Below are 57,500 nucleotides of genomic sequence, written 5' to 3'. Positions count from 1 at the left end.
TCGAGGCGGTCGCCGACCTCGCCCACAGGCGCGGCCTGCCGCTGATCGTCGACAACACGATGGCGACGCCCTATCTCGTTCGGCCCATCGAGCATGGCGCGGATGTCGTGGTCCATTCGCTGACCAAGTTCCTCGGCGGCCACGGCAATTCGATGGGTGGCCTCATCGTCGACGGCGGCACCTTCGACTGGTCCGCCTCCGGCCACTATCCGATGCTTTCCGAGCCGCGGCCGGAATATTCCGGCATCGTGCTGCACGAGGCCTTCGGCAGCTTCGCCTTTGCCATCGCCTGCCGCGTGCTCGGCCTTCGCGATCTCGGCCCGGCGATCTCGCCCTTCAACGCCTTCATGATCCAGACAGGGATAGAGACGCTTCCCCTGCGCATGCAAAGGCATTGCGACAATGCGCTGGCCGTGGCACGCTGGCTGAAGACGCAGGAAAAGGTCGCCTGGGTCCGCTATGCGGGCCTCGAAGACGATCCGAACCATGCGCTCCAGCAACGTTATTCCCCGAAGGGCGCGGGTTCTGTCTTCACCTTCGGCATCGAGGGCGGCCTCGAGGCGGGCAAGAGCTTCGTGCAGGGCCTGAAGCTGCTGTCGCACCTCGCCAATATCGGCGACACGCGCTCGCTCGTCATCCACCCGGCCTCGACCACCCACGCCCAGCTTACGCCGCAGCAGCAGATCGCCGCCGGTGCCGGGCCGGACGTGGTGCGCCTGTCGGTCGGCATCGAGGACGTGGCGGACATCATCGCGGACATCGAACAATCTCTCGCAGCACTCTAGGTACAAAGGAGCGGGCGCATGGAAACCACTATTTCCTTCGATATCGACGGGACCGAACCGGAACTGGGCGAGCCTGACGAAAACCGGCGTCTGTCCGGTACGCCCGTCTTCCGGACCTGGAGTCTGGAGGAGGACGACGATGACGGGCTTTACGCCGGCATATGGGAGGCGACGCCGGGCAAGTGGCGCGTGGTCTATACGGAATGGGAATATTTCCACGTCCTATCCGGCCATTCCATCCTGACCGAGGACGGCGGCGAGCCGGTTCACCTGAAGGCCGGCAGCCGCCTCGTGATCCGCCCCGGCTTCCGGGGCACCTGGGAAGTGGTGGAGACCACCCGCAAGGACTACGTGATCCGCGTCTGAGCGAGGCTCACGCCCGCAGCAGCAGGGCGAGAAGCGGCGCGGACAGGACGTTGACGAGGCCGACCAGCACCATCACCAGGCCGGCGATCGAGCCTTCCTCGCTGCCGATCTGGGTGGCGCGGGCCACGCCCGCTCCGTGGGCGCCCATGCCGAACAGGGCGCCACGCGCCAGCGGCGTGCGGACGGGCACGAATTTCAGCAGGATGTCGCCGACGGCGGCCCCGGTGACACCGGTCACGACGACGAACAGGGCCGTCAGGTCCGGCACGCCGCCGATATCGCTGGAAATCGTCATGGCGAAGGGCGTCGAGATCGAGCGCGGCAGCAGGCTGAGGCGCAGGGTGTCCGTCAGGCCGAGCAGGTGGGCCATGCCGTAGGCGCAGGCGATGGCGGTGATCGAGCCGGCGGTGACGCCGAAGACGAGCACCGGCCAGGTGCGGCGTATGAGGTCGCGCTGCTCGTAGATCGGGATGGCGAAGGCGACCGTCGCCGGGCCCAGCAGCAGCATCAGCCAGTGCGTGGACCGGATATAGTCCGCGTAGCCGGTGTGGAGCGTCAGCGCAGCGACGATCAGCATGACCGGCGTGAGCAGAAGCGGCGACGTCCAGGTGCGGGGCAGGCGGCGGTAGAGCCGCTTCGCCAGCATGTAGAGCACGATGGTCAGGACCGACCAGAAGACGGTCTGGAAAACGGGATCATTCGGCAGCATGGAGCGTGACCTTCCCGCGGCGCAGCATCATCCGGTAGCCGAAATCGACGGCAAGCGCCGTCACCAGCATCACGGCCGCGGTGCCGACGACGATGACGGCGAGGATCTTCAGGCCGGTCAGCCCGATGAATTCGCGGTGATCCATGACGGCGAGAACGGCGGGAACGAAGAAAAGCAGCAGTTCGGCTATGAACCAGCGCGCGCCCCTCTGCATGCTGACCAGCCTGAGCCTGCCGGAGACGAGCAGGGCGAGAACGATGAACAGGCCGGCAACGCCGCCGGGAACCGGCAGGCGGGTGACGGAAACGATCAGCTCGCCGACCATCCAGAACAGCACGATCAGCGCGATCTGTCCCATCATGCTACGATGCAGGACGTGACGGACGGTAAGCCCGATGCGGCGAAGGGGAGTGATGTGGCTGGTCATGACCGGAATGGGTTGGGCGTTGATCTTCGCCTTCCCCTATACGCGGCATTGCGATATGAGTAAAACGAATTGATTTCATGAAAATCATTCTAGGTAGGAATAAATATGGAATTACGGATGCTGAGGGCTTTTGTGGAAGTGGTGCGCCGGGGCGGGTTTTCCGAGGCGGCCAAGGCCGTCTTTACCACACAATCGGCGGTCAGCAAGTCGGTGCGCCAGCTCGAAAACGAACTGGGGCTGACGCTGCTCGACCGCATCGGCCACCGCTCGACGCTGACGGCGGCGGGCGAAATCGTCTACCGCCGGGCGCTGACCATACTGGCCGAGCGGGACGACCTTCTGGCGGAGCTGGAAGAGTTCCGCGGCCTCAAGCGCGGCCGTCTCAGGCTCGGCCTGCCGCCCATCGGTTCCGACGCGCTCTTCGCGCCGCTGTTCGCCATTTACCGCAGCCGCTATCCGGGCATCGAAATCCAGCTTGTCGAGCACGGATCGAAGCGGCTCGAGGAACTGGTGCGCGACGGCGAGGTCGATCTCGGCGCCTCGCTGCTGCCGGTGCCGGAGGAGTTCGAATGGCAGGAGGTGCGGCTGGAGCCCATCGACGTGCTGCTGCCGGAAAGCCACCCGCTGGCGGCTGAGGAAGCGATACCGCTGGCGCATCTGCGGGACATGGCCTTCATCCTGTTCGATGCGGGCTTCGCGCTCAATCCGATCATTCTCGATGCCTGCCGCAGCCAGGGTTTCCAGCCGCAGGTGGCGGCGCGCTCCAGCCAGATCAATTTCATCGTCGAACTGGTGGCGGCCGGGCTCGGCGTCGGGTTCCTGCCGCGCATGATAGCCCGCCAGCGCGTTCATGACGGTGTGGTCCACCGGGCCGTGGTCGATCCCGGTATGAACTGGCACATGGCCTTCGTCTGGCGACGCAACGCCTATCTGCCGCATGCCGCCCGCGTCTGGCTGGAACTGGCGGACGAAGTCTTCCGGAAGAAAGCGCTGGCCGCCTCGTGAGCCGCCGTTGACAGGGCCGCCGTCCTTTGCTCCATTGGCCGTCGACTTGACGGGGCGCCGGTGGAACCGGCTGAGATGGCGAACAGGCCGTGCCGGAAAGGCGGAAACTCTTTTCCGCTCGGTGCCGCGAAACGGTGAAGACCTCACCGGAACTCATCGCCGAACCCGCTGAACCTGATCCGGTTTGCACCGGCGTAGGAATCAAGCCCGTCGCGACGTCCGCACCCCGCCGGCGTCCAGCCGTGCCTTGCGTCTCTCCGCCCGCCTTCCGGACGGACGACGATGGAACGGAGAAGACGCCATGACCGACACGCCTTTCGAACGACTGAAGCAGACCTGCCGGAGCGACTGGCAGGCCTATTGCGAGCACGATTTCATCCGGCGGCTCGCCCGCGGCACGTTGCCCGCCGAGGCTTTCCGGCACTATTTGAAGCAGGACTATCTGTTTCTCGTGCATTTCGCCCGGGCCTGGGGGCTTGCGGTCTACAAATCGGGCGACCTCGGTAAAATCCGCTCCGCACTCGCCACGTTGAAGACGATCGTCGACATCGAAATCGACCTGCATGTTTCCTATTGCCGGGAATGGGGCATTTCGCCCGCCGACCTCGCGGACCTGCCCGAAGCGCGCCCGACGATGGCCTATACGCGCTACGTGCTCGATGCGGGCCATCGCGGCGACCTGCTCGACCTGCATGTGGCGCTGGCGCCCTGCGTCGTCGGATATGCGGAGATCGGCCGCTGGATCGTCGCCCAGCCCTTCACCGTGCTGGACGCGAACCCCTATGCCGAATGGGTGCGCATGTATGCGGGCGACGAATTTCAGGAGGCCGCCGCCGCCGAGGTCGACTGGCTGAATGCGCGGCTTGGCGCGGCCTCGCCGGAGCGTTTCGCGGCTCTGTCACGGACCTTCCGCGATGCGACGCGGCTGGAAATCGACTTCTGGCAGATGGGCCTCGACCTGAGGATGTGAGCTGCGCTCACCAGACCAGATCAAGCCGTTCCAGGCCGTGGAAGTGGTAGACGTCCTTCACGCGCGGCGTCTCCTTCAGCCGCAGGCCGGGCAGTCGGGAGAACAGGAGCGGCAGCACCACGTTCAGTTCCAGCCGGGCCAGCGGCGCGCCGATGCAGAAATGGATGCCCGCCCCGAAGGAGAGATTGGCGGCCTCCTTCCGGTCCGGCCTGAAGCGCAGCGGATCGGTGAAGACGGTCGGGTCGAGATTGGCGGCGGCGAGGATCATCCCCACCTTGTCGCCGCGCCGGAAGGGAATGCCGTCGATCTCGGCGTCCTCCAGGCACCAGCGGTCGAAGATGTGGACGGGCGCGCAGATGCGCAGCGTTTCCTCCACCGTGCGTTCGGTCGCCTCCGCGTCCTCTAACAGCCGGGCCGGGTCGAGGCCGCTGTCGAGGATGATCCTCACCGAATTGCCGATCTGGTGGACGGTCGCCTCGTGGCCGGCATTGAGCAGGACGATGATGGTCGAGACCAGCTCGTCGTCGCTCAGGTACTGGCCGCGATGCTCGGTGTGGATCATGTGCGAGATGAGGTCTTGGCGTGGCGCGGCCCGGCGCGCGGCGACGACCGACCGGACATAGGCGGAAAATTCCGCCGCGGCGCGGTCGGCGGCGTCCTCGTCGGCGCGCGAACGCTTGAACATGTACATGCCCACATAGTCGTGCGACCATCTGAGCAGTTGCGGCCCCATCTCCTCGGGAATGCCGACCATGCGGGCGATCATCGTCACCGGAACGATGTCGGCGAAGCGCGAGAGCAGTTCCGTCTCGCCGTCCTGCGCGAAACCGTCGATCAGGCGGTTGGCGAGGTCCTCGATCCCCGGGCGCATATGCTCGATCTGGCGGGAAACGAAGGCACGGTTGATGAGAGTGCGCAGGCGCGTATGCTCGGGTGGTTCCAGTTCCAGAAGGGAATGCGCCTCCGCCGCGTCGAAATTTTCCAGATGGGGCAGGGGCTGCGGCAGGCCGAGGTCCTCACGGCTCGCCACATGCAGGATCTGCCGGCCGAAGCGCCGGTCGCGCAGCAGCGCGTTGACCCGGGTGTAGCCGGTGAGGAACCACATGCGCTGTTCCTCCCAGTAGAAGGTCGGACAGTGTGCGTGCAGCGCCGCATAGGTTTCGTTCGGGTTCGTATAGAAGCCCGGATCGCGGGCGTTCAGCGAAACATGGCGGGTGGCGGGATCGAGGCGAAGGAAGGGCGTGATCGTGTGCATGGGCAAGCCATAGCCTGAAACGGCGCCAAACGGAACGGCGCGGCGCTCAGGTGCGCCCGATCAGCCGCATGCGTTGCAGTTCCGCGACCTGGCGGTCCGTGCTGTCGCTCAGGGCGGCCTCGTCGCTTGCCGAGACGATGTGGACGCCGTCTTCGCATTCGATGCCGATCCGGTCCCGGCCGGCGCGCTTTGCCGCATAGAGCGCGCGGTCGGCGCCGGCGAGCATGGCCGACAGGCCGGCCGTGCCATGCGGGGCGATGGAGATGCCGGCGCTGGTCGTCACGGCGATCTCGCTGTCGGCGAGCGCGACGGGCGTCTGCTTCAGTGCCTCGCGGATGCGGCCCGCCGCTTCCACCGCTTCGGCTGCCGAGGCCACGCGCAGGACGCAGGCGAATTCCTCGCCGCCCAGGCGTCCGACGACGCCGCGCCCGACCATGACGGCGTCGGCCATGCGCGCGAAGGCCATCAGCACGATATCGCCGGCCTGATGGCCGTGAAGGTCGTTGATCCGCTTGAAGTGGTCGAGATCGAGATGGACGAGCGCCGTGGCCGGCAGGTCGGGGAAAAGGGCGCCGTTCATGCGGTCGAACGCCTGTTCGAAACCGCGCCGGTTCAGAACGCCGGTCAGCGGGTCGGTTTCGGCCAGCCGCTTCAGCCTGTGCTCGTTTTCCAGCATCATCAGCCGCGTGCCGAGGATCAGCGAGCCGATGATGCTCAGGCCGCCGGTCACGGCGATGGCGATCGCATGGGGGAGTTCGTGGAAGGCGGTCGGCCTGTAGAGGACGATCAGCGTCATGACGGCGAGCGACAGCGCCGTCTGCACGAACTGGAGGGCGGCAAGCGCCGTGCGCGTGTTGACGGTCGGCGTGCTGCCGCGCAGCAGCGCAAGCCCGATCAGGGCGTAGGCGGTCGAGGCGGCGCCCTGGTAGAGCGCCAGGCGGGCCCACAGCGTCTCGTAGACGCCCGGGACCAGCATGCCGCCGGTCCAGACGAAGGCGGGAATGAAGATTGCCACGGAAACCGGGCGCCGGTCGAGCGCCTGGACGCCGGCCAGCAGCAGCCCCATGCCGAACAGGGCCGCCGTGTTGGCGACCTGGATCGACAGGAAATCGGGAATGCGGTCTCGCAGGGCGACGCCGACGAGCCCCAGCCCGTGCAGCGCGAAGCCCGCGCTCCAGAACAGGATCGTTCGCGACCGGCGCATGCCGATCCACAACGCCAGCAGCACCACCGACAGCGAGAGCGCCTCAAGCGCCCACATCAGCAATCCTGTCCTGACGTCGATCACAGTCCGGTCCCGCTTTCAGTCTGTCTTCAATGCAACGTATGTCGTGCGGGATCGCCGTTCAAAATCTCCATGATTTCGATGGCGTCGCCTTCCCGCAGCCGGGTGAACGGCTGATGATCCATGACACACGTCCGGCCTGTAAAAGTATCGAAGATACTCCACGTCCCTGAATTGTCCTTACGGCATTGATATCGCGGGCTGAACATTGAATTGCCCTCCTGTCCGGCGGCGCTAGGCATTCGTCGCGGGTTCGATGCTTGTCATGGCGGATCTCCTGCAATTGGAAAGCCGGTCACGACGAGGCTCTGGACGGTTATCGGCAAGCCGATGAGGCTGGCGGCATCGTATCGGCGGACGGTATGAACTGCGGAAGACATGGCGTCCTCCTTAATATCCCCGGGGCGAAGGTAATCTTTCTCCACTCGGCATCGCCCGCTTCAAGAACTGTCGCTTTCGTAACCGTGCGCCATAATGGCGTCAATAGCAAGGGCTTCGCGTTGCCCGGCGTCTCCCGATGGGCCGCGCCTGGTCGCAAGCCGTTAACGCTGCGATCACTCAGCCGTGCGTGAGACTGGTGCCATGTGGCATTTGCATGACGCACGTCTTGAAGTACGGGCCACTGACACTCTATGTATGGACTCCACGATGTTCGAAATGATTCCCGGTGCGGTAGCCTGTGCGGGATGATGTAGCGAAGGACCGATATGCGAAATCCAGTTGATACCGCTCTGGCTCTGGTGCCGATGGTTGTCGAGCAGACCAACCGTGGCGAGCGCTCCTACGACATTTTCTCGCGCCTGCTGAAGGAGCGTATCATCTTCCTCACCGGTCCGGTGGAAGATGCGACGGCGACGCTCGTCTGCGCCCAGCTCCTGTTCCTCGAAGCCGAGAACCCGAAGAAGGAGATCGCGCTCTACATCAATTCGCCGGGCGGCGTCGTCACGTCGGGCATGGCGATCTACGATACGATGCAGTTCATCAAGCCGGCCGTGTCGACGCTGTGCATCGGCCAGGCGGCTTCGATGGGCTCGCTGCTTCTTGCCGCCGGCGAGAAGGGCATGCGTTTCGCCACGCCGAACGCCCGCGTCATGGTCCACCAGCCTTCGGGCGGGTTCCAGGGGCAGGCGTCCGACATCGAGCGTCATGCGCGCGACATCATCAAGATGAAGCGCCGCCTGAACGAAATCTACGTGAGGCATTGCGGCCGCACCTACGAGGAGGTCGAGGCGACGCTGGACCGCGACCACTTCATGGATCCCGACGAAGCGCTGAACTGGGGCCTGATCGACAAGGTCCTGACGTCTCGCGCCGAAATCGAAGGCGTGACGGAAGGTTGACCGTGGCGCTCCCGAGGCAAGGACACTCACCGCTTTGTGCGAACGGAGGGCTTTCCTCGCTCGGGGAACGGGTTAATACTAGTGTGGCCGTTAATGCTATGTTCGGCGTTGCCGTCATAGCATCCCGGTTCGAGGGGATGTCGTTGCAGCCGGAAAAGGGGCCACGGGCTCTACTCTCCGGTCAGTACCCCGACAGCGATGCCTTTACGGAGCGGTCGTTTCGTAGGGGCGAGGACGGCAGGAAAGTGTCCGGGACCGGTTTCGGCGGGTTCCGGCGTGCTGGAAGGAAAGTGATATGAGCAAGGTCAGCGGCAGCAACGGCGGCGACTCGAAGAACACCCTCTATTGTTCATTCTGCGGCAAGAGCCAGCACGAAGTCCGGAAACTCATCGCCGGACCGACCGTGTTCATCTGCGATGAATGCGTCGAATTGTGCATGGACATCATCCGCGAGGAAAACAAGTCTTCAATGGTGAAGTCCCGCGATGGCGTTCCCACGCCGCAGGACATCATCAAGATCCTGGACGAATATGTCATCGGCCAGAAGCAGGCGAAGAAGATCCTCTCCGTCGCCGTGCATAACCATTACAAGCGCCTGTCGCACTCCTCGAAGGGCGGCGAAGTCGAGCTTGCGAAGTCGAACATCATGCTGGTCGGTCCGACCGGTTGCGGCAAGACCTATCTTGCCCAGACGCTCGCCCGCATCATCGACGTGCCGTTCACGATGGCCGACGCGACGACGCTGACGGAAGCCGGCTATGTCGGCGAGGACGTCGAGAACATCATTCTGAAGCTCCTGCAATCCGCCGACTACAACGTCGAGCGGGCCCAGCGCGGCATCGTCTACATCGACGAGGTGGACAAGATCTCCCGCAAGTCCGACAACCCGTCGATCACCCGCGACGTGTCGGGCGAGGGCGTGCAGCAGGCGCTTCTGAAGATCATGGAAGGAACGGTCGCGTCCGTGCCGCCGCAGGGCGGCCGCAAGCACCCGCAGCAGGAATTCCTTCAGGTGGACACGACCAACATCCTGTTCATCTGCGGCGGCGCCTTCGCCGGCCTCGACAAGGTGATTTCCGCCCGCTCGGAAAAGACCTCGATCGGCTTCGGTGCCAAGGTGGCCGCGCCGGACGACCGCCGCGTCGGTCACATCCTGCGCGATCTCGAGCCGGAAGACCTGGTGAAGTTCGGCCTCATTCCGGAATTCATCGGCCGTCTGCCGGTCATCGCGACGCTGGAGGATCTCGACGAGGATGCGCTGATCCAGATCCTGTCGGAGCCGAAGAACGCGCTGGTCAAGCAGTACCAGCGCCTGTTCGAGATGGAAGACGTCGAACTGACCTTCCACGAGGACGCGCTGCGCGAGATCGCCCGCAGGGCCATCATCCGCAAGACCGGCGCCCGCGGCCTGCGCTCGATCATGGAAAAGATCCTGCTCGACACCATGTTCGAGCTGCCGACGCTGGAAGGCGTCCGCGAGGTGGTCATTTCCGAAGAGGTCGTCCGCGGCACCGCCCGCCCGCTCTACATCTACGCGGATCGTCAGGACGAGAAGGCGAACGCTTCGGCCTGACGCCAGACCGGGGCAGGGGCGGCTTCCATCCGCCCCGCCCCAGCGCTCCCGCCCGCCGGGGCGATCCGGCCCGCATGCATGCGATTCCGATGTGTGCGGGCGCTTTTCCGGCATGATGCCGCTGGCCCGTCCGGGCGGTGTTTTTTGAGTATCCTTCCGTATCGTGTTTGACGCAGGCACAGTGCCGGCCTTTTCGCAAAGGCTTGAAAACTCTGCTGCGACACTCCACCTGTGGGTGGAAAAGGAAATACGCCGAAGACCTGTGGATCGCCCCGATCCATGCGTCGGGGCGAAGTGGTCCCGGCCACCGGGACAGTGGAAAGGAAATATCATGGCGACTGTTACGTCTGCGGACACCGGTTCCAATCTCTATCCGGTTCTGCCGCTTCGCGACATCGTGGTCTTCCCCCATATGATCGTTCCGCTCTTCGTCGGTCGCGAGAAGTCGATCCGCGCGCTGGAAGAGGTCATGGGGTCCGACCGGCAGATCATGCTCGTCACGCAGACCAATGCGGGCGACGACGATCCTGCGCCGGATGCCATCTACAAGGTGGGCACGGTCGCGAATGTATTGCAGCTTCTGAAACTGCCCGACGGCACCGTGAAGGTGCTGGTCGAGGGCAAGGCGCGTGCGCGCATCGACGCCTATAGCGACCGCGAGGAATTCTACGAGGCCTCTGCCGACGTGCTCGACGAGCCGGAGGAGGACGCTGTTGAGATCGAGGCGCTGTCCCGCTCCACGGTTTCGGAATTCGAGAATTATGTGAAGCTGAACAAGAAGATTTCCCCGGAAGTCGTCAGCGTTGCCGGCCAGATCGACGACCCGTCGAAGCTTGCCGACACGATTGCCTCGCATCTTTCGATCAAGATCACCGAAAAGCAGGAAATGCTCGAAACGGTGAGCGTGAAGACGCGTCTCGAAAAGGCGCTCGGCTTCATGGAAGGCGAAATCTCCGTTCTTCAGGTGGAGAAGCGCATCCGCTCGCGCGTCAAGCGCCAGATGGAGAAGACCCAGCGCGAATACTACCTCAACGAACAGATGAAGGCGATCCAGAAGGAGCTTGGCGACGGCGAGGACGGCCGCGACGAGATGGCCGAGCTTGAGGAGCGTATCTCCAAGACCCGGCTGTCCAAGGAAGCCAAGGAGAAGGCCGACGCCGAGCTGAAGAAGCTGCGCCAGATGAGCCCGATGTCGGCGGAAGCCACCGTCGTGCGCAACTATCTGGACTGGCTGCTGGGCCTGCCCTGGGGCAAGAAGTCGAAGATCAAGACCAACCTCGCCAATGCCGAACGGATCCTCGACGAGGACCATTTCGGCCTCGACAAGGTGAAGGAACGCATCGTCGAATATCTGGCCGTGCAGGCGCGCGCCACCAAGATCAAGGGGCCGATCCTGTGCCTCGTCGGTCCTCCCGGCGTCGGCAAGACTTCGCTTGCCCGCTCGATCGCCAAGGCCACCGGCCGCGAATATGTCCGCATGGCGCTCGGCGGCGTGCGGGACGAGGCGGAAATCCGCGGCCATCGCCGCACCTATATCGGCTCGATGCCCGGCAAGGTCATCCAGTCGATGAAGAAGGCGAAGAAGGCCAACCCGCTCTTCCTGCTCGACGAGATCGACAAGATGGGCATGGACTTCCGCGGCGATCCGTCTTCGGCCCTGCTGGAGGTGCTCGATCCGGAACAGAACGCAACCTTCATGGACCATTATCTGGAGGTGGAATACGACCTGTCCGACGTGATGTTCATCACCACGGCGAACACGCTCAACATTCCGGCTCCGTTGATGGACCGCATGGAGATCATCCGCATCGCCGGCTACACCGAGGACGAGAAGCGCGAAATCGCCCGCCGTCACCTGTTGCCGAAGGCGATCAAGGAACACGCGTTGCGCGAGGGCGAGTTCTCCGTCTCCGACGACGCACTGATGGCCGTCATCCAGCGTTACACGCGGGAAGCGGGCGTGCGCTCCTTCGAGCGCGAACTGATGAAGCTCGCCCGCAAGGCCGTCACCGAGATCCTGCGCGGCAACGTGAAATCCGTGCATGTGACGGCGGCCAACATCGAGGATTACCTCGGCGTTCCGCGTTACCGCCACGGCGAGGCCGAGCGTGAGGATCAGGTCGGTGTCGTCACGGGTCTGGCCTGGACGGAAGTGGGCGGCGAACTGCTGACCATCGAAGGCGCCATGATGCCCGGCAAGGGCCGCATGACGGTAACGGGCAACCTGAAGGACGTGATGAAGGAATCGATTTCGGCGGCGGCATCCTATGTCCGCTCGCGCGCCGTCGATTTCGGCATCGAGCCGCCCCGCTTCGATACGTCGGACATCCACGTCCACGTTCCGGAAGGCGCGACCCCGAAGGACGGACCGTCGGCAGGTGTCGCGATGGCCACTGCCATCGTGTCCATCATGACCGGCATTCCGGTTTCGAAGGACGTGGCGATGACCGGCGAGATCACCCTGCGCGGCCGCGTCCTGCCGATCGGCGGCTTGAAGGAGAAGCTGCTGGCGGCCCTTCGCGGCGGCATCAAGAAGGTGCTGATCCCGGAAGAGAACGCCAAGGACCTGGCCGAAATTCCGGACAACGTGAAGAACAATCTGGAAATCGTGCCGGTCTCGCGCATGGGCGAAGTGCTCGAACATGCGCTGCTGCGCAAGCCCGAACCCATCGAATGGGACCCGGCAACGGCCTCCCGCCCGGTGGCTCCGGTGGACGCCGCCGAGGACGGGCAACCGGGCCTGGCGCACTGAACCGGTGCGGCATTTCCGCGACGTTGTGCAAAAATGTGTGAAAAAGGCCGGCGTTTTCGCCGGCCTTGTTGTGAAAAACGGCCGAACCCCCTTGTTTTCTGGCGTTTCCAAGCGCTTTTGAAGTTGCAGCGGGCGGACGTATTCGTATTCTGCCCCGCGACTTCAAACCGAGTCGTTTCATACCGAAGAAAGGGGTGGAAACATGAACAAGAACGAGCTGGTCGCTGCCGTTGCCGAGAAGGCTGGTCTGACCAAGGCCGATGCGGCCTCTGCCGTTGATGCCGTTTTCGAGACGGTTCAGGGCGAGCTGAAGAGCGGCGGCGACATCCGCCTCGCAGGTTTCGGCAGCTTCACCGTCTCGCGCCGTGAAGCCACCACGGGCCGCAATCCTTCGACCGGCGCCGCCGTCGACATCCCGGCGCGCAACGTTCCGAAGTTCACGCCCGGCAAGGGCCTGAAGGACGCCGTCAACAGCTGATGCCGGAAACACCCCAAGGGGTGCGCGCATAAGCATTCTGGAAAGCCCGGTTCCGTGCCGGGCTTTTTCCGTTCCGGGAGCTGGTTGCGGCGTCTTTCTTGTGCATGGACCGTCTTGGCCCGTGAAAAGGCGCGGATCTTCACTACATTGCGATTCGATGACCTCGTTTCGCTTTATCCACGCCGCAGACCTGCATCTGGGCAGCCCGTTTCAGGGACTGGCGCTGAAGGATGCCGCGCTCGCCGCCCGCTTTGCCGAGGCGAGCCGCGAGGCCTTTTCGGCGCTCGTGTCGCGCGCCATCGAGGAGAAAGCCGACTTCCTGATCGTCGCGGGCGATGTCTACGACGGCGACTGGAAGGACAATTCCATCGGCCTTTTCTTCAACCGCGAGGTTGCCCGGCTCGGCCGGGAGAACATTCCTGTCTTTCTCATCAAGGGCAATCACGACGCCGAAAGCGTCATCACCAGAACCATCACCCTGCCGGGTAATGTCCATGAATTTCCGGTGAACAGGCCCGGCACGGTCCGGCTTGCCGATCTGAAGGTCGCGCTGCACGGGCAGGGCTTTGCCGAACGCTCGGCCCAGAACAATCTGGCGCTCGACTATCCGCCGCCCGAACAGGGCTGGTTCAACATCGGCCTTTTGCATACGTCGCTGACGGGGCGCGAGCCGCACGCACCCTATGCGCCGTGCTCGGTGGACGATCTGCGCTCGCGCGGCTACGACTACTGGGCGCTGGGCCATGTCCATGATTTCGAGGTGGTCGCCGAAGATCCGCTGGTGATCTTCCCCGGAAATCTTCAGGGCCGCTCGATTCGCGAGCAGGGCGCCAAGGGGGCCGTGCTCGTCAGCGTCGAGGACCATCGCATCCGCACCGAGCGGATGATCGTCGACCGGGCCCGTTTCCACGAAATCGCGGTGACGGTCGTCCCGGACGACGATCTTGCGGTTCTCGTTTCCCGCGTGGCGGCGGCTGCCGGCCCCTTTGCCGAAGCGGCGGAGGGCCGCGTCGTGGCGCTGCGCCTCAGGCTGGCCGGCGAAACGCCGCTGGCGCGTGAGTTCATCGCCCGGGCCGCCGACATGCGCGACGAGATGCAGGCCGCCCTTCACCGCGCCGGCGGCGATGTGTGGCTGGAAAAGCTGGTGCTGGACCTGCACCCGCCGAAAAAGCCCGCCGCACCCGGCGGAATGGCCGATCTGGAGGGCCTGCTGCCCGAGGGCGACTGGAGCCTGGAAATGATCGCGGAGGCGGAGACCCGCATCCGCGAAATCGCCGCCAAGCTGCCGGGCGGCATCGGTGCGGGCGATCTGCCGCTCGGCGCGGATGCGGCAGCGCTGCTTGCCGAAGCGCGGGCACTGCTTCTTTCCCGCAGCGGGGAGGACGCCTGATGCGCTTCTCGCGGATCGGCCTGCTGCGCTACGGTGCGCTGACGGACACGGCCCTGACGTTCCGCTCGGGCGCGGCGCTTCATATCGTCTACGGTCCCAACGAGGCCGGGAAAAGCTCCGCGCTGGCGGCGATCTCCGATCTGCTGTTCGGTTTCCCGGAGCGGACCGAGCAGGGGTTCCTGCACGATGCCAGGGACCTGAGGATTTCGGCGGAGCTTTCCGCCCGGGATGGCCGCAGCCTCGCATTCCGCCGCAGGAAGGGGCGCAAGAACACGCTGCTGGCGGACGAGGACACGGAAGGCGCCCTGCCTGACGATGCCCTCATGCCTTTTGTCGGCGGGCTGGACCGCGCGGTTTTCGAGCGCGCCTTCGGGCTGAACTCCGAGCGCCTGCGCCGGGGAGCGGACGAGATGCTGAAGGCGGGCGGCGAGATCGGCAGCCTGCTGTTTTCCGCCGCCTCCGGCATGATGGGGCTTACCCGGTTGCGCCGGTCTCTGGATGCCGAGGCGGAGGGTATCTTCGCGCCGAAACGCGCGGCGGGCCGCAGCTTCTATCAGGTGCTGGACCGCCATGAGCAGGCCCGCCGCGCCGAGCGCGAGAGCGAGCTGAAATCCGCCCACTGGAAGCGGCTGGTCGCCGGCATCGCCTCCGTCGAGGCCGAGCTTGACGTGCTGCGCAAGGAGCGCGAGGAAACGCGCCATGCGCTGGCGCGGCTGGAGACGCTGCGCCAGCTTGCGCCGCTGATCGGCGAGATCGACGGAGAGTTGGCCGCGCTGGGCGCTTACGAGGCGCTGGGCGCCTTGCCCGCGGGATTCGCGCAGACGCTCTCCGATGCCCTTCAGAAGGTTCGCGCCGCCGCTGCGGACGAGGAGCGGGAAGAGAAGGAGCTGGCGGCGCTGACGGCCGCGCTCGCCGCCCTGCGGATCGATGAGAAACTGCTGGCCGAGGAGGCCGCGATCACCGCGCGCTTTGCCGAGACGGGCGCCTGTCTCAAGACCCGGCAGGACCTGCCGCGCGTCGAGGCGGAGGCGGACGATTTCGACCGCCGCCTTGCCAACGACGCGCGCCGGCTGGGGCTGGATGGCGAGGCCGATCTGGAAAAGGCGCTGCCGCCGGATACCGTGCTGGCCCGGTTGCGCGGCCTTCTGGAAGAGGCCCGCAGCCTGGCGAACGAGCGGGAACACCATGCCGGGCGTCTGGTCGAGGAGCGCGATTATCTGCGCGCTCTGGAGCGCAAGGAGAGTGGCCGGCTCGTCGATCCGGCGCCGTTCCGGGAGCGTCTGGGCGCACTCAGGCCGGAACTGGATCACCTGTCGCGGCTGGAAAGCCTTGCGGTGCAGCGCGACCGGCTGGCGAACGGGCTGCACGAGACGGCCTCCCGCCTGCGTCCCTCCATCCGCGACGTCGACAGGCTGGCCGCGATGCCGCTGCCCGATGAGGTGGCGATTGCCGGCCAGCGCCGGAGCCTCGACGGGCTCGATACCGAACGGCGCGAGGCCGAAAGGGCGCTCGCCGCGCTGGAGGCCGATCTGGCGGACGTGACCGCGACGCTCCGCTCCCTCGAAAGCGGAACGGATATCGTCACCCGCGAGGATATCGCCGTCGTCCGCCGCGAGCGGGATGGCCTGCTGGAAAGCCTGAAGACCGGCGACCGTTCCGCCGCCGCCGTCGGCGACCTGACCCGGCTGGTCGCCCGCGCCGACGAACTGGCCGACCGGATGCTGGCCGATGCGGAGCGCGTCTCCCGCCACGCTGCCCTGCGGCTGCGGGCCGGCGAGCTTGGTGCGGCGAAGGAAAGGGCGGTCGAAACGCTTGCCGCCGCGAGCGGACAGTTTGAGGCGGCGCGCGAGGCCTACCGGGCGCTGTTTGCCGATTGCGACGTCGTGCCGCTGGCGCCGGACGCCATGCTGGAATGGCGCCGGGGCGTCGAGGGGCTGCTGAAGGAGCGCGAGCGCCTTCAGGCGCTTCAGGACGAGCTGGAGGCGCTGAAACGCCGGGATGCGGGCCTGCGGCCCATGCTGGAAGACATGGCCGAAACGCTGGGGCTGGCGGGATATGACGATGCGCCGCTTTCGGTTCTGCACCGGGGACTGGAACAGGCGGTGGCCGATCTTTCGCAGCGTTTCCTGAAGGCGAAGGGGCGCGAGGAGGAACTGCGTTCGGTGCGGGAGAAGATTGCCGCGCTGGAAGAGCGCGGCGCGGACCTTGGCGAACGGCATGAGGCGTTCCGCCGGCGATTTTCCGAGGCCTGCCTTGCCATCGGGCTCGGGGAAGATGCCGAGCCGGTGATGGTCGAGGCGGCGCTGGATCTGTGGCGCGAGGTGCCCGTTCTTCTCGCCGAGCGGGACAACCGCCGCCGCCGCGTGCGCGGCATGCGCCGCGATCTCGAAACCTTCGAACGGGAGGTGGCGGCGCTTGTCGGCACGCTCGCGCCGGATCTGGCCTCGCTTTCCGCCGATGCCGCGATCGACATGCTCCACCGCCGTGCCGGCGAGGCGAAGGCGGCCGGAGAACGGCAGCGGCAGCTCCGTCAGGCGATCGGTGAGGCGTCGGCGCGGCTTGAGAGCGCCCGGCTTTCCGTTACGGAAACGGGGGAGCGCATGGCGGCGCTTCTGCCGGAGGGCGGCGATGCCGACGATCTCCTGCGCCGTCTGGAGGAACGGGAGCGCCTGCGCCAACGGCTGGCGGAAAGCCGGGCGCGCCTTGCCGCCCATGCCGACGGGATGGACGAGGCGGCCATCCGCCGGGCGCTCGACGGTTTCGACCGCGTGGCCGCCGGGCTCGAGATCGAACGCCTGCAAGCCGCCGACACGCTCGGCGTCGAGCGTTTCAGCGAGCTGAACGTTCGTCTTGCCGATCTGCGGCGCGAACGCGAGGCGCTGGAAAAGGGCGTCGGTGCGGAGCGGGCCGCGCTGGAGCGACTTTCGGCCGAGACCGAGGCTAAGGATCTGGCCCGCCGCTGGGTGGTGCTCAGGCTCGCCTCCGGCCTGCTCGGCGCCACGATGGAAACCTATCGCGAGAAGCAGGCCGATCCCGTCATGCGCCGGGCGGGAGAGCTTTTTTCCGGCATCACCGGCGGGCGCTTCCGCCGTCTCGTCCAGCTTTACGACGAAAACGACGCGCTGCAATTGCTGGCGGAGCGCGCAGGCGGCGAGCAGGTGCCGCTGACCGGGCTCAGCGAAGGCACGGGCGACCAGCTCTATCTGGCGCTGCGCCTTGCCTTCATCGAGGATTTCGCCAGCCGCAACGAACCCGTGCCGCTGATCGCCGACGACATCTTCCAGACCTTCGACGAGGAGCGCACCGCCGCCGGCCTGACGACGTTGGCCGGCACCGGACCGGCTTTCCAGACCATCCTCTTCACCCATCAGAAAAGCGTCGTCGATGCGGCGGTTCGCCTGCTGGGCGACGAGGCCGATATCGTCCGTTTCTCCCCGGATTGAGACGTCCGCCTCGATTTTAGACGAATAGGCAAGTGCTTCGGGACGCGCTAGGCTTCTTCTGTTCGTCCGCCTTTCTCGCCGGAGCGGAGGAACAGGGAGGGTCGTCCGCATGCTGATCGCCATTCTGTCCGACATCCACGCCAACCGCGAGGCCTTCGAGGCCTGTCTCGATGCCGCGGTGAAGGCCGGTGCGGAACGGTTCGTCCTGCTCGGCGATATCGTCGGTTACGGCGCGGACCCCGCCTGGTGCGTGGACAAGGCGCGGGAACTGGCCGCCGCCGGCGCCCTGTGCGTGCGCGGCAACCACGACGAGGCGGTCTCCGGCGGCACCGTCTCGCTCAACGGCGCGGCGCGAGCCGCCATCGACTGGACGCGCGGGAAGCTCGACCGGAACCAGATCGCGTTTCTGGCGCAATTGCCGCTGCTGATCGAGGACGACGACAGGATCTATGTCCATGCGGACGCAAGCAGCCCGGAGCGCTGGCGTTACGTCACGGATTCCGCCTGCGCCACGCTTCATTTCGACGCGACGAAACAGCGGGTCGGTTTTTGCGGCCATGTCCATGTGCCGGCGCTCTACACTCGCGCGCCGCAGGGGCGCGTGACGCCGTTCACGCCGATCTCGCAAACGCCCGTGCCGCTTCTGCCGCAGCGCCGGTGGCTGGCTGTGATGGGGGCGGTCGGCCAGCCCCGCGACGGCAATCCGGCGGCGGCTTTCGGGCTTTACGAGACGCAGGCGAGCGAGTTGCGCTTCATGCGCACCGCCTACGATTTGGAGGCGGCGGCGGCAAAGATCAGGGCGGCGGGCCTGCCCGAACGCCTCGCGGCGCGTCTTTCGGCGGGGAGGTGAGCATGGCGCGGGCGAAGCTCGGGGCCGGCGACGTGATCGACGGTTTCACGCTGGGGACGATGGCCCACAAGGGCGGCATGGCGAGGCTGTGGCACGTCACCCACCCCGATCACGATTTTCCGATGCTGATGAAGGTGCCGGAACTGGGAGAGGGCGCCGATCCGGCGGCGGTGGTCGGATTCGAGATGGAGCAGATGATCTTGCCGCGCCTTTCCGGCCCGCATGTGCCGCGCTTCGTGGCGAACGGCGATTTCGACTTCCAGCCCTATATCGTGTTCGAGGTGGTGCCGGGCAAGTCTCTGCTTCCACTCCTCGCCAGCCTGCCGCTTGCGCCGGATCAGGTCGCCGATCTGGGCGGGCGGATCGCGACGGCGCTCGACAGCCTGCACCATCAGAAGGTCGTGCATCTCGACGTCAAGCCGTCGAACGTGATGTTCCGTCCGGGCGGCGAGGCCGTGCTGATCGACTACGGCCTGGCGCGGCACCTCGAACTGCCCGACCTGATGCATGAGGAGTTCCGTCTTCCCTACGGCACCGCGCCCTACATGGCGCCGGAGCAGATCCTCGGCCACCGCAGCGATTTCCGCTCGGACATCTTCGCGCTCGGCGCCCTGATGTATTTCTTCGTGACCGGCAGGCGGCCCTTCGGCGATCCGCAGGGTCTCAAGGGCCTGAAACGGCGCCTGTGGCGCGATCCCTGGCCGCCGCGCGCGCTCGACCCGTCCATTCCCCCCGCGCTTCAGGAGGTGATCCTGCGCTGCCTGGAGATCAACCCGGCCCGGCGCTATCCGACGGCGGCCCAGCTTGCCGTCGATCTTCAGGACCTGCCGGCCGTGGCACTTTCGCCGCGGGCGGAGAAGACGAGGCGCGACCCGTTCGCGATCGTGCTGAAGCGTCGCTTCAACCCCGATCCGGTGGATATGGTCAGGCCGGAACAGGCGGTCGGCCAGCTGTTCGATGCGCCGATCGTTCTCGTCGCGATCGACCTTCTCGGCGCCACGCCGACCCTTCTGGAAACGCTGCGCACGGTGGTCGCCACCACGCTGGCCGCGATGCCGGACGCGCGCGTCGCCTGCCTGAACGTGATGAAGGTCAGCCGCATCGTGCTTGATTCGTCGCTCGACGAGGACGGCCGCAGCAAGCATGTGAAGCGGCTGGCCGAACTCAGGAACTGGGCGGCGGCGCTGGATGCGCCGCAGGGCGGCGTGACCTTTCATGTCATCGAGGCGGTTTCGCCCGCCCAGGCGATTCTCGAATATGCCCGGGAAAACCATGTCGATCATATCGTCATGGGCGCGCGGGCCGAGGCGGCGATGCGCTCGCTGCTCGGCAGCGTGGCCGGCGAGGTGGCGGCTCACGCGCCCTGCACGGTGACGGTGGTGCGCAACCGCGTCTGGCCGGGTGCCGCACGGCCGGCCGACGCTTGACACGGACAGGCAAAGGGGAGGCATAGTGCGCTTCCCCACCAAGGACCAAGCAGGATCGATTGCATGTTTGAAAAACTTCAGGCCCCGCCGCCGGACAAGATTCTCTCGCTGATTTCGGCCTATGCCGAAGACGGCCGCGCCGGCAAGATCGATCTCGGCGTGGGGGTCTATCGCGACGAGACCGGCGCGACGCCGGTTCTCGCATCCGTTCGCGAGGCCGAGCGCCGGCTGCTTGCCGCCCAGACGACCAAATCCTATCTCGGCATGGGCGGCGATCCGACCTTCTGCCGTGTCATCGTGCCGCTGGTGTTCGGGGCCGACGCGCCCGCAGAGCGCATCCGCGCCTTGCAGACGCCCGGCGGTTCGGGCGCCCTGTCGATATTGATGGGCTTTGCCGCCCGCCTTACCAGCCGCATCCATATTCCGGAGCCGAGCTGGGGCAACCATGCCGCCATCGCCCGGCATGTCGGCCTGGAAATCGTCCGCTACCCCTATTTCGATGCCGCGACCGGCAGGGTCGACTTCCCGGCGATGAAGGCGGCTCTCGAACGGGCCGAGCCCGGCGATCTCGTCCTACTGCACGGCTGCTGCCACAATCCGACCGGCGCCGACCTCACGCGCGGCGAATGGAGCGAACTGGCCGGAGTGCTGGCGGAAAGAAAGCTGCTGGCGCTGGTCGACATCGCCTATCAGGGCTTTGGCGACGGGCTGGAAGAGGACGCGTGGGCCGTGCGCCATCTGGCCGGGCTTTTGCCGGAAATGCTGGTCGCATCGTCCTGCTCCAAGAATTTCGGCATCTACCGCGACCGCACCGGCGCGGCCTTCGTGCTCGGCCGGTCGCCGGAGGAAGCGGCGATTGCCGAGGCGCAGCTCATGGCCGAGGCCCGCACCGGCTATTCGATGCCGCCGGACCACGGTGCGGCGGTGGTGCGAATCATTCTGGAGGACGCGGACCTCACCGCCCGGTGGCGGAACGAAGTGGAGACCATGCGCCGCCGGATCGCCGACCTGCGCCGCGGCCTGGCCGAGGCTTTCCGCCGCCGGACCAATTCCGGCGCCTACGACTTCCTGACGGAGAATCGCGGCATGTTTTCGCTGATCGGCGTGACGCCGGAAGAGGCGCTGCGCCTGCGGCAGGAATTCGGCGTCTATCTGGTCGACGACGGCCGAATCAACATCGCCGGCCTGAAGGAAGACCAGATCGACGCCTTCGTCGAGGCGGTCGTCACGGTCAAGGGCTGAGACAATGAAGCCGGCGGAGATATCCGCCGGCTGCCCGGCCGTTCGCAACGGTGTCGCCGGGTTGTCCCGATGCAGGAAATCCGGGCAGTTCACTTCATTTTCAGGGGAATGGTGGGCGATGAGGGATTCGAACCCCCGACTTCTTCGATGTGAACGAAGCACTCTACCGCTGAGTTAATCGCCCTTGTCCTGCCGCAGGGGCAGGAATGAATGTCTCAAGGCCAGCGCGGCTCTTCATAACCGTCTTCGCGGCAAATGCAAGGGGGCACGACGATTTCCGTACCGCTCCCGAAGCATTCCCGAAAGGGCTGGAATGGTGGGCGATGAGAGACTCGAACTCCCGACATCCTCGGTGTAAACGAGGCGCTCTACCAACTGAGCTAATCGCCCTGCGCGCCATGCACGGACCTTTCGATCCGCCGCGTCGGTGGCGGTGATCTATGCGGATCGGTGAAAAACCGCAAGAGGCAATTCGTCATTTTCCGCATTTTTGACGATCGCGTCGGGCGGCCGGTAAAAACGGCGGGCGTGGAAAACGCAGGCATGCAGGTGCGGTGCGGGCGTGCGGGCGCATGGCTAAAGGCTTTCACGGTCCTGCCGCCAGCTCCCGCGCCTGTGGAGACGGGGCCGTTTCTTTTTTGTCGCTGAAAGTCGCTTGACACCAAAAGCCGAACCCCGTAGTTAGCCGCTCATCGAACGGCGAGGCCGCTTCGGCGGAGCGCTCCGGCGCTTCGGATCAGGAATGAAGTGCGGGTGTAGCTCAGTCGGTTAGAGTGCCGGCCTGTCACGCCGGAGGTCGCGGGTTCGAGCCCCGTCACTCGCGCCACTTTCATGATCGGCCTCGAGGAATGACCGTCGTTCGATACGATGCGCGGGTGTAGCTCAGTCGGTTAGAGTGCCGGCCTGTCACGCCGGAGGTCGCGGGTTCGAGCCCCGTCACTCGCGCCACTTCTTCGCGTTTTCCCTCCATGCTTCCCGGAATGGGCCGGGTGCTTTAGGCATGGCCGGTTTCCGGTGTTGCCATGCACGCGGTCGAGGGAAGCTTTTTTTGCGGAAACCGGGGTTATTCACGGCATATTGTTTCTTGTGATTCATTTCGCCGGAAATGCTGCATAGCAACAGTCCCTGGTGTGTTTCTTCAAGACTCCGGAATGGGGCGCTGCTACACTGGACAAGGTCAATTGGTCGAAAAGGCGCCACAATCACTTGCGCGCCGACGCGGCCTGCGCTAACCACGGCTCGTTGCAACACTGTTTTCGGCTTGTCGGTCCGCGTATCCGGCCGGAGGCGCCGCCCGGCGTCATGCGCAAGCAGGGATGAAAAAGATGACTGAATTGCTCAGTTCCTACATTCCGATCGCTATTTTCATCGGTATTGCTCTTGTTATCGGCCTGGCGCTGCTGATCGCGCCTTTCGCCGTTGCCTTCAAGGCGCCCGATGCGGAAAAGCTGTCGGCCTATGAGTGCGGTTTCAACGCATTCGATGACGCCCGTATGAAATTCGACATCCGCTTCTATCTGGTTTCGATTCTGTTCATCATTTTCGACCTGGAAGTGGCTTTCCTGTTCCCCTGGGCGGTTTCCTTCGGCGAACTGGGCTGGTTCGGCTTCTGGTCGATGATGGTGTTCCTGTCGGTTCTGACCATCGGCTTTATCTATGAATGGAAGAAGGGGGCTCTCGAATGGGAGTGATCCAGGGCAATACGACGGTCGTCGCGCCGCAGCCGAAGGGCATCATCGACCCGAACACGGGCAAGCCGGTCGGTTCGGACGATCCCTTCTTCGGCGAGATCAACAACGAGCTTGCCGACAAGGGCTTTCTCGTCACCTCCACGGATGAGCTGATCACCTGGGCGCGCACCGGCTCGCTGATGTGGATGCAGTTCGGCCTGGCCTGTTGCGCCGTCGAGGGGCTGATGCAGGCATCTGGCCCCCGCTACGACCTCGAGCGCTTCGGCGTCGCGCCGCGCGCTTCGCCGCGCCAGTCGGATGTGATGATCGTCGCCGGCACCCTGACCAACAAGATGGCGCCGGCGCTTCGCAAGCTCTACGACCAGATGCCCGAGCCGCGCTATGTCATCTCGATGGGTTCGTGCGCGAACGGCGGCGGCTATTACCACTATTCCTATTCGGTGGTGCGCGGCTGCGACCGCGTCGTTCCGGTCGACATCTACGTTCCGGGCTGTCCCCCCACGGCAGAGGCGCTGATCTACGGCGTTCTTCTGCTCCAGAAGAAAATCCGCCGTACCGGCACGATCGAGCGCTGAGGCGAGGGAAGAAGAGCAATGAGTGAAGCCCTCAACGAACTTGCTTCCTATATCGGCGAAACGGCCGCCGGCCTGATCACGGGCTCCGAAATCCGTTACGGGGAACTGACGCTGACGACCGAGGCGGGCAAGCTGATCGACCTGATCAACTTCCTGCGCGACGACGTGCAGTGCGGTTTCGTCAGCTTCATCGATCTGGCGGGCGTGGACTATCCGCAGCGCGTCAACCGTTTCGACGTCGTCTATCACTTGCTGTCGCCGCGCCAGAACCTGCGCGTCCGCGTCAAGGTGGCGACCGACGAGGCGACGCCGGTCCCCTCGATCATCGGCATCTTCCCGGGCGCCGGCTGGTTCGAGCGCGAAGCCTGGGACATGTACGGCATCCTGTTCTCCGGGCATCCGGACCTGCGCCGCATCCTGACCGACTACGGCTTCGAAGGGCATCCGCTGCGCAAGGACTTCCCCGTCACGGGCTTCGTCGAGGTGCGTTACGATGATGTCGCCAAGCGCGTCGTCTATGAGCCGGTGGAGTTGAAGCAGGAATTCCGCAGCTTCGACTTCCTCTCGCCCTGGGAAGGGACGGAATACGTGCTTCCCGGCGATGAAAAGGCGAAGCAATGACGCGAGAAGGTATGCGAGAGCAGGGGCAATGTCTTTGCGGTGCCGTCCGTTTCGAGGCGCAGGTCGGCGCCCGCGAGATCGGCGCCTGCCATTGCTCGATGTGCCGCCGCTGGTCGGGCGGGGTGTTCCTGGCCGTGGAATGCGAAGAGGTCGAGTTTGCCGATCGGTCGGCGCTCGGGGTCTATTCTTCGTCGGAATGGGGCGAGCGCTGCTTCTGTTCGTCCTGCGGCAGCACGCTGCTGTGGCGGTCGAAGGACGGCAGCCACCATGCGGTGTCGGTGCAGGCGTTCGCCAATCCGTCGGATTTCCGGTTCGTCTCGCAGATTTTCATCGATGAAAAGCCCGATTGCTACTCGTTCACGGAAGCCACGAAGAACATGACCGGTGCAGACTTCATTGCTATGGTCACGTCGGCGGAGTCAAAAGCATGACTGAACATAACGTCCGCAACTTCACCATCAATTTCGGTCCGGAGCATCCGTCCGCGCACGGCGTTCTGCGTCTCGTGCTCGAACTGGACGGGGAAATCGTCGAGCGCGTCGACCCGCATATCGGCCTGCTGCACCGCGGCACCGAAAAGCTGATCGAAACCAAGACCTATCTTCAGGCCGTTCCCTATTTCGACCGCCTCGACTACGTGGCGCCGATGAACCAGGAACACGCCTTCGCGCTGGCGGTGGAAAAGCTGCTCGGCGTGGAAATCCCGATTCGCGGCCAGCTCATCCGCGTCCTCTATTCCGAGATCGGCCGCATCCTGTCGCACATCATGAACGTGACGACCCAGGCGATGGACGTGGGCGCCATGACGCCGCCGGTCTGGGGCTTCGAGGAACGCGAAAAGCTGATGGTGTTCTACGAGCGGGCCTGCGGCGCGCGCATGCACTCGGCCTATTTCCGTCCGGGCGGCGTTCATCAGGACCTGCCGCCGGAACTGGTCGAGGACATCGGCAAGTGGTGCGATCCGTTCATCAAGGTGCTGGACGATATCGAGAGCCTGCTGACCGGCAACCGCATTTACAAGCAGCGTAACGTCGATATCGGCGTCGTGAAGCTGGAGGATGCCTGGGCGCTCGGCTTCTCTGGCGTCATGGTGCGCGGTTCGGGCGCGGCCTGGGACCTGCGCCGCGCGCAGCCCTACGAGTGCTATTCGGAGCTGGAGTTCGACATTCCGATCGGCAAGAACGGCGACTGTTTCGACCGCTACCTGATTCGCATGCAGGAGATGCGCGAATCGGTGCGCATCATGAAGCAGTGCGTGGACCGTCTGCTCGGCAAGGATCGCGTCGGCCCGGTCTCGTCGCTCGACGGCAAGGTCGTGCCGCCGAAGCGCGGTGAGATGAAGCGCTCGATGGAAGCGCTGATCCACCACTTCAAGCTCTACACCGAAGGCTATCACGTGCCGGCCGGCGAGGTTTACGCCGCCGTCGAGGCGCCGAAGGGCGAGTTCGGCGTCTACCTCGTGTCGGACGGCTCCAACAAGCCGTATCGCTGCAAGATCCGCGCTCCGGGCTTCGTGCATCTCCAGGCTATGGAATTCATGTCGAAGGGCCATCTGCTCGCCGACGTGACGGCCGTGCTCGGTTCGCTCGACATTGTGTTCGGCGAGGTGGACCGCTGATGATGCGCGTCGCCGCCTTTCGCGCTCGAAGCCTTCTCTGTCCCGCGACCGCGCGGGCAGTGGGAGAGAGCGCCTTCGGGGCGGCCGGCGTTGAATGTGAAATGTCCAGTCGGAAAGACCGGCGGACAAGCGCTGCATGTGCTATCCATGCAGCCGCGTCCGTTTCAAGATAAGGCGTGAGGAAGAATGTCCGTTCGTCGATTAGCCGAAGAGAATGTCCAGCCCCCGGAGTTCGCGTTCAATGCGGAGAATGCCGCCTGGGCAGAGGCCACCATCAGGAAGTATCCGGAAGGCCGCCAGCAGTCCGCCGTCATCCCGCTTCTGATGCGGGCGCAGGAACAGGAAGGCTGGGTCTCGCGCGCGGCGATCGAATATGTCGCCGACATGCTCGGCATGGCCTATATCCGCGTTCTGGAAGTGGCGACCTTCTACACCCAGTTCCAGATTAAGCCGGTCGGCACGCGGGCCCATGTCCAGGTCTGCGGTACCACGCCCTGCATGCTGCGCGGCTCGGAAGACCTGATCCGGGTCTGCAAGAAGAAGATCCACCACGACCCGCTGACGCCGAACGCGTCGGGCACGCTGTCGTGGGAAGAGGTCGAATGTCAGGGCGCCTGCGTCAACGCGCCGATGGTTATCATCTTCAAGGATGCCTATGAGGACCTGACGCCCGAGCGCCTGGAAGAGATCATCGACGCCTTCGAGGCGGGCAACGGTGCGGACGTTCCCACCGGCCCGCAGAACGGCCGTCATTTCTCCGTTCCCGAAGGCGGGCCGGTGACGCTTCTCGAAGAGGTCGTGCCCGTTCGCACCAATCTCGAAGCGCCGGCGGCCCTGTCGGGCGAGGCTGCGGCCGCTCCGACCAACGCCGCCAAGCCGGTGACGGCCTCGGCGGAAGGCGATACCTCGGTCAAGACGCCGGTGACGGACAAGAATGGCGCTGCGGCCAATGCCAAGGCGGCGGAAACGGCGGCACAGAAGCCGTCCCTCGACGATCCGAATCGTCCGAAGGCTGTCGACAGGCCGGAAAAGCCGGATGATCTCGAACTGATCGCCGGCATCGGCCCGAAGATCGCCGCCACGCTGAACGAACTCGGCATCTTCACCTATGCGCAGATCGCCGCGCTCACGCCGGCCCAGATCGAATGGGTGGATGCCTATGCGAGCTTTCCCGGCCGCATCGCCCGCGACGAGTGGATCAAGCAGGCCGATGCGCTGGCGCGCGGCGGCGAAGAGGAATATGTCCGTGTTTTCGGCAAGAAGCCGCGGTGAGGAGGTAGGGCATGTTGAAGGATCAGGATCGCATCTTTACCAATATCTACGGCCTCAAGGACAAGTCGCTGAAGGGCGCGATGGCCCGTGGCCATTGGGACGGCACCAAGCAGATCATCGAAAAGGGCCGTGACTGGATCATCGACGAGATGAAGGCGTCCGGCCTGCGCGGCCGTGGCGGTGCCGGCTTCCCGACCGGCATGAAGTGGTCCTTCATGCCCAAGCAGAGCGACGGCCGTCCGCATTATCTGGTGGTCAACGCCGACGAATCCGAGCCGGGCACCTGCAAGGACCGCGAAATCCTGCGCCACGATCCGCATACGCTGATCGAGGGCTGCGTGATCGCCGGCTTCGCGATGGGCGCCCACACCGCCTACATCTATGTGCGCGGCGAGTACATGCGTGAGCGCGAGGCGCTCCAGGCGGCCATCGACGAGTGCTACGACGCCGGCCTGCTCGGCAAGAACACCAAGAACGGCTGGGATTTCGACATCTACGTTCACCACGGCGCCGGCGCCTATATCTGCGGCGAGGAAACCGCGCTCATCGAAAGCCTCGAAGGTAAGAAGGGCCAGCCGCGCCTGAAACCGCCGTTCCCGGCGAACATGGGCCTCTACGGCTGCCCGACCACGGTGAACAACGTCGAATCCATCGCGGTCGCCCCGACCATCCTGCGCCGCGGCGCAAGCTGGTTCTCGTCCATCGGCCGTCCGAACAATGTCGGCACCAAGCTGTTCATGGTCTCGGGCCATGTCGAGAAGCCCTGCACCTTCGAGGATGCGCTCGGCCTGACGTTCAGGGAGCTGATCGAGCATCATTGCGGCGGCATTCGCGGCGGCTGGGACAATCTTCTGGCCGTCATCCCCGGTGGCGCGTCGTGCCCGGTCGTCAAGGGCGAGGACATGCAGGACGCCATCATGGACTTCGACGGCATGCGCGAGGTGAAGTCGTCCTTCGGCACCGGCGGCATGATCGTCATGGACAAGTCCACCGACATCATCAAGGCCATCTGGCGCATCGCGGCCTTCTTCAAGCACGAGAGCTGCGGCCAGTGTACGCCCTGCCGCGAAGGAACGGGCTGGATGATGCGCGTTCTGGAGCGCATGGTGACGGGCCACGCGCAGAAGCGCGAGATCGACATGCTGTTCTCGGTCACGAAGCAGATCGAAGGCCACACGATCTGCGCTCTCGGCGACGCTGCCGCATGGCCGGTCCAGGCGCTCATTCGCAATTTCCGCCCGGAAATCGAAAGGCGCATCGACCAGTACACGCACAGGGCGACGTCCGAAGGCGCGGTGCTCGAAGCTGCGGAATAAAGCTGCCCGGCTTCGCGAGCGCCCGGATGGCGGCGCCCGGCCGGGACGGCAAGGAAAATTGAAGACTGAAGGTGGACGATGGCAAAGCTGAAAGTTGACGGTGTAGAGATCGAAGTCCCCGACCATTTCACGCTGCTTCAGGCGGCGGAGGCGGCGGGTGCCGAAGTTCCGCGCTTTTGTTTTCATGAGCGTTTGTCGATTGCCGGCAATTGCCGCATGTGCCTCATCGAGGTGAAGGGCGGACCGCCGAAGCCGGCGGCCTCCTGCGCGATGGGCGTGCGCGACATTCGCGGCGGTCCGAACGGCGAGCCGGCGGAAATCTTCACCAATACGCCGATGGTCAAGAAGGCCCGCGAAGGCGTCATGGAATTCTTGCTCATCAACCACCCGCTGGATTGCCCGATCTGCGACCAGGGCGGCGAATGCGACCTTCAGGACCAGGCGATGGCCTACGGCATCGCCGGCTCGCGCTACACCGAAAACAAGCGCGCCGTCGAGGACAAGTATATCGGCCCGCTCGTCAAGACGGTGATGAACCGCTGCATCCACTGCACCCGTTGCGTCCGCTTCACCACGGAAGTGGCGGGCATTTCCGAACTCGGCCTGATCGGCCGCGGCGAGGACGCCGAGATCACCACCTATCTCGAACAGGCGATGACCTCGGAGCTTCAGGGCAACGTGGTCGATCTCTGCCCGGTCGGGGCGCTGACGTCGAAGCCCTTCGCCTTCACGGCCCGTCCGTGGGAGTTGAACAAGACCGAAAGCGTCGACGTCATGGATGCCGTCGGCTCGGCGATCCGCGTCGATACCCGCGGCCGCGAAGTGATGCGCGTCATGCCGCGCGTCAACGAGGCGATCAACGAGGAGTGGATTTCCGACAAGACCCGCTTCATCTGGGACGGCCTGCGCACGCAGCGTCTCGATCGCCCCTATGTCCGCACCAACGGCCGCCTGCAACCGGCCTCCTGGCAGGAAGCCTTTTCGGCCATCCGCAACGCCGTCGCCGGCGTCAGCGGTTCGAAGATCGGCGCGATTGCCGGCGATCTGGCCTCGGTCGAGGAAATGTTCGCGCTGAAGTCGCTGATGGCGTCGCTCGGCTCGACCAATATCGACTGTCGCCAGGACGGGGCGGCGCTCGATCCGTCGAACGGCCGCGCTTCCTATCTCTTCAACGCCACGATCCAGGGCATCGAGGAGGCCGACGCGCTGCTCATCGTCGGCTCCAACCCGCGCTTCGAGGCGGCGGTGCTTAACGCCCGCATCCGCAAGCGCTATCGCCGCGGCGGTTTCCCGATCGGCGTGATCGGCGAGGGCGGCGAGCTGCGCTATTCCTACGATTATCTCGGTGCCGGCCCGGACTCGCTGACCGATCTCGCCAACGGCAACGGCTCCTTCTTCGAAAAGCTGAAGGCGGCGTCGAAGCCGCTGGTCATCGTCGGTCAGGGCGCACTTGCCCGTCCGGACGGCGCCGCCGTGCTGGCCGCCGCGGCGAAGCTCGCCGTCGATGTCGGTGCCGTTTCCGAGGATTGGAACGGCTTTTCCGTCCTGCACACGGCGGCGTCCCGCGTCGGCGGTCTCGATATCGGCTTCGTGCCGGCCGACCGCTCGCTCGATGCCGCGTCGATCCTCGCCTCGTCGGAAGTCCTTTTCCTGCTCGGCGCGGATGAACTCGACTTCTCTGGCAAGGGCGCGAAATTCACCGTCTATATCGGCAGCCACGGCGATGCCGGCGCGCATGCCGCCGACGTCATTCTGCCGGGCGCGACCTATACGGAGAAATCCGGCATCTGGGTGAACACGGAAGGCCGCGTCCAGCAGGGCAACCGCGCCGGCTTCGCGCCGGGCGACGCCCGCGAGGACTGGGCGATCCTGCGCGCGCTTTCGGATGTCCTCGGCCACAAGCTGCCGTTCGATTCGCTCGGCGCGCTGCGCGCCAGGCTGTTCGAAGCCTTCCCGCATCTGGCGGAGATCGACGAGATCGCTGCCGGTGATGCGCAGGACGTCGCGCGGCTCGGCGGCGCGCTGGGCACGCTCGGCCACGGCGCCTTCGTGTCGACGGTCAAGGACTTCTATCTGACGAACCCGATCGCGCGCGCTTCGGCCGTCATGGCCGAATGCTCGGCCCTGGCTCGCAACAACTTCAAGGCCGCCGCAGAGTAAGGGCAGGGGACATGGATACTTTCTTTTCGACTTATGTCTGGCCGACGCTGATCATGGTCGGGCAATCGCTGCTGCTGATGGTGGCGCTGCTGATCTACATCGCCTATGTTCTGCTGTTCGACCGCAAGATCTGGGCTGCCGTCCAGATGCGCCGCGGCCCGAACGTCGTCGGCCCCTGGGGGCTGTTCCAGTCCTTCGCCGACCTTCTGAAGTTCGTCTTCAAGGAGCCGATCATTCCGGCTGGTGCCAACAAGGGCGTGTTCCTGCTGGCGCCGCTCGTCGCCGTGACGCTGGCGCTCGCCACCTGGGCGGTGATCCCGCTCGCAGACGGCTGGGTGATCGCCAACATCAATGTCGGCATCCTGTACGTCTTCGCGATCTCCTCGCTCGAGGTCTATGGCATCATCATGGGTGGCTGGGCCTCGAACTCGAAATATCCGTTCCTCGGCGCGCTGCGCTCGGCGGCGCAGATGGTATCCTACGAAGTCTCCATCGGCTTCGTCATCGTCACCGTCCTGCTGACGGTCGGCTCGCTGAACCTGACGGACATCGTCTATGCGCAGAAAGACGGCCTCGGCACCATGCTCGGCCTGCCGAACACCTTCCTCGACTGGAACTGGCTCGCCCTGTTCCCGATGTTCATCATCTTCTTCATCTCCGCGCTGGCTGAAACCAACCGTCCGCCCTTCGACCTTCCCGAAGCCGAATCGGAACTCGTGGCCGGCTTCATGGTCGAATACGGCTCGACGCCCTACATGATGTTCATGCTCGGCGAATACGCCGCCATCGTGCTGATGTGCGCGCTGACGACGATCCTGTTCCTCGGCGGCTGGCTGCCACCGGTCGACGTCTGGTTCCTGAACTGGGTGCCGGGGATCATCTGGTTCATCCTGAAGGCGACGATGGTCTTCTTCATGTTCGGACTGGTGAAAGCATTCGTGCCGCGCTACCGCTACGACCAGCTCATGCGCCTCGGCTGGAAGGTGTTCCTGCCGCTGTCGCTGGCGATGGTCGTGATCGTTGCATTCGTTCTCAAACTGACGGGGTGGGCATAAAATGGCCAGTCTCTCCCAGGCAATCAATTCGCTGTTCCTGAAGGAATTCGTCTCTGCCATCGGGCTGACGATGAGCTACTTCTTCCGCCCGAAGGCGACGGTGAACTATCCGTTCGAAAAGGGGCCGGTCAGCCCGCGCTTCCGCGGCGAGCATGCGCTGCGCCGCTATCCGAACGGCGAGGAGCGCTGCATCGCCTGCAAGCTGTGCGAGGCCATCTGTCCTGCCCAGGCGATCACCATCGAGGCAGGTCCGCGCCGCAACGACGGAACCCGCCGCACGGTGCGCTACGACATCGATATGGTGAAGTGCATCTATTGCGGTTTCTGCCAGGAAGCCTGCCCGGTCGATGCCATCGTGGAAGGTCCGAACTTCGAGTTCGCCACCGAAACCCGCGAGGAGCTTTATTACGACAAGGCACGGCTGCTGGAGAACGGCGACCGCTGGGAACGCGAGATTGCCCGCAACCTCGCGCTGGATGCGCCGTACCGCTGATCGAGGCATCGCATGCCGCGCGGGGAGGTTTTTCGCGCGGGAAGGATAACAGGGACGTGCCGGGCCTTCAGGCCCGCGCATGAACCCGAAAGGGCAGGAAACCGCCCGAGGGAAGACGAAAAGGCACCAACATGGGTCTGCAGGCTCTTTTTTTCTATATCTTCGCCTTTGTCGCGGTGGCGTCGGCGCTGATGGTGATTTCCGCGAAGAACCCGGTTCATTCCGTGCTGTTCCTCATTCTGACCTTCTTCAACGCCGCCGGTCTGTTCCTGCTGACGGGAGCCGAGTTCCTGGCGATGATCCTGCTGGTCGTCTATGTCGGTGCGGTTGCGGTTCTCTTCCTCTTCGTCGTCATGATGCTCGACGTCGATTTCGCGGAGCTGCGTGCGGGCGTTCTCAAATATGCCCCGGTCGGCTTCCTGGTCGGCGTCATTCTCGCGGTCGAACTGATCGTCTTCGTCGGCGGCAACGTGCTGTCGCCGGAAGCCGTGAACACCATCACCATGCCCATCCCGCCGCTCACCGAACGGTCGAACACGGCCGCGCTCGGCGACGTACTCTACTCCAATTACGTTTATTTCTTCCAGTTGTCGGGCCTCGTGCTGCTGGTGGCGATGATCGGCGCGATCGTTCTGACGCTCCGTCACCGCACCCACGTCCGGCGCCAGGATATTTCCCAGCAGGTTGCCCGCACGCCGGAAACCGCCGTCGAGGTGGTCAAGGTCAAGCCCGGTCAGGGCATCTGAGGCGAACGAGCGAGGTCAAGGAACCAAGAATATGGAAATCGGTCTCTCCCACTATCTGACGGTTGCCGCCGTCCTGTTCACGCTCGGTGTCTTCGGTATCTTCCTGAACCGCAAGAATGTCATCGTCATCCTGATGTCGATCGAACTCATCCTGCTGGCCGTCAATCTCAACATGGTCGCCTTCTCGCATTTTCTGGGCGACCTCGTCGGCCAGGTCTTCGCGCTGTTCATTCTGACCGTCGCGGCCGCCGAAGCTGCCATCGGTCTGGCGATCCTCGTCGTCTTCTATCGCAACCGCGGCTCGATCGCCGTGGAAGACGTCAACATGATGAAGGGCTGAGACGATCATGATCTACAAGCTTATCGTCTTTCTTCCGCTGATCGGCTCGATCATCGCCGGGCTGTTCGGCAACCGGATCGGCGCCAAGGCCTCGGAGTACGTCACCTCCGGCCTGATGATCGTCGTCGCCATCCTGTCCTGGATCGTCTTCATCCAGGTTGGCTTCGGCGCGCATGAAGGGGAAGGGGTGATCAAGGTCACGGTGCTGCGCTGGATCCAGTCCGGCGGCATCGACGTCGAATGGGCGCTGCGCGTCGACACGCTGACGGCGGTGATGCTCGTCGTGGTCAACTCGGTGTCCACGCTGGTGCATCTTTATTCCATCGGCTACATGCACCACGACCCGCACCGGCCGCGCTTCTTCTCCTATCTCTCGCTGTTCACCTTCGCCATGCTCATGCTGGTCACGGCCGACAATATCGTGCAGATGTTCTTCGGCTGGGAAGGCGTGGGTCTCGCCTCGTACCTGCTGATCGGCTTCTGGTTCAAGAAGCCGTCCGCCACCGCCGCGGCGATGAAGGCCTTCATCGTCAACCGCGTCGGCGACTTCGGCTTCCTTCTCGGCATCGGCACGGTCTTCGTCCTGTTCGGCTCGCTGAACTTCGAGACGATCTTCGCAGCCGCCCGCACCTATCTCGAAGGCGACAACGCCAATGAGGTCGTCATCAACCTTTTCGGCATGACGCTCGACCGCGAAAACGCCGTGACGGCAGCCTGCATCCTGCTGTTCATCGGCGCGATGGGCAAGTCGGCCCAGTTCCTGCTGCACACCTGGCTTCCGGACGCGATGGAAGGCCCGACCCCGGTTTCGGCGCTCATCCACGCCGCGACGATGGTCACGGCCGGCGTCTTCCTCGTCGCCCGCATGTCGCCGCTGTTCGAACTGTCGCACGACGCGCTGACTTTCGTCACGATCATCGGCGGCATCACCGCCTTCTTCGCCGCGACGGTCGGTCTGGTCCAGAACGACATCAAGCGCGTCATCGCCTATTCGACCTGCTCGCAGCTCGGCTACATGTTCGTGGCGCTCGGCGTCGGCGCCTATGGCGCGGCGGTGTTCCACCTGTTCACGCACGCCTTCTTCAAGGCGCTGTTGTTCCTCGGCGCGGGTTCGGTGATCCACGCCGTCGACGGCGAGCAGGACATGCGCCACATGGGCGGGCTGCGCAAGCACATCCCGATCACCTTCTGGGTGATGACCATCGGCACGATCGCGCTGACTGGCGTTGGCATTCCCGGCACGATCATCGGCACCGCCGGCTTCTTCTCCAAGGACGCGATCATCGAATCGGCCTTCGCCGCCCACGGTGGCGCCGCCCGCTTCGCCTTCGTGCTTCTCGTCGTCGCGGCCCTGTTCACCAGCTTCTACTCCTGGCGCCTGGCCTTCCTGACCTTCTTCGGCAAGCCGCGCGCCTCCGCCGACGTGATGCACCACGTTCATGAATCGCCGCCGATCATGACGGTCCCTTTCCTGCCGCTCGCCCTCGGCGCGCTGTTCGCGGGCGTCGTGTTCCATGAATATTTCATCGGCCACGATTACGACCACTTCTGGCAGGGCGCGCTGTTTACCGGGCCGGAAAACCACATCCTGCACGAGTTCCACAACGTCCCGACCTGGGTGAAGTGGAGCCCGTTCGTGTCGATGGTCATCGGCTTCGTGACGGCCTACTACTTCTATATCGTCTCGCCGGAGACGCCGAAGAAGCTCGCGGAGAGCGTCCGCCCGCTCTATCTCTTCCTGCTCAACAAGTGGTACTTCGACGAGCTTTACGACCTGCTGTTCGTTCGCAGTGCGAAGGCGCTCGGCAAGTTCCTGTGGAAGAAGGGCGACGTTGCCGTCATCGACACCTACGGCCCGAACGGCGTCGCCGCCCGCGTCATCGACGTGACCAATCGCGTGGTCCGTCTCCAGACCGGCTATCTTTATCACTATGCGTTCGCGATGCTGATCGGCGTCGCCGCGCTCGTTACCTGGATGATGCTCGGGGGTGCTCAGTAAATGACCGATTGGCCCATTCTCTCAACGGTCACGTTCCTGCCGCTGGTCGGCGTGGCGCTCCTTCTCTTCACGCGTGAAGACGGGGCGTTCGGCCGCCGCAACATCCTCAACGTGTCGCTGCTGACGACGGTGTTCACCTTTCTGGTGTCGCTGTTCGTCTGGATCGGGTTCGACAATGCGAATCCGGGCTTCCAGATGGTCGAAAAGCACGAATGGCTCGGCACCGGCATCGCCTATCATGTCGGCGTCGACGGCATTTCCATGCTGTTCGTCATCCTGACGACCTTCCTCATGCCGTTCTGCGTGCTGGCGAGCTGGACCTCGATCGAAAAGCGCATCAAGGAATACATGATCGCCTTCCTGATCATGGAAACCATGATGATCGGCGTGTTCGTCGCGCTCGACACGGTTCTCTTCTACGTCTTCTTCGAGGCGACCCTCATCCCGATGTTCATCATCATCGGGGTCTGGGGCGGCAAGGACCGCGTCTACGCCAGCTACAAGTTCTTCCTTTATACGCTGCTCGGCTCGGTGCTGATGATGCTCGCCATCATGGCGATGTACTGGCAGGCCGGCACGACCGACGTTCCGACGCTGCTGCGGCATTCCTTCCCGGAGGGCATGCAGACCTGGCTGTGGCTGGCCTTCTTCGCCTCCTTCGCGGTGAAGATGCCGATGTGGCCGGTGCATACCTGGCTGCCGGATGCCCACGTGCAGGCGCCGACGGCAGGCTCGGTCATCCTGGCCGGCGTCATGCTGAAACTCGGCGGCTACGGTTTCCTGCGCTTCTCGCTGCCGATGTTCCCGCTCGCCTCCGATTTCTTCGCGCCCTTCGTGTTCACCCTTTCGGTCATCGCCATCGTCTACACCTCGCTGGTGGCGCTGATGCAGGACGACATCAAGAAGCTGATCGCCTATTCCTCGATCGCCCACATGGGCTATGTGACGATGGGCATCTTCGCGGCCAACAGCCAGGGCGTCCAGGGCGCGATCTTCCAGATGCTGTCGCACGGCATCGTCTCGGGCGCGCTCTTCCTGTGCGTCGGCGTGGTCTACGACCGTTTGCATACCCGCGAGATATCGGCCTATGGCGGTCTGGTGAACAACATGCCGAAATATGCCGTGGCGTTCATGGTGTTCACGATGGCCAATGTCGGCCTGCCGGGCACGTCCGGCTTCATCGGCGAGTTCCTGACCATCATCGGCGTGTTCCGGGTCAACACCTGGGTCGCGCTCTTTGCCGCCACGGGCGTCATCCTGTCGGCGTCCTATGCGCTCTGGCTCTATCGCCGCGTGATTTTCGGCGCGCTGGAGAAGGACAGCCTGAAGTCGCTGCTCGATCTGGACAGGCGTGAGAAGATCGTGCTCTACCCGCTGATCGTGCTCACCATCTTTTTCGGTGTCTATCCGGCTCCGGTGTTCGATGCGACGGCCGCTTCAGTGGAACTGCTCATCAACAATTACGAGGCGGCCATCCGGACCGCCCAGCAAGTGGCGCTTTCGCTGAATTGACGACAGGACGATTGAGATCATGACCGTTGAAACTCTTCTCGCAAGCCTCCATCTTGCCGTTCCTGAACTGATCCTGGCCGTCGGCGCGCTCGCTCTGCTGATGATCGGCGTGTTCAATGGCGACAAGTCCGCGCCGACGGTGACGGGGCTTGCCGTGGCGCTGCTCGTCGCCTCCGGCCTGTGGCTGCTGATCGCCGCGCCCGAGGGTGAAGCCTTCGGCGGCGCCTATCTCGCCGATCCCTTCGCCCGTTTCATGAAGGTGCTGGCGCTGATCGGTTCCATCGTTGCCATGATCATGACGGTGGGACAGGCCCGCTCGGAGCACCTCGACCGCTTCGAATATCCGGTCCTGCTTCTGCTCGCGACCCTCGGCATCCTGCTGATGATCTCGGCGAACGACCTGATTTCGCTCTATATGTCGCTGGAACTGCAATCGCTGGCGCTCTACGTCATCGCCGCCATCAACCGCGACAGCCTGCGCTCGACGGAAGCGGGACTGAAGTATTTCGTGCTCGGCGCGCTCTCCTCGGGCATGCTGCTCTATGGCATGTCGCTGGTCTATGGCTTCACCGGCAATACCGGCTTCGACGAGATCGCCACGGTTCTTTCGGGCGAGACCCGCTCGCTGGGCGTGATCATCGGTCTGGTCTTCGTGCTGACCGGCCTCTGCTTCAAGATCTCCGCCGTGCCGTTCCACATGTGGACGCCCGACGTCTACGAAGGCGCGCCGACCCCAGTCACGGCCTTCCTGGCGGCGGCGCCGAAGGTCGGTGCGATGGCCATCCTGGTGCGCACCGTCTCCGATGCCTTCCAGCCGATCATGGCGGACTGGCAGCAGATCGTCGTCTTCATCTCGCTCGCCTCGATGCTGCTCGGTTCCTTCGCGGCCATCGGCCAGAAGAACATCAAGCGGCTGATGGCCTATTCCTCCATCGGCCACATGGGATATGCGCTCGTCGGCCTATCGTCCGGCACGCAGGCCGGCGTGTCCGGCGTCATCATCTATATGACGATCTATCTGGTGATGACGCTCGGCACCTTCGCCTGCATCATTGCCATGCGCCGCAAGAGCGGCGAGTCCGTCGAGGGGATAGACGATCTGGCCGGCCTGTCGCAGACCAACCCTTTCATGGCCGTGATGCTCACCGCCCTGATGTTCTCGCTGGCCGGCATACCGCCGCTGGCCGGGTTCTTCGGTAAGTATTTCGTCTTCTTGGCGGCGATCGAAGCCCAGCTCTATGCGCTGGCCATCATCGGCATCCTGTCTTCGGTCGTCGGCGCCTACTACTACCTGCGCATCGTGAAGGTCATGTGGTTCGACGAGCCTAAGGGCGAGTTCGAGCGCGCCTCGACCGAACTGCGCCTGGTCTTCGGCGTCTCCGGCCTGTTCGTGATCGGCTACCTGCTGATCGGCGGTCCGGTCGGCAGCGCGGCCGAGGCCGCCGCGCAATCCTTCTTTTGAGCAGGGGGAACGGGGTGGGCCGGATATCGGTCTCCGATTTTCGTCATGAAGCCCTGGACGAAGTCGGCTCCACCAACGAGGAATGCCTTGCCCGGGCACGGGCAGGGCAGGAGAGCGGCCTGTGGATCACCGCCAACCGCCAGACGGGCGGGCGCGCGCGCCGGGGCCGGACCTGGGTGTCCGAACGCGGCAATCTTTATGCGTCCCTTCTGCTGATCGATCCGGCCCCGCTCGCCATGCTCGGCTCGCTGCCGCTGGCGGTGGCGGTGGCGCTGCATCGGGCAGCGGGCCGCGTGCTGCCGCTCGATGCGCCGGCGCTCGAGGTCAAGTGGCCGAACGATCTGCTGATCGGGCGACGCAAGGTGAGCGGCATCCTGATCGAAGGCGAGTTTCTGCCGGATGGCCGCCATGTCGTCGTGATCGGCATCGGCATCAACGTTCGTTTCAAACCGGACAATCCGCTCTACCCCGTCACCTGCCTTGTCGATGAAGGGGCGAGCGTTTTCCCCGACGAACTTTTTGCGCATCTGTTTGAAGCGATGGCGCATGTGCTAGAAATATGGGATAGCGGCAGAGGAATAGCGAAGATCACGACGCTGTGGCGCGATGTCGCCTGCGGCATCGGCGAGCCGATCACGGTCAACCTGTCCGACCGGTCCCTGCGCGGGCGGTTCGTGGGGATAGACGATCAGGGCCTTCTGCAAATGGAATTGGAAGACGGCGGTCGCGAGACGATTTCGGCCGGTGACGTCTTTTTTGGATGATTGGAAATGTAAGCACGATGGCGAAACAAGAAGAACTGGTGTTCCTGCCGCTCGGCGGCGTCGGCGAGATCGGCATGAATCTCGCGCTCTACGGTTACGGGACGCCGGGCAAGCGCCAGTGGATCATGGTCGATTGCGGTGTCTCCTTCGCGGGGCCGGACCTGCCGGGCGTCGATCTGGTCCTGCCGGATATCCGTTTTCTGGCCCAGGAGCGCAAGAACCTCAAGGGCATCATCATCACCCACGCCCACGAGGATCACTATGGCGGTCTCAACGACCTGTGGCCGGGGCTGAACGTGCCGGTCTATGCCAGCGCCTTCACTGCGGGACTGCTCGAGGCGAAGCGGGACTATGAAGGCGCGCGGGCGGAAATCCCGGTGACGCCCTTCGCCGCCGGCGACAGGATCACCATCGGGCCCTTCGAGATCGAGGCTGTTGCCGTGAACCATTCGATTCCCGAGCCCATGTCGCTGGTGATCCGCACGCCGCTCGGCAACGTGGTGCATACCGGCGACTGGAAAATCGACGCCGAGCCGACGCTGGGGCCGCTGACCGACGAGAAGCGTTTCCGTGAGGTGGGCGACGAAGGCGTGCTGGCGCTGCTGTGCGACAGCACCAATGCCCAGCGGGACGGGTTTTCACCCACCGAACGGAAAGTGTCCGAGGGAATTCGCGAGGTGATCGAGAAGGCGGAGGGCCGTGTCGCCGTCACCACCTTTTCGTCGAATGTCGGCCGTATCCGCTCCATCGCCGAGGCGGCGGAGGCCGCCGGCCGTGAAGTGCTGCTGCTCGGTTCGTCGCTGAAGCGCGTCGTGGCCGTCGCATCGGACCTGGGCATGATGGACGGGCTGAAGCCCTTCATCGCCGAAGACGAGTACGGCTATATTCCGCGCGACAAGGTGGTGGTAATCCTGACCGGCAGCCAGGGCGAGCCGCGGGCGGCCCTTGCGAAACTTGCGCGTGACGAGATGCGCAACGTGGCGCTTTCGGCGGGCGATACGGTGGTGTTCTCATCCCGTGCCATTCCGGGCAACGAAAAGGCCATCATCGACATCAAGAACGGCCTGATCGAGCAGGGCGTCGTCGTCGTGACCGACAATGACGCGCTCGTGCATGTGTCCGGCCATCCCCGGCGCAACGAACTGGTGAAGATGTATGAATGGGTGCGCCCGCAAATCCTCATCCCGGTCCACGGCGAGGCGGCGCATCTGACGGCGCAGAAGGAACTGGGCCTGAGCGCCGGCATCGCCGAAATACCGCGGGTGCGAAACGGCGATGTCCTGCGCCTGGCCCCCGGTCCGGCCGAGGTGATCGACGAGGCTCCACATGGCCGCATTTTCCGCGACGGCAAGCTGATCGGCGATTTCGACGAGATGGGGATCGGCGAGCGCCGCAAGCTCTCCTTCGTCGGCCATGTGGCGGTCAATGTCGTGCTCGACGATCGCTACGATTTCCGCGACGACCCGATCGTGATCCTCAACGGCCTGCCGGCTTATGACGAGGAAGGCGAGGACATGGAGGACACGGTCTACGACTGCGTGCTCGGCGCCATCGAAAGCATTCCCCGGGCGCGCCGCAAGGATCTCGAAACGCTGCGCGAGGCGGTGCGCCGCGCCGTGCGGTCGACGGTCAACAATGCCTGGGGCAAGAAGCCGGTCGTCGCCGTTTTCGTGACCAAAGTCTGAGAAGACACAGCCTGCCGGGGCGGTATAGGTAATGCTACCGAAACGGGAGTCTGAAGGAGGTCCCATGCTTGGACGCGTGAACCATGTGGCACTGGCCGTGCCGGATCTTGCCGCCGCCACCGCCGCCTACGAAAAGACGCTGGGCGCCAGGGTATCGGAGCCACAGGCGCTGCCCGAACATGGTGTGACCGTGGTTTTCGTCGAGCTTCCCAACACCAAGATCGAGCTTCTGGAGCCGCTTGGCGAGAATTCGCCGATTGCCGCCTTTCTGGCCAAGAGCCCGGGCGGTGGCATGCACCACATCTGCTACGAGGTCGACGATATCCTGGCGGCGCGCGACGAACTGAAGAAGGGCGGGGCCCGCATCCTCGGCGAGGGCGAACCGAAGACCGGCGCGCATGGCAAGCCGGTGCTGTTCCTGCATCCCAAGGATTTCTTCGGCACGCTGATCGAACTCGAGCAGGTCTGAGACCGCCAGCCGCGATTGCCAGCCGCGCTCGATGGACAACGAGGCCGCATCCGGCATTGCCGGGTGCGGCTTTTTTCGCGGATCGTCATCTGTCTGTTACGCAACGCCTGTATCGAAGAGGCGCGCATCGCGCCGTAAAAGCAAAAAAAAACAAGGCCGCGATGGCCTTGTTCTCAATTATCGCGTGATCCTTTACCGTTGCCGGGGCAGCGAACGAGCGCGCCTAAGATCTGATCCTCCCAAGACTTGACCGCGAATATTGGCAGAAAATTTAAGCTCTCTGCCTTTTTTGTAAGCTGAAGCTAGCGCACTCCTTCGGCCTTGTCACCTTAAATTTTTGCAAAAATGCTACACTCGAACAAAAAATTCATATTGACAAAAATGTCGCAACATTGTGGCTCGTTTTTGCGGCAGGTCCGCAGGGATTTCCCGTTTTAGCCGCGCTTTTGCGTCTGCGGCGAAACAGGGCTAAAATATGATGTGCATATTTTTTGTGCATGAAATCTGCCGCACCGGATTCGAATTGTCGCCCATGCCGATGTGGGCAACATGGGCGGGCCCTCCGGTTCGGGTTTCTTTCTCTGCCTGAAACGTTTATGAACGCTTCCACATAAGCCAATTTCAAGTCCGATTCCTGCCGTAAGGCAGCGGCGGCGGCAACCAACCGGAAACTCCCATGCGACTGTCTCGTTTCTTCCTGCCCATTCTCAAGGAAACCCCCAAGGAAGCGGAAATCGTTTCCCACCGGCTGATGCTGCGCGCCGGCATGATCCGCCAGCAGTCGCAGGGCATCTATTCCTGGCTGCCGCTGGGCAAGCGCGTGCTGGACAAGGTCTGCGCCATCGTGCGCGAGGAGCAGAACCGTGCCGGCGCGCAGGAAATCCTCATGCCGACCATCCAGTCCGCCGATCTGTGGATCGAGAGCGGCCGTTACAACGATTACGGCGAGGAGATGCTGCGCATCACCGACCGCAACAAGCGCGCCATGCTCTACGGCCCGACCAATGAGGAGATGGTGACGGATATCTTCCGTTCCTACGTCAAGTCCTACAAGGACCTGCCGCTCAATCTCTACCACATCCAGTGGAAGTTCCGCGACGAGCGCCGCCCGCGCTTCGGCACGATGCGTTCGCGCGAGTTCCTGATGAAGGACGCCTATTCCTTCGATCTGACGAAGGACGACGCGATCCATTCCTACAACAGGATGTTCACGGCCTATCTGCGCACCTTCGACAGGCTCGGCCTGCGCGCCATTCCGATGCGCGCGGACACCGGCCCGATCGGCGGCAACCACAGCCACGAATTCATCATTCTGGCGGAGACCGGTGAGTCCGAGGTGTTCTGCCATCGCGATTTCGTGAATTTCGACATTCCCGCCGCCGATACCGACTTCGACAGCGTGGAAGGCCTGCAAGCTGTTTTCGACAAATGGACCTCGCTCTATGCCGCGACGTCGGAAATGCACGACGAGGCTGCTTTCGGCGCGATCGCGGAGGGCGAGCGCCTGTCGGCCCGCGGCATTGAGGTGGGGCACATCTTCTACTTCGGCACCAAGTATTCCGCGCCGATGGGGGCGAGGGTTCAGGGGCCGGACGGCAAGGAACATGAGGTGCATATGGGTTCCTATGGCATCGGTCCGTCCCGCCTTGTTCCGGCCATCATCGAAGCCTCTCATGACGAAAGCGGAATCATCTGGCCGGATTCGGTGGCGCCCTTCGATGTGGACGTCATCAACATGAAGGTCGGTGATGCGGCCTGCGATGCGGCTAGCGAGAAAATCTACGAAGCGCTTTCGAACGCCGGCAAGGACGTGCTTTACGACGACACGGACGAGCGTGCCGGCGCGAAGTTCGCAACCGCGGACCTGATCGGCGTTCCGTGGCAGGTCATCGCCGGCCCGCGCGCGGTGGCTGCCGGCGACGTGGAATTGAAGAACCGGCGGACCGGCGAACGCGTGACGCTGCCCGTCGAGGCCGCGATCAACAAGCTCGCTGGCTGAGGAGAGGTGTGAAGGCATGACGGCAGGGGAGGATGCGGGCGCTGTTGCGGCGAATGCGGAGAAGGTGCGGCCCGCGCGGCCTTTTTCCGCTTTCGAGCGAATGGTGGCCTGGCGTTATCTGAGGGCGCGCCGCAAGGAGGCGTTCATCTCGGTCATCGCCGGTTTCTCCTTCGCCGGCATCATGCTGGGCGTGGCGACGCTCATCATCGTCATGGCGGTGATGAACGGTTTCCGCACCGAGCTGATCTCCCGTATCCTCGGCATCAACGGGCATATCATCCTCCAGCCGATCGACTCGCCGCTGAGCGACTACCCCGAACTCGCCCGCAGGATCGCCGCCGTTCCCGGCGTGACGATGGCCCTGCCGATGGTCGAGGGGCAGGTTTTCGCATCCGGCAGGATCGGGGCAGGGACGGGCGCCATCGTGCGCGGCGTGCGTGCCGACGATCTTCTCCAGCTGAGCGAGGTGGCGAACAACATCAAGGCCGGCGATCTTCTCGGCTATGCCGCGGGCGACGGCATCCTGATCGGCACCCGCATGGCGAACGCGCTCGGCGTTACGGCGGGCGACCAGATGTCGCTGCTGGCGCCCGAAGGCGACGTGACGCCGCTCGGCACCAATCCGCGCATCAAGAGCTACCGGATTTCCGGCGTCTTCGAAGTCGGTATGTCCGAATACGATTCCGGCATCATCTTCATGCCGCTGGAGGAAGCGCAGCTTTATTTCAATGCCGAAGGGATCGTCCAGCAGCTCGAGATCTTCCTCGGCCATCCCGACCAGGTGGACGAGGCGCGCGAGGCCATCGAGCAGGCCGCCGGCCGGCAGATCTATCTCACGGACTGGCGCCAGCGCAACCAGACCTTCTTTTCCGCCCTTCAGGTGGAGCGCAACGTCATGTTCATGATTCTGACGCTGATCGTGCTCGTCGCCGCGCTCAACATCATTTCCGGGCTGATCATGCTGGTGAAGGATAAGGGCAGCGACATCGCCATCCTGCGGACGATGGGCGCGACGTCCGGCGCCGTCATGCGCATCTTCTTCATGACGGGTGCTGCGATCGGCACGGTTGGCACCTTCGCGGGCTTCCTGCTGGGCGTGATCGTCTGCCTCAATGTCGAGAGCATCCGCCAGTTCTTCAGCTGGCTTTCCGGCACGGTGATTTTCGATCCCGAGCTTTATTTCCTGAGCCAGTTGCCGGCTGAAATGAATGTCAGCGAGACCGTGTCGGTCATCCTCATGGCGCTTGCCCTTTCCTTCCTCGCCACCATCTTTCCGGCATGGCGCGCGTCCCGCCTCGATCCGGTTCAGGCCCTGCGTTACGAATAGGACCAGAACGTTCAATGACTTCCGCTCCAGTGCTGAAACTGTCCGGTATCGACCGCCATTACGGTGAGGGTGAAGCCAGGCTTTCCATTCTCGAAAAGGCCGACTTTACCCTGTCGAGCGGCGAAATCGTCGCGCTGGTCGCCCCCTCGGGAACGGGCAAGTCCACGCTGCTCCACATCGCCGGCCTTCTCGAACATCCCGATGGCGGCGAGGTCTATCTGAACGGCGCGGCCTGCGGGCATCTGTCCGACGACCGCCGCACGGCCATGCGCCGCAACGATATCGGCTTCGTCTATCAGTTCCATCACCTGCTGCCCGAATTCTCGGCGCTCGAGAATGTGATGATGCCCCAGCTCATCGCCGGCCTCCCCAATGGCGAGGCGCGTGAGCGGGCCGCCCAGCTTCTCGACTACATGCGGGTCGGGCATCGGGCGGAACACCGCCCGGCCGAGCTTTCCGGCGGCGAGCAGCAGCGCGTCGCCATCGCCCGCGCGGTGGCCAATGCCCCGCTCGTGCTTTTTGCCGACGAGCCGACCGGAAACCTCGATCCGCAGACGGCCCATTACGTGTTCGATGCCCTGGAGGCGCTGGTGCGCCAGTCCGGGCTCGCGGCCATGATCGCCACGCACAATCACGACCTTGCCGCGCGCATGGACCGCCGTGTGACGATCGTCGACGGCAAGATCGCCGACTTCTGACATTTCACGACCGCCCTGTCGCCTGCTTCGTTCTCCTTCATCGGGGAGCGCGGGCGGCGTTCTCGTGCGAAAAAATCCTGTTGACAACGAAACATAATGAGAACAAAATAAAAACATAAGAGAACAGGAGACCGATATGACAGACCTTCTTCGTGACGTTGCCGCATTCGCCTCGATTCTCACCTTCATCGCCAGCGTTTCCGTCATCGCCCTTTCGTTCTGAGGCCTTTCGTCTCCGCAGACTGGACTCGCGCCTCCCAAGGGAGAAAACTGGGGACCGATTCCCGAAGGTGTTCCGCATCTCTTGCGGACGTGTTCGGGAGGGCTGAAAGACAGATGCGGCGGCATTGTGCCGGCCGGCTTTCGGATGGAGGTTCCTATGGCGGGTGCAGGCGACACAAAGGCTCTCGAAAAGGAAGCGACGCCGGGCTTCGTGCATCTCAGGCTCCATTCGGCCTATTCGCTGCTTGAGGGGGCGTTGCCGCTCAAGAAGGTGCTGAGCAAGGCGGTTGGCGACAATCAGCCGGCCATTGCCATTACCGACACGAACAATCTCTTCGTCGCACTGGAATTTTCGCAGAAAGCCATCGGCGAGGGATTGCAGCCGATCATCGGATGCCAGATCTCCGTCGATATGGAGGATGAGCCTGCGGACCGCCGCCAGGGCGGGCAGGGGCTTTCCAAGCCGCCCGCGATCGTTCTGCTTGCCGCGACCGCCGCGGGATACGATCGGCTGGTCGAACTCGTCAGCCGCGCCTATCTCGACGGGGAAGGCAACAGCGCCGTCAAGATCAGCGCCTCGTGGCTGCGGGAGGGCAACAACGAAGGGCTCATAGCGCTGACGGGCGCGTTGAGCGGCCCGGTGGATCTGGCGTTCAAGGAAGGCCATGCCCCGCTGGCAGAAAGCCGTCTGCTGTTCCTCAAGGCGGTTTTCGGCGACGGGCTTTATGTGGAGTTGCAGCGCCACGGCCGTTACGACCGCCGCCATGAGGCGAAGATGGTGGCGCTCGCCTACGAACACGATCTTCCGCTGGTCGCGACCAATGAGGCCTTTTTCCCGTCGAAAGGCGACTACGAGGCCCATGACGCGCTGATGGCGGTGGCGCACAATGCGATGGTCTCCGACGACAGCCGGTTTCGCCTGACGCCGGATCATTACTTGAAGAGCCGCAAGGAAATGGCCGAGCTGTTTGCCGATCTTCCCGAGGCGCTGGAAAATTCGGTGGAGATCGCGCGGCGCTGCTCCTTCATCCTCAAGACCCGCCAGCCCATCCTGCCGCGCTTCACCGGTGCGACGCAGGATGCGGAAGAGGCCGAGCGCGCGGAAACCGCCGAACTCAATCGTCAGGCCTGGGAAGGGCTGGAGGAGCGTATCCGGACGCTCGGGCTTGCGGATGGGTACGAGGAAAAGGATTACCGCGAGCGGCTCGCGTTCGAACTGTCGATCATCGAGCGCATGAAGTTCCCCGGCTACTTCCTGATCGTTGCCGACTTCATCAAGTGGGCCAAGCTCCATGACATTCCGGTCGGCCCGGGGCGTGGGTCGGGTGCAGGTTCGCTCGTTGCCTATGCCCTGACGATCACCGATGTCGATCCGCTTCGTTTTTCGCTGCTGTTCGAGCGCTTTCTCAATCCCGAGCGTGTGTCGATGCCGGACTTCGACATCGACTTCTGCCAGGACCGGCGCGAAGAGGTCATCCGCTACGTCCAGCAGAAATATGGCCGCGAGCAGGTGGCGCAGATCATCACCTTCGGTTCGTTGCAGGCGCGCGCCGCATTGCGCGACGTCGGCCGCGTGCTCGAAATGCCGTATGGGCAGGTGGACAAGATCTGCAAGCTCGTTCCGAACAATCCGGCCAATCCGACCCCGCTCTCCAAGGCCATCGAGGAAGAGCCGCGCCTTCAGGAGGAGGCCGGCAAGGAGCCCGTCGTCGCCCGCCTGCTCGATATCGCCCAGAAGATCGAGGGTCTTTATCGTCACGCGTCGACGCATGCCGCGGGTATCGTGATCGGCGACCGGCCCCTGTCCCGGCTCGTGCCGATGTATCGCGATCCGCGCTCGGACATGCCCGTGACCCAGTTCAACATGAAATGGGTCGAGCAGGCCGGTCTGGTGAAGTTCGACTTCCTGGGCCTCAAGACGCTGACCGTGCTCAAGACCGCGGTCGATTTCATCGCGCGCAAGGGCGTGGACATCAATCTCTCGGCCATTCCGCTGGATGACAAGAAGACCTACGAGATGCTGTCGCGCGGTGAGACCGTCGGCGTCTTCCAGGTTGAAAGTGCCGGCATGCGCAAGGCGCTCATCGGCATGCGCCCGGACTGCATCGAGGATATCATCGCGCTCGTCGCGCTTTACCGCCCCGGCCCGATGGAGAACATCCCGGTCTATAACGCGCGCAAGCACGGCGAGGAGGAAATCGAGTCGATCCATCCGAAGATCGACTACCTGCTCAAGGAAACGCAGGGCGTGATCGTCTATCAGGAGCAGGTGATGCAGATCGCCCAGGTCCTGTCCGGCTATTCGCTCGGCGAAGCCGACCTTCTTCGCCGCGCGATGGGCAAGAAGATCAAGGAGGAGATGGACAAGCAGCGCGCCCGCTTCGTCGACGGGGCGGTGAAGAACGGCGTCTCCAAGAACCAGGCGGATGTGATCTTCGATCTGCTGGCCAAGTTCGCGAATTACGGCTTCAACAAGTCGCACGCGGCGGCCTACGCCATCGTGTCCTATCAGACGGCCTATCTGAAGGCCCATTATCCGGTCGAGTTCCTCGCCGCGTCGATGACGCTCGATATGGCGAACACCGAAAAGGTGAACGATTTCCGGCAGGATGCGATGCGCCTCGGCATCGAGATCGTCCCGCCCTCCGTGCAGACCTCGTTCCGGCATTTCGAACCCGGTGACAACCGCATCTATTACGCGCTTGCCGCGGTGAAGGGTGTCGGTGAATCTGCGGTCGATCACATCGTGTCGGTGCGCGGCGACCATCCTTTCGAAAGCATCGAGGATTTCTGCCTGCGGATCGATCCGAAGCAGGTGAACAGGCGCGTGCTGGAAAGCATGATCTGTGCGGGCGCCTTCGATTGCTTCGGGCGCGATCGCGCGGAACTGGTCGGCGGTCTCGACCGTATCCTCGGCTTCGCGCAGCGGGCGCAGGAAAACCGCGTCAGCGGCCAGTCGGACATGTTCGGCATGGGCGGGGGCAGTTCCGGCCCCGAGAAGATCATTCTGCCGGCATTCACGCCCTGGCTGCCCTCGGAAAAGCTGATGCGCGAGTTCGCGGTGCTTGGCTTCTACCTGTCCGCCCATCCGCTCGATTCCTATCGCGCTATTCTCTCGAAGATGCGTGTGCAGACGTTCGCCGACTTCTCGGGCGCCGTGAAGCACGGCGCGACGGCGGGACGTCTTGCCGGCACGGTGACGTCGAAGCAGGAGCGCAAGACCCGCACCGGCAACAAGATGGGCATCGTCACCTTCTCGGACTCCTCCGGGCAATATGAGGCGGTGCTGTTTTCCGAGGCCCTCAACCAGTACCGCGACCTTCTGGAGCCCGGTCAGTCGCTGGTGATCACCGTCGCGGCGGATGAGAGGCCCGAGGGTATCGGCCTGCGCATCCAGACGGCCCAGTCGCTTGAAGAGAAATCCGTGCAGATGCAGAAGGAACTGCGCATCTATGCCCGCGACAGCAGCCCGTTGAAGGCGGTGGAGAAGCATCTCGGAACCAAGGGGGATGGCGCCGTGTCCTTCATCCTGATCAAGGACGAGGGCCGTTGCGAGATCGAAGTCGGCCTGCCCGGAAAGTACCGCATATCGCCGGAGATCGCAGCGGCGCTGCGCGCGTCTCCCGGGGTCCTCGAGGTGGAACTGGTGTGACGCGCCGCACAAGAGACGTGGCGCTATAAACCGCTGAGGCTCCGGTTCGGGTTTTCCCCGTAACGATCTGCAAGGACTCGGGATTCGACAAGGCCGCCGGGCATCGTCCGGCGGCGGGGCAGGCGAGGCTGCGATGCCCGAAAGCCGGCAATCCTTTGCGAAGGCTGCCTGACCGGATGGTTTTCCGGCGGGTCCGCCCCCGGCTTTAACGATTCCGTTTCAATGCCTTGCGGTCGCTTCTTGAATCGTTTTGTCGGAGCGAGGGATGTTCGAGCGATTCCAGCGAAAGCGAGAGCCGGTTTGTGTTCGGAATTGCATAAAAAATAAATAGATAGAGCATTGAAGGTGATCCCGTTTTCGCCGGAAATGCTCTAGCTCTTCTTTTCGGGAGGAGCGGCTCTGGTCAGGGTGATGAAGTCGGTCCCCTGGCCGGTCTCGGTGGATATTCCGTTGTCGGTGACGGTGATCGACGAGCCCGCGCCGAGAAGCCGCTCTATGCGTTCGCGCACATCCGGCGGAATGTCGAGCCGGGACAGCGCATCGGAGGCGGAGCCGGCTTCGTGTCGGCCTAGCCTTTCGGTGATGCCGAGCCGTTTGGCCGTGGCATCGGCAAGACGGTTTTCGAGGGACATCGCCGTCCATTCTGTATGCCCGAGGGCCGGATCAACATCGGTGGCCACAAGGAAATGCGTGCCGAGTTCCCTTTCGGGATCGCGAATTCCGATCGGCGCTTCGAAAAGGGGCTTGAAATCGCGTCGGACGAGAAGATGCCCGGCCGGCGGTTCCGCCGTGCCGGCGGCCTCGTAGAGAGCGGCGAGAAAGGCCGGATCGAGCACGGCCTTGCTTTCGGGAAGATCGTGAGCGATGCGGAATGCGGTGATGGCGCCGACAGTCGCGCGCCCGGCGATGCCGTCCGGCGTTCCGGCATCGAAGCCCAGCCGGTTCAGCAGGGTCTGCATGTCGAGAATGCGCTCGCGGTCGCCGCGGCGCGTGACGAGAATGCGCAGCGGCGGCATGTCCGCCTGCGGTTTTGCCGAGGCTCCGTCCGCCGGCAGGGCGCTCGCCTCGTTCATGGCCACCTCGACGGGCCGGTCGCCGGCAAGCGAGCGGGCGGGGCGCAGGGGCGTGTCGGTCAGCAGCAGGCGGTCGGCATCGTCCCCTCTCGGCTGGAAAAGGCTCTCATGGACGATGCGGACCGGGACGACCGGCGCCTCGGAGACGATCACATGCACCCCGCGCTGCGTCATTCCATAGAGCGAGCGGGCGAAGGGGCCGGGCAGCCGGATGCAGCCGTGAGAGGCGGGGTAGGCGGGGACATGGCCCTCATGCAGGGCAATGCCGGACCAGGTGAGCCTCTGCATGAAGGGCATCGGCGCATTCGAATAGAGGTTGGATTCGTGGTATTTGCGCTTTTCCAGGATGGAGAAGATGCCAGTCGGCGTGGCGTGGCCGGCCTTGCCGGTCGACACTTTCGAACTGGCGATTTCCGCGCCGTCGCGATAGACCGCGAGCGACTGGTCCGTCTTCGATATGACGATCTGCAAAATCCCGTCGCCCGCCTGGGCGAAGGGCGCAAGCGCGGCAGCCGGCAGGAATGCCAGACAGAATACGAAACGCGAAACCATACGAAACTGTCCTTACGCAATACACCGGCTGAGGCTATCGGTGAATGTTTAAGGAAAATTTGAAAGGCAACTTATCGCTTCGGCTTTACACTGCCGAACGTGTAGCCCGTTTCGATGGCCTTGCTGCCGAATTTGAGCCTGAGCTTGTCCATCGCGCCCTCTGCGGCGGCGCGCCGTGTCGCCTGTTCGTCGACGAGATCCGGCGGGTCCGCAAGCACCGGGTCGGTGAGATCGGCCACGCCGATGCCGATCAGCCGGAATGTATCCTGACCGGTTTCCTTCTCCAGTAAGGCGAGCCCGGTGCGGAAAATGCGGTCGGCAAGCTGCGTCGGATCCTCCAGGCGCCGGTTGCGGGTGCGCAGGCGAAAATCGCCGGTCTTGAGCTTGAGGACGACGGTGCGGCCGGCAATGCCCTTAGCCTTCAGCCGGGCCGCGACCTTCTCGCTCAGCCGGCGCAGGACGGGCACGAGTTCGTCGTGCGAGGCGATATCGTCGTCGAAGGTGGTTTCCGCCGAAATGCTGCGCGCCTCCTCGTCCGGTTCCACGCGCCGTTCGTCCTGACCGCGCGAAAGGCGGAAGAGGCGCTGGCCTATCGTGCCGTAGCGGCGCATCAGATCGCTCTCCTCCATCGTCTGCAACTGGCCGATGGTGCGGATGCCATCCGCCTCGAGCTGGGCGGCGAAGGCCTTGCCGACCCCCCAGATGGAGGTGACGGGCCGCGGCGCCAGAAAGGAAAGCGCTTCGGCTTCGCCGATCACCGCAAAGCCGCGCGGCTTGTTGAGGTCGGAGGCGATTTTGGCGAGGAACTTGCAGTAGGACAGGCCCACCGAAACCGTGATGCCGATCTCTTCCTCCACCCGGCGGGCGAAACGGGCCAGCACGCGCGCCGGCGGGTCGTGATGCAGCAATTGCGTTCCGGTCAGGTCGAGAAAGGCCTCGTCGATGGAAAGCGGCTGAACGAGGGGTGTCAGGTCCTGCATCATCGCGCGCACCTGCCGTCCCACCTGTGCATATTTTTCCATGTTCGGCCGGATGACGACGGCCTGCGGGCAGGCTTCCAGCGCCTTGAACATCGGCATGGCCGAACGGACGCCGTGAATGCGGGCGATGTAGCAGCAGGTGGAAACGACGCCGCGCCTGCCGCCGCCGACGATGAGGGGCTTGTCGGCCAGCGAAGGGTCGTCGCGCTTTTCCACGGAGGCATAGAAGGCATCGCAATCGATATGGGCAATCGAAAGGCTGTAAAGCTCGCGGTGATAGATCAGCCGCGGACTTCCACAGCGGATGCAGCGTCTGCGCTCCGGCGCTTGCTGCGTCAGGCAGTCCCGGCAGAAGCCGGGCGGGGAGGAAGCCGTGTTGCTCATCGTCGCCGGAACATAAGTTGAACAAATTCACCTTATGCCGCCACCGTCAGGTCGGCAAGGCCGCCCGTGACGGTTCCGTGCCGTCCTGCGCGAAATGCATGGCCAGCAGGCCGGCGATATCGGTCCAGCCGCACAGGCGTGCGAGGCTTTCCGGCGCGCGCGGCGCATGCCGGTGAATGGCCGATTCGGGCACCATATGCAGGCGCAGGCTCTGCGGCGCGTGGTCGGCGACGGATTGCAGGTTTCGAACCATGTCGTCCACGAAGGCGAGCGGCAGCGGCCGGCCGGCGTGAAGCCGCTCCACCACCGGCCCCTTCGGATTTTCGGTGGCGATCAGTGGATAGGGAAGGCCGAAGGAATCGAGCAAGCGCCGGCGCTGCCCGGCATAGCGCGGCGGCATGGCGGTCAGGAAAACGATGTCGGCCGATGTCGAAAGCGCGTTCAGGGTGCCCGCCGCCTCAGCAAACGGCGTCTGCCACGTTTCCTGCGTATCGAAGAAGCCGAGGATCGTGGCCTTGATATCGGCTTCCGGCAACGCCTCGCCGGTTTCGTGACGGACGATATTGCCGGAAAGACGGAAGGAGCGTGGCACAAGCCGCAAGCCCATGCTCGCCAGATAGGCTTCGAAGGGCACGATGAACTGAAGCACCACGTCATCGACGTCGAAGACCGCGAGAGGCCGGTCGCCGAGCCTGATATGTTCGAGATCGGGCAGGGTTTCGCTCATAACGGTCTTTAGATCTGGCCGGAATCGAGGCCGCCACCGCAAAGGCGCTGCCATGCCTCGCCGACTGCTTCGGGGCGGGTGCCGGTGGCCGCGGCGAAGCGCAGGAGATCGGCTTCGTTGCCCATGAGGAAATCCACAACGCCGCCGAGGAAGGCCGGTTCGCGGGCGACGGCGGCGATCTGGGAAAGCTGCAAGCCGCTCAGCGCCAGAAAGCGGGACAGAAGTTCCGGTTCCTCGGAAAGCCAGGCAAGAATGGTGAGGGCCAGTATTTCCGGTTCCGGATCGGCGGAACGAATGTTTTTGAACTTGCTGATCATATGCTTGCCGGAATTACTGTTTCTCAACCAAATAAAGATAGCGTGCTCGCCGTGGAGACGTGCGATGCTGCGCGATCGAAGGACATCAGGTATGCCCAAGCAGGTTTTGATTGTAGAGGACAACGAGCTTAATATGAAGCTCTTTCGCGACCTGATCGAGGCGTCCGGGTACACGACCATTCAGACGCGCAACGGCATGGAAGCGCTCGATCTGGCCCGCAAGCACCGCCCGGATCTCATTCTGATGGATATCCAGCTCCCGGAAGTTTCAGGTCTCGAAGTGACGAAATGGCTCAAGGAAGACGATGAACTGCATGTGATTCCCGTGATTGCCGTCACCGCTTTCGCGATGAAGGGCGACGAGGAACGCATTCGCCAGGGCGGTTGCGAGGCCTATGTTTCGAAACCGATCTCGGTTCCCAAGTTCATCGAAACCATCAAGACGTATCTCGGAGACGCATGATGAGTGTCGAGGTAGGAGCATGACGGCACGCATTCTGGTCGTGGACGATATTCCCGCCAACGTGAAACTGCTCGAAGCGCGTCTTCTGGCGGAGTATTTCGAGGTGCTGACGGCCGAGAACGGTCATCGCGCGCTGGAAATCTGCGATTCGACCCAGGTCGATCTGGTCCTGCTGGACGTCATGATGCCCGGCATCGACGGCTTCGAGGTGTGCCAGCGGCTGAAGCTCAATCCGCGCACCGCGCATATCCCGGTGGTGATGGTGACGGCGCTCGACCAGCCGTCCGACCGCGTCCGCGGCCTCAAGGCCGGCGCCGACGATTTCCTCACCAAGCCCGTCAACGATCTTCAGCTCATTTCCCGGGTCAAGAGCCTCATGCGCCTCAAGACGCTCAGCGACGAGCTGCGCATCAGGGCCGAGACCGCCCGGAAAGTGGGCATGGACGACCTGATGAAGCTGGCCGACGAACGGGTGGACGAGGGGGGGCGGATCCTTCTCGTCGACGGGCGCGGCACGTCGCAGGAACGGATCGTCAAGACGCTCAAGCCGATCGCGTCGGTCATGCCTATGTCCGACCCGCAGGCGGCAGTGTTCGAGGCGGCGGAATCGAATTTCGATCTGGTGATCGTCAATTCGAATTTCGAAGACTACGATCCGCTGCGCCTGTGCTCGCAGCTGCGCTCGCTGGAACGCACCCGCTTCATTCCCGTCCTTCTGGTGACGGAGCAGGGCGCGGACGAACAGGTCGTCCGCGCCTTCGACCTCGGCGTCAACGATTACATTTCCCGCCCGATTGATCCGAACGAGCTGATCGCGCGGTCGCTGACGCAGATCCGCCGCAAGCGCTACAACGACCGGCTGCGTGCCGGACTTCAGCAGACGATGGAACTGGCCATCACCGATCCGCTGACGGGACTGAGCAACCGCCGCTATCTGGACAACCATATCAAGACGCTGTTCGCGCGTGCGACGGCCCGCGGCCGTGCCCTGTCTGTGTGCATCGCCGATATAGACCGCTTCAAGAGCATCAACGACATGTATGGCCACGATGCCGGCGACGAGGTGCTGAGGCAGTTCGCGGCGCGCATCCGCGGCGCGGTGCGCGGCGCCGATCTCGCCTGTCGTTTCGGTGGCGAGGAGTTCGTCGTCGTCATGCCGGATACGGACCGGGAAGCCGCCGTGTCGGTGGCCGAGCGATTGCGCCTGAGCATCGAGGGAACGCCGTTCGCCCTGCGCGGCAGCGACCTGCGGGTGAATGTCACGGCCTCGCTGGGGATTGCAACCATAGGTGATGAAACTCATACCCCGGAACGGTTGTTCAAGCAGGCCGACGAGGCGCTCTACGAGGCGAAGAACATGGGTCGCAATCGCGTCGTGGCCGCCGCTGCCTGAGAATCAAACCGCTGATGCGATTTCGATACAACGGGATGACATTGCGCGATTTTGGCTTGCGATGACCGCGGGATGAGGCGGCAGCCTGTGGATAAAGCCCATTTTCTCCGCAATTCTGCCAGAATGTTGCGACAATTGACAGGGGCTGAGATGCGGCGAATGTTCCGTTCTTTGCCCCTGCGTAACAATCCCCAAAAGTCACCCTCGATATATTGGCACGTATAGAGTGCAACCGCAGGCATTGGTCGGGCGGTTGTCCCAAGTTGAATTTCCGTTATTCATGCGTTGTTTTCAAGGGCTTGATTTTGCTAAACTATTGAAAATACCGGAATGTATGGGGTTGTCTATCGTTAAAGCGGAAAATTTAGTTTTGCTTCCCTGGTAAAAATGCGAATTTTACACGGTGTGGAAGCGGATTTACTTCGGGATTGGAGTTAAAGGCCTGCCATCTTTAACCATGAAAAAAGATTAAAATTTTTTCACGTTAAGAAAGCGTTGATTTTTTTCGGGAAATGAGCGACGTTCTCATCATAGGACGGCTCAAGATCGAGACGTCGAACAGTTACCCCATGATGCTCAGGTCCGCCGCATCTCCTGGGTCGTGGGGCTGGTCGGCTGGTTCGCAAAATATACCTGGTTCCTCGTGCCACGGTTGCGTGCCGGCCGACCCCTTATCAAAAAGCGCCGCGCCCGAAAGGGTTGCGGCGCTTTTTGATGTCCGTTTGCCGGGGAACCGGTCTCTCTCGTCGTGGACGCAATTCGGAACGGAAAGCCGCATCGAACCGGAAGGGCGCACCGGCCCAAAGCAAAGGGCGCGACCGGCAGGCCGCGCCCTTTTGCAAAGCCACGGATCAGGAATTACTTGATCTTGGCTTCCTTGAACTCGACGTGCTTCTTGACGACCGGGTCGTACTTGGTCTTGGTCATCTTGTCGGTCATCGTGCGGCTGTTCTTCGTCGTGACGTAGAAGAAGCCGGTGTCAGCCGTCGAGAGCAGCTTGATCTTGATGGTCGTTGCTTTCGCCATGGTCGTTTGCCTTTAGCTTAAAAATGAAGCCGTGGACGGCGTGTGGCCCACGGCGAAATCTGGCCGGAAACTACAAATCGCGCCCGAAAAGTCAAGTCTGTTTTGGCCGGAAAAGCAGACGAGCCACGGAAACGCCCACATAGAGGGCAAAAAAGGCGGCAATCGCCCAGGCAAAACCGTCATTGCCCGTCACGTCCATCGCTGCGCCTATTCCCTGCGGCCCGCCGACGGTGCCGACGGCATAGCAGAAAACGAAGGCGGCATTGGCATTGGCGAGGTCGGAGCCCCTGAGTCTGGAGCCGAGATGGGCAAGGCCGATCGTGTAGAGGCCGGAGACGCTGCCGCCCCAGAAGAGCAGCACCGCCGCCATCAGCATCCAGTTGCCGGTCAGCAGCGGCAGGCAGAGCGAGCCAACAAAGCCGACGACCGCCATGACGGCAAGCAGCGGCCTGCGGTCGCCCATGCGGTCGGAGATCATGCCGAGCGGGATCTGGAACACCATGTTGCCGATGCCCATGACGGTCAGCAGCAGCGCCGCCTGCGCCTCGGTGAAGCCCTCGCGCGTCGCATAGATCGGGAAGAGCGACAGCCCTCCAGCCTCCACCGCGCCGAACACGAAGGCCGCGATGGTTGCCGTCGGCACCAGCAGGATATAGCGGAAGAAATGGTGTTCCGCGGCTTCGCCGAGGCGCGGGCTTTCCCGGCGGGCGATGAATATGGGAATGGCGGCGGAGAGTATCGCGCCGCCGGCGATCAGGAACGGCAGGATGCCCTCGCTGCCGGTTAAGGAAAAGATCAGCGGCCCCATCGCGAAGCCGATGGACAGGACGGTGGCGTAGATGCCGAGCACCAGCCCGCGCCGGGAGGACGGGGCGGCGGTGTTGATCCAGAATTCGGACAGTACGAACAGCGTGGTGATCGCGCCGTGAAAGGCGAGGCGCAGCGGAAACCAGTACCAGAAATTCTCCGCGTAATAGAAGCCCATGCCGCTGACGGTCGACATCACGATGGCCCAGAGCATGACGGTGGCGACACCGAACCGGTGCGCGAGCCAGGTGGTCAGCGGCGCGGCGACCATCGCGGCAATCCCGGCCATCGCCGAATTGAGGCCGATCAGGGTCGAGGATATGCCGCGCTTCTCCAGGATGATGGACAGCAGCGGCAGGCCGAGGCCGATGGCGATGCCGACCGCCGTGATGGCCGACATGGCGGCGGCCAGCGAGGGCCAGTGGATGGTTTCGACAGCCCTCTGGTCGTCGAGCGTCTTGACCTGCTTCATGTGCCGGGAAACCTCAGAGAAAAGAACGGACGGCGCGTCCGCGAAGCATGCGGTAGAACGGGACCGGTTCCGTCGGAGACAGGGCCGGGCGGGCCTTCAGGAGCGCCCTGACATCCAGGAGCACGGTGCGGGTGATCGCGGGGATGTTGAGACAAGAATCCGTGTCGATGTCAAGCCAGCGGATATCGTGCAGCTCGTCGGAATCGCGGGCGGCAGCGGGGTCCAGTCCGGCCTCGTCCGCAAATGCGACGAAGAAGCGCGTGTCGTAGCGTCGGACGTAGCCCGGCGGTGTGATGGCGCGGGCCGCAAGCCGCAGGCCGGACAGGTCCGCTG

48 protein-coding genes, 4 tRNA genes and 1 riboswitch (2 of these 53 only partly in view) are annotated in these 57,500 nt (G+C 63.8%); of the genes, 39 read left to right on the top strand and 13 right to left on the bottom strand.

Going from position 1 to position 57,500, the window contains the following annotated elements; genetic code table 11:
* Together NOF55_RS17720 and NOF55_RS17715 are read left to right on the top strand one after the other, a co-directional pair.
* Positions 1–785: the 3' portion of an O-acetylhomoserine aminocarboxypropyltransferase gene (locus tag NOF55_RS17720; RefSeq protein WP_306412448.1), read on the top strand. Its footprint begins 499 nt before the window's first position; only the last 785 of its 1,284 coding nucleotides appear in the window; its start codon lies beyond the left edge, outside the window; the stop codon is at positions 783–785.
* An 18-nt stretch (positions 786–803) separates the two neighbouring features.
* Positions 804–1,151, top strand: a complete 348-nt coding sequence (locus tag NOF55_RS17715) for a cupin domain-containing protein (protein WP_306412447.1) — start codon at positions 804–806, stop codon at positions 1,149–1,151.
* A 7-nt stretch (positions 1,152–1,158) separates the two neighbouring features.
* On the opposite strand, the gene NOF55_RS17710 is transcribed toward NOF55_RS17715, so the two are convergent.
* Positions 1,159–1,860, bottom strand: coding sequence for an LrgB family protein (locus NOF55_RS17710; RefSeq protein ID WP_306412446.1), 702 nt, complete (start codon positions 1,858–1,860; stop codon positions 1,159–1,161).
* Entirely contained in the window at positions 1,847–2,287 is a 441-nt protein-coding gene (locus NOF55_RS17705; RefSeq protein WP_306412445.1) for a CidA/LrgA family protein, read from the bottom strand. The genes NOF55_RS17710 and NOF55_RS17705 overlap by 14 nt, the downstream gene beginning before the upstream one ends.
* Before the next feature lie 105 nt (positions 2,288–2,392).
* Between NOF55_RS17705 and NOF55_RS17700 the strand changes: the two genes are divergently transcribed.
* Complete coding sequence (locus NOF55_RS17700; protein WP_306412444.1) at positions 2,393–3,292, top strand: LysR family transcriptional regulator; 900 nt, start codon at positions 2,393–2,395, stop codon at positions 3,290–3,292.
* 40 nt (positions 3,293–3,332) lie between these two features.
* Positions 3,333–3,510, top strand: a riboswitch (TPP riboswitch).
* 83 nt (positions 3,511–3,593) lie between these two features.
* Entirely contained in the window at positions 3,594–4,262 is a 669-nt protein-coding gene (gene tenA, locus NOF55_RS17695; RefSeq protein WP_306412443.1) for a thiaminase II, read from the top strand.
* A gap of 7 nt (positions 4,263–4,269) precedes the next feature.
* Here the strand turns inward: tenA and NOF55_RS17690 are convergent, their stop codons facing one another.
* Positions 4,270–5,517: a cytochrome P450 gene (locus NOF55_RS17690; RefSeq protein ID WP_306412442.1), complete on the bottom strand. Its 1,248-nt coding sequence runs from the start codon at positions 5,515–5,517 to the stop codon at positions 4,270–4,272.
* 46 nt (positions 5,518–5,563) lie between these two features.
* Positions 5,564–6,805: a GGDEF domain-containing protein gene (locus NOF55_RS17685; RefSeq protein WP_306412441.1), complete on the bottom strand. Its 1,242-nt coding sequence runs from the start codon at positions 6,803–6,805 to the stop codon at positions 5,564–5,566.
* Between the two features lie 704 nt (positions 6,806–7,509).
* Between NOF55_RS17685 and NOF55_RS17680 the strand changes: the two genes are divergently transcribed.
* From NOF55_RS17680 to NOF55_RS17640, 9 genes are all read left to right on the top strand, one after another.
* The gene (locus NOF55_RS17680; RefSeq protein ID WP_306412440.1) at positions 7,510–8,142 is read left to right on the top strand and encodes an ATP-dependent Clp protease proteolytic subunit; all 633 of its coding nucleotides are present in this window, start codon (positions 7,510–7,512) and stop codon (positions 8,140–8,142) included.
* Between the two features lie 295 nt (positions 8,143–8,437).
* Positions 8,438–9,715, top strand: coding sequence for an ATP-dependent Clp protease ATP-binding subunit ClpX (gene clpX, locus NOF55_RS17675; protein WP_306412439.1), 1,278 nt, complete (start codon positions 8,438–8,440; stop codon positions 9,713–9,715).
* Positions 9,716–10,046: 331 nt separating this feature from the next.
* Positions 10,047–12,467, top strand: a complete 2,421-nt coding sequence (gene lon / locus NOF55_RS17670) for an endopeptidase La (protein WP_306412438.1) — start codon at positions 10,047–10,049, stop codon at positions 12,465–12,467.
* Between the two features lie 202 nt (positions 12,468–12,669).
* Complete coding sequence (hupB, locus tag NOF55_RS17665) at positions 12,670–12,945, top strand: DNA-binding protein HupB (protein ID WP_306412437.1); 276 nt, start codon at positions 12,670–12,672, stop codon at positions 12,943–12,945.
* A gap of 157 nt (positions 12,946–13,102) precedes the next feature.
* Positions 13,103–14,335 carry a metallophosphoesterase family protein gene (locus NOF55_RS17660; RefSeq protein WP_306412436.1) on the top strand — a complete coding sequence of 411 codons (1,233 nt, stop codon included), beginning with the start codon at positions 13,103–13,105 and terminating at the stop codon, positions 14,333–14,335.
* On the top strand, positions 14,335–17,778 hold the full coding sequence (locus NOF55_RS17655) for an ATP-binding protein (protein WP_306412435.1): 3,444 nt from the start codon (positions 14,335–14,337) through the stop codon (positions 17,776–17,778). Before NOF55_RS17660 ends, NOF55_RS17655 begins: the two co-directional genes overlap by 1 nt.
* Positions 17,779–17,887: 109 nt before the next feature.
* Positions 17,888–18,628, top strand: a complete 741-nt coding sequence (locus tag NOF55_RS17650) for a metallophosphoesterase family protein (RefSeq protein WP_306412434.1) — start codon at positions 17,888–17,890, stop codon at positions 18,626–18,628.
* Between the two features lie 2 nt (positions 18,629–18,630).
* Positions 18,631–20,055 carry a serine/threonine protein kinase gene (locus NOF55_RS17645; protein WP_306412433.1) on the top strand — a complete coding sequence of 475 codons (1,425 nt, stop codon included), beginning with the start codon at positions 18,631–18,633 and terminating at the stop codon, positions 20,053–20,055.
* A 63-nt stretch (positions 20,056–20,118) separates the two neighbouring features.
* Positions 20,119–21,297 carry an amino acid aminotransferase gene (locus NOF55_RS17640; protein WP_306412432.1) on the top strand — a complete coding sequence of 393 codons (1,179 nt, stop codon included), beginning with the start codon at positions 20,119–20,121 and terminating at the stop codon, positions 21,295–21,297.
* Positions 21,298–21,406: 109 nt separating this feature from the next.
* Here NOF55_RS17640 and NOF55_RS17635 read toward each other — a convergent pair.
* Both NOF55_RS17635 and NOF55_RS17630 read right to left on the bottom strand, forming a co-directional pair.
* A tRNA-Val gene (locus tag NOF55_RS17635) sits at positions 21,407–21,481 on the bottom strand.
* A 130-nt stretch (positions 21,482–21,611) separates the two neighbouring features.
* Positions 21,612–21,687, bottom strand: a tRNA-Val gene (locus tag NOF55_RS17630).
* Positions 21,688–22,046: 359 nt separating this feature from the next.
* Here NOF55_RS17630 and NOF55_RS17625 point away from each other — a divergent pair.
* From NOF55_RS17625 to dnaE, 24 genes are all read left to right on the top strand, one after another.
* Positions 22,047–22,123 (top strand) — tRNA-Asp (locus NOF55_RS17625).
* A 45-nt stretch (positions 22,124–22,168) separates the two neighbouring features.
* Positions 22,169–22,245 (top strand) — tRNA-Asp (locus NOF55_RS17620).
* Between the two features lie 377 nt (positions 22,246–22,622).
* Positions 22,623–22,988 (top strand): NADH-quinone oxidoreductase subunit A, encoded by a 366-nt coding sequence (locus tag NOF55_RS17615; protein WP_306412431.1) that lies wholly within the window; start codon positions 22,623–22,625, stop codon positions 22,986–22,988.
* Positions 22,979–23,563, top strand: coding sequence for a NuoB/complex I 20 kDa subunit family protein (locus NOF55_RS17610; protein WP_306412430.1), 585 nt, complete (start codon positions 22,979–22,981; stop codon positions 23,561–23,563). Before NOF55_RS17615 ends, NOF55_RS17610 begins: the two co-directional genes overlap by 10 nt.
* 18 nt (positions 23,564–23,581) lie before the next feature.
* Entirely contained in the window at positions 23,582–24,184 is a 603-nt protein-coding gene (locus tag NOF55_RS17605; RefSeq protein WP_306412429.1) for an NADH-quinone oxidoreductase subunit C, read from the top strand.
* The gene (locus NOF55_RS17600; RefSeq protein ID WP_306412428.1) at positions 24,181–24,615 is read left to right on the top strand and encodes a GFA family protein; all 435 of its coding nucleotides are present in this window, start codon (positions 24,181–24,183) and stop codon (positions 24,613–24,615) included. Before NOF55_RS17605 ends, NOF55_RS17600 begins: the two co-directional genes overlap by 4 nt.
* On the top strand, positions 24,612–25,802 hold the full coding sequence (locus NOF55_RS17595; protein WP_306412427.1) for an NADH-quinone oxidoreductase subunit D: 1,191 nt from the start codon (positions 24,612–24,614) through the stop codon (positions 25,800–25,802). The genes NOF55_RS17600 and NOF55_RS17595 overlap by 4 nt, the downstream gene beginning before the upstream one ends.
* A 186-nt stretch (positions 25,803–25,988) precedes the next feature.
* Entirely contained in the window at positions 25,989–27,074 is a 1,086-nt protein-coding gene (gene nuoE, locus NOF55_RS17590; protein ID WP_306412426.1) for an NADH-quinone oxidoreductase subunit NuoE, read from the top strand.
* An 11-nt stretch (positions 27,075–27,085) separates the two neighbouring features.
* Positions 27,086–28,390 (top strand): NADH-quinone oxidoreductase subunit NuoF, encoded by a 1,305-nt coding sequence (gene nuoF / locus NOF55_RS17585; RefSeq protein WP_306412425.1) that lies wholly within the window; start codon positions 27,086–27,088, stop codon positions 28,388–28,390.
* A gap of 78 nt (positions 28,391–28,468) precedes the next feature.
* Positions 28,469–30,550: an NADH-quinone oxidoreductase subunit NuoG gene (gene nuoG / locus NOF55_RS17580; protein WP_306412424.1), complete on the top strand. Its 2,082-nt coding sequence runs from the start codon at positions 28,469–28,471 to the stop codon at positions 30,548–30,550.
* Between the two features lie 11 nt (positions 30,551–30,561).
* Positions 30,562–31,605 carry an NADH-quinone oxidoreductase subunit NuoH gene (nuoH, locus tag NOF55_RS17575; protein WP_306412423.1) on the top strand — a complete coding sequence of 348 codons (1,044 nt, stop codon included), beginning with the start codon at positions 30,562–30,564 and terminating at the stop codon, positions 31,603–31,605.
* A 1-nt stretch (position 31,606) separates the two neighbouring features.
* Positions 31,607–32,098: an NADH-quinone oxidoreductase subunit NuoI gene (nuoI, locus tag NOF55_RS17570; protein WP_306412422.1), complete on the top strand. Its 492-nt coding sequence runs from the start codon at positions 31,607–31,609 to the stop codon at positions 32,096–32,098.
* Positions 32,099–32,229: 131 nt separating this feature from the next.
* Positions 32,230–32,844 carry an NADH-quinone oxidoreductase subunit J gene (locus NOF55_RS17565; protein ID WP_306412421.1) on the top strand — a complete coding sequence of 205 codons (615 nt, stop codon included), beginning with the start codon at positions 32,230–32,232 and terminating at the stop codon, positions 32,842–32,844.
* Positions 32,845–32,875: 31 nt separating this feature from the next.
* On the top strand, positions 32,876–33,184 hold the full coding sequence (gene nuoK, locus NOF55_RS17560; protein ID WP_306412420.1) for an NADH-quinone oxidoreductase subunit NuoK: 309 nt from the start codon (positions 32,876–32,878) through the stop codon (positions 33,182–33,184).
* Between the two features lie 7 nt (positions 33,185–33,191).
* Positions 33,192–35,183: an NADH-quinone oxidoreductase subunit L gene (gene nuoL / locus NOF55_RS17555; protein ID WP_306412419.1), complete on the top strand. Its 1,992-nt coding sequence runs from the start codon at positions 33,192–33,194 to the stop codon at positions 35,181–35,183.
* Positions 35,184–36,695 carry an NADH-quinone oxidoreductase subunit M gene (locus NOF55_RS17550; RefSeq protein WP_306412418.1) on the top strand — a complete coding sequence of 504 codons (1,512 nt, stop codon included), beginning with the start codon at positions 35,184–35,186 and terminating at the stop codon, positions 36,693–36,695.
* A gap of 19 nt (positions 36,696–36,714) precedes the next feature.
* Positions 36,715–38,157 (top strand): NADH-quinone oxidoreductase subunit NuoN, encoded by a 1,443-nt coding sequence (nuoN, locus tag NOF55_RS17545; protein WP_306412417.1) that lies wholly within the window; start codon positions 36,715–36,717, stop codon positions 38,155–38,157.
* 14 nt (positions 38,158–38,171) lie between these two features.
* Complete coding sequence (locus NOF55_RS17540; protein WP_306412416.1) at positions 38,172–38,921, top strand: biotin--[acetyl-CoA-carboxylase] ligase; 750 nt, start codon at positions 38,172–38,174, stop codon at positions 38,919–38,921.
* 17 nt (positions 38,922–38,938) lie between these two features.
* Positions 38,939–40,606: a ribonuclease J gene (locus NOF55_RS17535; protein WP_306412415.1), complete on the top strand. Its 1,668-nt coding sequence runs from the start codon at positions 38,939–38,941 to the stop codon at positions 40,604–40,606.
* Positions 40,607–40,670: 64 nt separating this feature from the next.
* Entirely contained in the window at positions 40,671–41,075 is a 405-nt protein-coding gene (gene mce / locus NOF55_RS17530) for a methylmalonyl-CoA epimerase (RefSeq protein WP_306412414.1), read from the top strand.
* A gap of 676 nt (positions 41,076–41,751) precedes the next feature.
* The gene (gene proS, locus NOF55_RS17525; RefSeq protein WP_306412413.1) at positions 41,752–43,074 is read left to right on the top strand and encodes a proline--tRNA ligase; all 1,323 of its coding nucleotides are present in this window, start codon (positions 41,752–41,754) and stop codon (positions 43,072–43,074) included.
* Between the two features lie 16 nt (positions 43,075–43,090).
* On the top strand, positions 43,091–44,401 hold the full coding sequence (locus NOF55_RS17520) for a lipoprotein-releasing ABC transporter permease subunit (protein ID WP_306412412.1): 1,311 nt from the start codon (positions 43,091–43,093) through the stop codon (positions 44,399–44,401).
* Between the two features lie 14 nt (positions 44,402–44,415).
* Complete coding sequence (locus tag NOF55_RS17515; RefSeq protein WP_306412411.1) at positions 44,416–45,099, top strand: ABC transporter ATP-binding protein; 684 nt, start codon at positions 44,416–44,418, stop codon at positions 45,097–45,099.
* Positions 45,100–45,478: 379 nt separating this feature from the next.
* Positions 45,479–48,973 carry a DNA polymerase III subunit alpha gene (gene dnaE, locus NOF55_RS17510; protein ID WP_306412410.1) on the top strand — a complete coding sequence of 1,165 codons (3,495 nt, stop codon included), beginning with the start codon at positions 45,479–45,481 and terminating at the stop codon, positions 48,971–48,973.
* 371 nt (positions 48,974–49,344) lie between these two features.
* Here dnaE and NOF55_RS17505 read toward each other — a convergent pair whose 3' ends face one another.
* From NOF55_RS17505 to NOF55_RS17490, 4 genes are all read right to left on the bottom strand, one after another.
* Positions 49,345–50,598: a L,D-transpeptidase family protein gene (locus NOF55_RS17505; RefSeq protein ID WP_306412409.1), complete on the bottom strand. Its 1,254-nt coding sequence runs from the start codon at positions 50,596–50,598 to the stop codon at positions 49,345–49,347.
* A 71-nt stretch (positions 50,599–50,669) separates the two neighbouring features.
* Positions 50,670–51,962: a DNA polymerase IV gene (locus NOF55_RS17500; protein ID WP_306412408.1), complete on the bottom strand. Its 1,293-nt coding sequence runs from the start codon at positions 51,960–51,962 to the stop codon at positions 50,670–50,672.
* A 46-nt stretch (positions 51,963–52,008) separates the two neighbouring features.
* The gene (locus NOF55_RS17495; protein ID WP_306412407.1) at positions 52,009–52,689 is read right to left on the bottom strand and encodes a hypothetical protein; all 681 of its coding nucleotides are present in this window, start codon (positions 52,687–52,689) and stop codon (positions 52,009–52,011) included.
* An 8-nt stretch (positions 52,690–52,697) separates the two neighbouring features.
* Positions 52,698–53,006, bottom strand: a complete 309-nt coding sequence (locus tag NOF55_RS17490; protein WP_306412406.1) for a DUF3572 domain-containing protein — start codon at positions 53,004–53,006, stop codon at positions 52,698–52,700.
* Positions 53,007–53,097: 91 nt separating this feature from the next.
* On the opposite strand from NOF55_RS17490, the gene NOF55_RS17485 reads away from it, so the two are divergent.
* Together NOF55_RS17485 and NOF55_RS17480 are read left to right on the top strand one after the other, a co-directional pair.
* The gene (locus NOF55_RS17485; protein ID WP_306412667.1) at positions 53,098–53,469 is read left to right on the top strand and encodes a response regulator; all 372 of its coding nucleotides are present in this window, start codon (positions 53,098–53,100) and stop codon (positions 53,467–53,469) included.
* 19 nt (positions 53,470–53,488) lie between these two features.
* Complete coding sequence (locus NOF55_RS17480; RefSeq protein WP_306412405.1) at positions 53,489–54,862, top strand: PleD family two-component system response regulator; 1,374 nt, start codon at positions 53,489–53,491, stop codon at positions 54,860–54,862.
* A gap of 858 nt (positions 54,863–55,720) precedes the next feature.
* Here the strand turns inward: NOF55_RS17480 and rpmG are convergent.
* The 3 genes from rpmG to NOF55_RS17465 form a co-directional block, all read right to left on the bottom strand.
* The gene (rpmG, locus tag NOF55_RS17475; protein WP_306412404.1) at positions 55,721–55,888 is read right to left on the bottom strand and encodes a 50S ribosomal protein L33; all 168 of its coding nucleotides are present in this window, start codon (positions 55,886–55,888) and stop codon (positions 55,721–55,723) included.
* Positions 55,889–55,979: 91 nt separating this feature from the next.
* Entirely contained in the window at positions 55,980–57,167 is a 1,188-nt protein-coding gene (locus NOF55_RS17470; RefSeq protein ID WP_306412403.1) for an MFS transporter, read from the bottom strand.
* 13 nt (positions 57,168–57,180) lie between these two features.
* On the bottom strand, positions 57,181–57,500 hold the end of the coding sequence (locus NOF55_RS17465) for an NUDIX hydrolase (RefSeq protein ID WP_306412402.1). The gene runs 343 nt beyond the window's last position; only the last 320 of its 663 coding nucleotides appear in the window; its start codon lies off the right edge, out of view — the gene reads right to left on this strand; the stop codon is at positions 57,181–57,183.

Origin of the sequence: Ectorhizobium quercum (assembly GCF_026552795.1) — a bacterium.
GTDB classification, from domain to species: domain Bacteria; phylum Pseudomonadota; class Alphaproteobacteria; order Rhizobiales; family Rhizobiaceae; genus Ectorhizobium; species Ectorhizobium quercum.
This window is presented reverse-complemented; position numbering and strand designations above follow the sequence as displayed.

Bases quoted from the DNA above. Each gene is read 5' to 3' on its own strand.
- NOF55_RS17650 (WP_306412434.1), top strand. From the start codon at position 17,888: ATGCTGATCGCCATTCTGTCCGACATCCACGCCAACCGCGAGGCCTTC.
- NOF55_RS17680 (WP_306412440.1), top strand. From the start codon at position 7,510: ATGCGAAATCCAGTTGATACCGCTCTGGCTCTGGTGCCGATGGTTGTC.
- nuoG (WP_306412424.1), top strand. From the start codon at position 28,469: ATGGCAAAGCTGAAAGTTGACGGTGTAGAGATCGAAGTCCCCGACCAT.
- nuoE (WP_306412426.1), top strand. From the start codon at position 25,989: ATGTCCGTTCGTCGATTAGCCGAAGAGAATGTCCAGCCCCCGGAGTTC.
- mce (WP_306412414.1), top strand. From the start codon at position 40,671: ATGCTTGGACGCGTGAACCATGTGGCACTGGCCGTGCCGGATCTTGCC.
- nuoL (WP_306412419.1), top strand. From the start codon at position 33,192: ATGATCTACAAGCTTATCGTCTTTCTTCCGCTGATCGGCTCGATCATC.
- tenA (WP_306412443.1), top strand. From the start codon at position 3,594: ATGACCGACACGCCTTTCGAACGACTGAAGCAGACCTGCCGGAGCGAC.
- NOF55_RS17605 (WP_306412429.1), top strand. From the start codon at position 23,582: ATGAGTGAAGCCCTCAACGAACTTGCTTCCTATATCGGCGAAACGGCC.
- NOF55_RS17615 (WP_306412431.1), top strand. From the start codon at position 22,623: ATGACTGAATTGCTCAGTTCCTACATTCCGATCGCTATTTTCATCGGT.
- NOF55_RS17700 (WP_306412444.1), top strand. From the start codon at position 2,393: ATGGAATTACGGATGCTGAGGGCTTTTGTGGAAGTGGTGCGCCGGGGC.
- NOF55_RS17690 (WP_306412442.1), bottom strand. From the start codon at position 5,517: ATGCACACGATCACGCCCTTCCTTCGCCTCGATCCCGCCACCCGCCAT.
- proS (WP_306412413.1), top strand. From the start codon at position 41,752: ATGCGACTGTCTCGTTTCTTCCTGCCCATTCTCAAGGAAACCCCCAAG.
- rpmG (WP_306412404.1), bottom strand. From the start codon at position 55,888: ATGGCGAAAGCAACGACCATCAAGATCAAGCTGCTCTCGACGGCTGAC.
- NOF55_RS17495 (WP_306412407.1), bottom strand. From the start codon at position 52,689: ATGAGCGAAACCCTGCCCGATCTCGAACATATCAGGCTCGGCGACCGG.
- nuoH (WP_306412423.1), top strand. From the start codon at position 30,562: ATGGATACTTTCTTTTCGACTTATGTCTGGCCGACGCTGATCATGGTC.
- lon (WP_306412438.1), top strand. From the start codon at position 10,047: ATGGCGACTGTTACGTCTGCGGACACCGGTTCCAATCTCTATCCGGTT.
- nuoK (WP_306412420.1), top strand. From the start codon at position 32,876: ATGGAAATCGGTCTCTCCCACTATCTGACGGTTGCCGCCGTCCTGTTC.
- NOF55_RS17600 (WP_306412428.1), top strand. From the start codon at position 24,181: ATGACGCGAGAAGGTATGCGAGAGCAGGGGCAATGTCTTTGCGGTGCC.
- NOF55_RS17640 (WP_306412432.1), top strand. From the start codon at position 20,119: ATGTTTGAAAAACTTCAGGCCCCGCCGCCGGACAAGATTCTCTCGCTG.
- NOF55_RS17565 (WP_306412421.1), top strand. From the start codon at position 32,230: ATGGGTCTGCAGGCTCTTTTTTTCTATATCTTCGCCTTTGTCGCGGTG.
- clpX (WP_306412439.1), top strand. From the start codon at position 8,438: ATGAGCAAGGTCAGCGGCAGCAACGGCGGCGACTCGAAGAACACCCTC.
- NOF55_RS17500 (WP_306412408.1), bottom strand. From the start codon at position 51,962: ATGAGCAACACGGCTTCCTCCCCGCCCGGCTTCTGCCGGGACTGCCTG.
- NOF55_RS17610 (WP_306412430.1), top strand. From the start codon at position 22,979: ATGGGAGTGATCCAGGGCAATACGACGGTCGTCGCGCCGCAGCCGAAG.
- NOF55_RS17480 (WP_306412405.1), top strand. From the start codon at position 53,489: ATGACGGCACGCATTCTGGTCGTGGACGATATTCCCGCCAACGTGAAA.
- nuoI (WP_306412422.1), top strand. From the start codon at position 31,607: ATGGCCAGTCTCTCCCAGGCAATCAATTCGCTGTTCCTGAAGGAATTC.
- NOF55_RS17470 (WP_306412403.1), bottom strand. From the start codon at position 57,167: ATGAAGCAGGTCAAGACGCTCGACGACCAGAGGGCTGTCGAAACCATC.
- NOF55_RS17505 (WP_306412409.1), bottom strand. From the start codon at position 50,598: ATGGTTTCGCGTTTCGTATTCTGTCTGGCATTCCTGCCGGCTGCCGCG.
- nuoN (WP_306412417.1), top strand. From the start codon at position 36,715: ATGACCGTTGAAACTCTTCTCGCAAGCCTCCATCTTGCCGTTCCTGAA.
- NOF55_RS17595 (WP_306412427.1), top strand. From the start codon at position 24,612: ATGACTGAACATAACGTCCGCAACTTCACCATCAATTTCGGTCCGGAG.
- NOF55_RS17715 (WP_306412447.1), top strand. From the start codon at position 804: ATGGAAACCACTATTTCCTTCGATATCGACGGGACCGAACCGGAACTG.
- NOF55_RS17710 (WP_306412446.1), bottom strand. From the start codon at position 1,860: ATGCTGCCGAATGATCCCGTTTTCCAGACCGTCTTCTGGTCGGTCCTG.
- NOF55_RS17490 (WP_306412406.1), bottom strand. From the start codon at position 53,006: ATGATCAGCAAGTTCAAAAACATTCGTTCCGCCGATCCGGAACCGGAA.
- dnaE (WP_306412410.1), top strand. From the start codon at position 45,479: ATGGCGGGTGCAGGCGACACAAAGGCTCTCGAAAAGGAAGCGACGCCG.
- NOF55_RS17705 (WP_306412445.1), bottom strand. From the start codon at position 2,287: ATGACCAGCCACATCACTCCCCTTCGCCGCATCGGGCTTACCGTCCGT.
- NOF55_RS17660 (WP_306412436.1), top strand. From the start codon at position 13,103: ATGACCTCGTTTCGCTTTATCCACGCCGCAGACCTGCATCTGGGCAGC.
- NOF55_RS17645 (WP_306412433.1), top strand. From the start codon at position 18,631: ATGGCGCGGGCGAAGCTCGGGGCCGGCGACGTGATCGACGGTTTCACG.
- NOF55_RS17535 (WP_306412415.1), top strand. From the start codon at position 38,939: ATGGCGAAACAAGAAGAACTGGTGTTCCTGCCGCTCGGCGGCGTCGGC.
- hupB (WP_306412437.1), top strand. From the start codon at position 12,670: ATGAACAAGAACGAGCTGGTCGCTGCCGTTGCCGAGAAGGCTGGTCTG.
- NOF55_RS17655 (WP_306412435.1), top strand. From the start codon at position 14,335: ATGCGCTTCTCGCGGATCGGCCTGCTGCGCTACGGTGCGCTGACGGAC.
- NOF55_RS17550 (WP_306412418.1), top strand. From the start codon at position 35,184: ATGACCGATTGGCCCATTCTCTCAACGGTCACGTTCCTGCCGCTGGTC.
- nuoF (WP_306412425.1), top strand. From the start codon at position 27,086: ATGTTGAAGGATCAGGATCGCATCTTTACCAATATCTACGGCCTCAAG.
- NOF55_RS17485 (WP_306412667.1), top strand. From the start codon at position 53,098: ATGCCCAAGCAGGTTTTGATTGTAGAGGACAACGAGCTTAATATGAAG.
- NOF55_RS17515 (WP_306412411.1), top strand. From the start codon at position 44,416: ATGACTTCCGCTCCAGTGCTGAAACTGTCCGGTATCGACCGCCATTAC.
- NOF55_RS17520 (WP_306412412.1), top strand. From the start codon at position 43,091: ATGACGGCAGGGGAGGATGCGGGCGCTGTTGCGGCGAATGCGGAGAAG.